A 55,395-nucleotide genomic window follows, 5' to 3' on the forward strand; every position below is an offset into this window, starting at 1 on the left:
GGCTCGGGATGACGGCCATGCGCTGCGCGGAGCTGCTGGACGCCTTCGCCGCGAGCGGGGAGGACGTCGACCGCTCCGGACGCGGACGGCTCGTCGAGGCGTATCCGGCGGCGGCGCTGCGGCTCTGGGGAGTCGACACCACGGGGTACAAGACACGACCGGAGGCCGTGGCGCTCGCCGTGGAGTCGCTGCTCCGCGCAGCGCCGTGGCTCGACGTCCCCGCGCCCGCGCTCGCACTGATGCGCCGCTCGGACGATGCGTTCGACGCCGTCGTCGCGGCTCTCAACGCTCGCGCCCACGCGCTGGGCGCGACTCTGCCGGTGCCCCCCGAACTGCAGGAGGCGGCGGATGCCGAGGGGTGGATCGCGGTCCCGACCGGATCGCTCGCGGAGCTCGCGAGCTGATCGGAGCCGTCTCGACGGGCGCGCTCAGGCGGGGATCTTCGCCCCCAGCAGGCCGGCGGCGACCTCGGCGGCCCGCTCGGCCTCCTCGACGGTCGAGAAGGGCCCGGTGGGGACGAGGGAGGGCGCGGTGGTCAGTCGGGCGTCGATCTCGAGTCGGAACCGGGGCAGCTCCGCCCCGGGAACGACGACGATCCTGACTCCGTTCCGGCTCCATCGCGCGGGTTGGATAGAAGAAATCTGTGTCATGGTGCTCTCCGCTTTCGCGATCATCCGCACGGGTGGCTGACGCCTCGACCGTGCACGCTTCACGCTACGTCCGGTGCCGGTCTCTCCGAACGGGCTTGACCTCTCAGGCTCGTCGGGCGTAGCGGGTCACTGCAGCCGGTCGAGGGTGTCGCTGATCCGCCGCAGGCACTCGATGAGGACCGACACCTGCGCGGCGTCCAGGTCGGCGAGCACCTCGCCCTCGGCGGCGACGAGGTTGCGCATCGCCTCGTCGACCCGCTTCGTGCCCCGCGGGGTGAGCGAGACGATCTTGCTGCGCGAGTCCGCGGCGTTCTGCTCGCGGACCACGAGCCCGCGGGCGCCGAGGCGGTCGACGCGGCTGGCCAGGTTGCCGCTGGACAGCGCGAGGTGCGTGGCGAGGGCCGAGGGCGTCATCCCGGCCTCCCCGCGCTGCCGCAGCAGCGAGAGGAGCTCGAACTCCCACGGGGCGAGATCGCTGACGGCGAAGGACTGCCGCCGCACTTCCTGCACACGTGGACTGAGGCGGCGGAGGCGGGAGACGACGTCCAGAGGCGCGAAATCGAGGTCGGGCAGGGCCCCGGCCCACGCGTCGATCACCAGATCGACATCGTCGTCTTCGCGCATGCCCCGATTATCCCCGGACGGCGCGGGCGCCGACGACGGGTGGCCCGGGGAGGCGGCCGGGCCTAGCCTGTGCGGACGACGGGCGAGGCGGTCAGGCGCGGGCGGTGCGGACGTAGGCGACGATCGCGTTCGCGTGGCCGTGACCCAGGCCGTGTTCGGTCTTGAGCCAGGTGACGACCTGCATGTGCGGCTCGGAGCGCAGACGCTCGTCGGCGAGGTCGAGCCAGTCCTGGACGGGACGGCCGTAGGTCTTCTCGATGCTCGGGAAGTACGAGGCCGGTCCCTTCGGCTTCGCGCCGTCTGCGGGCGGTTCGGGAGCGAGCACGCGGTCGGTCATGCGGTCACGATAGCGAGCCGCGGTCAGGTCGTGTAGGCCGAGGGGTCGAACCGGCCGAGCTCCTCGCGGAAGGCGAAGGCGAAGTCGGGCCAGAGCAGCGTGAGTCGCCGGTTGTCGTCCAGGTACCAGCTCTCGCAGCCGCCGTTGGTCCAGACGGTGTCGGCGCTGAGGGCGTCGAGGCGTGCGACGGAGGCGGCCTCGGCCTCGGCGGTGACCTCGAGCCGGTCGGCGCCGGAGACCGCGAGGTGGTCGAGCGCGGCGAGCACGTAGTCGATCTGCGTCTCGATCATGTGCACCGCCGAGTTGTGGCCGAGGCTCGCGTTGGGGCCGTTGACGACGAAGAGGCTCGGGAACCCGTGGACCGCGGTCGACTCGTACGCCGCCATGCCGTCGGACCAGCGGTCGGCGAGGAGGACGCCGCCGCGGCCGCGGATGCGCCGGGCGAAGGGCGGCCGTGTGGAGTGGAAGCCGGTCGCGAAGACGAGCACGTCGACCCCGTGCGGGACGCCGTCGTCCCCGAGCGCGGCATCCGCCTCGACGCGCCGGAGCGGACCGGGGACGACGCGGACGTGCGGCTGGGCGAGGGCGGGGTAGTAGTCGTCCGAGAGGAGCACGCGCTTGCAGCCGATCTCGTAGTCCGGAGTCAGCACGGCGCGGAGCGCGGGATCGGGGATCTGCTCCTCGAGGTGGCCGAGCGCCTCAGCCCGCAGCCGGTCGATGGCCTCGGGAACGGCGACGCGGCCGGCGAAGCCGAGCTCGGCGCGCCAGAACAGCTCCTCGCGGAGCCTCGTGAGGGCCCCGGGCGCGCGGGAGAGGGCTCGGCGCTCCTCCGGCGGGTACGGGCGGTTCCGGCGGGGGACGACGTACGGGGCCGAGCGCTGGAAGAGCACCACCTCGGCGGCGCGCTCGGCGAGGTGCGGCACGATCTGCACGGCCGAGGCGCCCGAGCCGACGATGCCCACGCGCTTCCCGTCGAGGTCGACGTCGTCCCGCCAGCGGGCGGAGTGGAAGGCGGGACCCGTGAACGCTTCCAGGCCCGGGACGGCCGGGAGGCGGGGCTCGGAGAGGCGCCCCGCGCAGACGAGGAGGACGCCGGCGGAGTAGTCGCCCCGGGAGGTGCGCACCCGCCAGCGGTGCGCCTCCTCGTCGAAGACCGCCTCGAGCACCTCGGTCCCCAGCCGGAGCCGGGGCGCGAGGCCCTCCTTCTCGACGACGCGCTCGAGGTAGGCCTGGATCTCGGCCCCGGGGGCGTAGAACGCCGACCAGTCGGCCTCGGGGGCGAAGGAGTAGGAGTAGAGGTGCGAGGGGATGTCGCAGGAGACGCCCGGGTAGACGTTGTCCCGCCAGGTGCCGCCGATCCGCTCGGCGCGCTCCAGCACGATGAACGAGGTGCCGTCACGCCGCTCCAGGCGGACCGCGGCTCCGAGGCCGGCGAACCCGGCGCCGATCACGACGACGTCGACGTCCATCAGACCGTCGTCCTCGCCAGGACGCTGCCCGCCGGGTCGCGGCGCGGGTCGGCGAGGAAGTGCTCGAGGACGGCGAGGAGCTCGGCGGGGCGCTCGGCGAGCACGGCGTGACCGCAGTCGAGGACGGCGTAGCGGGCGTCGTCGATCGCGCCGAGCAGGGCCTCGGCACCCTCGACGCCGACGACGGCATCGGCGGAGCAGCCGACCACGAGGGCGGGCACGCGGCAGTCCGAGGCGGCCGCGGAGGCGTCTGCCCGAGCGGAGGCGGCGAGCATCCCGGCGGCGTCGGCGCTCCACGGGGCGGAGGCGGTGGCCGAGCGGACGGCGAGGAGCCGAGCGGCCTCCTCCTGCGCGTCGGGCGGCAGCATCGGCCAGAGGCGCGCCGTGCGGAGGAGGCGCTCCGTCGGGCGCAGCCATCCGGCCACGAGGGCGAGGGCGCTCACCCGCCGGTCGCCCGCGGCGAGGGCCACAGCGGCTCCGAGAGAGTGGCCGATCAGGACGGCCTCCTCGGCGCCGAGCGCGTCCAGGGAGGCGCGCACCGCGGCGGGGCCGTCCAGCCACGGGTCACCGAGGTCGGCGAGCTCGAGCGCGGCGACGCGGTGGCGCCGCGCCAGCATCGGCATCAGCAGCCCGGTGTCGCTCCGCGCGCCCCGGCCGACGCCGGTCAGCAGCAGCACGGTGCGCGGGCTCTCGGCACCCGCGGTCAGCAGCCTCACGGCGGCGCCGTCCGACTCGATCCGCTCCTCACGGACCAGCTCCGCCTGACGCCGCAGGTACTCCGAGCGGGTCATGACGCCCGGCGGGTCCCGCGGACCGGGAGGCGCATCCGCTGCGGAGTCGCCTCTGCGACGGGCTCCACCCGCAGCGCCCGCTCCGGTGCGACCACGCCGTAGGTCGTGGTGCGCTGGCGCCAGCCGCGGCCGATCTCGCCGCTCAGCCGGGCGACGGTCGCGATGTCGAGCGAGCGGTAGGCCTCTGCTCCCGCCTCGGGGCGGAGGGCGCCGTCGAGCAGCAGGCCGCCGAGGTCGTCCGCCCCGCCGCGGAGGAGGACCTGCGCCGCGTGCAGTCCCAGCTTGGTCCAGGCGGTCTGCACGTGGGCGATCCGGCCGTGGAGGACGAGGCGTGCGACGGCGTGCACGGCACGGGTCTCGCGGAGGGTCGGACCGCCCCGGCTCGCGCGCACCACGGCGGGAGGCGCCTCCGCCGGGACGAAGGGCATCGCGATGAACTCGGTGAAGCCGCCCGTCTCGTCCTGGATCGCCGCGAGCGTGCGCAGGTGCGCGAGCTGCTGCTCGGGGGTCTCGACGTGTCCGTAGACCATGGTCGAGGTGGAGCGGAGGCCGCTGCGGTGCGCGGCCGTGATCGCCTCCCGCCACTCGGCCACCGTCGGGTCCGTCCCCTCGCTCAGGACGGCGCGGACGTCGTCGTCGAGGATGCGGGCGGCGGTCCCCGGAACGGAGTCCACGCCGGCCTCGCGGAGGGCGTCGAGCATCGCGGGCAGGGTGCGGCCGGTGCGGCGGGCGACCTCGAGGATCTCGCCGGGCCGGTAGGCGTGCAGGTGCAGCGCGGGCTGCCGCTGCTTCAGCGTGCGGACGATCAGCAGCAGATCGTCGCCCGGGTGCTCCGGTCGGATCGCGCCCTGGAGGCAGAGCTCGGTGGCGCCGAGCGCGACCGCCTCGTCGGCGAGCTCCTCCAGCCGCTCGACGGTGAGCCCGCCCGCTCCCCAGAGGGACGTGTCGATGTTGCGGTTGACGACGACCGAGACCTCGTCGCCGGCGGCGTCGTGCCGCAGGTCGTCCGCCAGAGCGGAGAGGGCGTCGAGGTCGTCGCCGTCGGCTGCGAGCAGGGCGAGGTAGTCGGCGTCCTCGAGACCGGCGGGGTCCGCCTCAGCCCGGGCGAGCACGGCGCCGAGGGCGGGCGCGACCGGTCGGGGCAGGGCGTCGAGCGAGTCGCGGTAGGGCCGGGGGAGGACCGGTGCCGCCTCGTCGGCGAGCCAGGTCCCGCGGTCGGCGAGCGCCTCGACGTAGGGAGCGACGCGCGGATCGATCCAGGTGGCCGAGTCGCGGAGGTACTGCGGGTGCGCGGTCAGCCGCTCATGCAGCCGGTAGCCGGCGGCCTCGGTGAGCCGCGCGAGGTCGTCGATGTTCGGCCAGGGGCGCTCCGGATTCACGTGATCGGCCGTGAGCGGGCTGACGCCGCCCCAGTCGTCGACCCCGGCGCGCAGCAGCAGCCCGAGCTCCTGCTCGTCGGTGAGGTTCGGCGGTGCCTGGATCGTCGCGTCGGCGCCGAGCACGAGGCGCGCGACCGCGACGTTGGCCACGTACTCCTGAAGCTCGAGATCGACCTCGTTCTGCATGGCCGTCCGCGGCTTCGCGCGGAAGTTCTGGACGATGCACTCCTGCACGTGGCCCCAGCGCTCGTGGGACTCGCGGATCGCGAAGAGGGCGTCCGCCCGCTCGGCGGCGTTCTCGCCGATGCCCAGCAGCACACCCGTGGTGAAGGGGATGCGGCTGCGGCCCGCGTCCTCGAGCACGCGCAGGCGCAGCGCCGGGTCCTTGTCCGGCGAGCCGTAGTGCACGCCGCCCTTCTCGGACCAGAGGCGCTCGGCGGTCGTCTCGAGCATCATGCCCATCGAGGGCGCGACCGGGCGGAGCCGCTGCAGCTCGGCCCACGACATCACGCCGGGGTTCAGGTGCGTGACCATGCCCGTCTCGCTCATCACCAGGACGGCCATCGCGCGCACGTACTCCAGCGTCGAGGCGTAGCCGTGCTCGGCGAGCCAGGCGCGGGCGACCGGCCACCGGTCCTCCGGGCGGTCGCCGAGCGTGAAGAGGGCCTCCTTGCAGCCGAGCGCGGCACCGGCCCGAGCGACCTCGAGGATCTCCTCCGGCTCCATGAAGGTCGATTCGCGCTTGGCCGCGAGTCCGCCGGGCGTCTCCACGAAGACGCAGTAGTGGCACCGGTCGCGGCAGAGCTTGGTCAGCGGGACGAAGACCTTCCGCGAGTAGGTGACGACGCCGGGCCGTCCGCGGCGGGCGAGTCCGTCGTCGCGCAGGCGCCCGGCGGCCTCCAGCAGCAGGTCGAGGTCGTCGTCGCGGGCGCCGAGGAGCGCTTCGGCGCTCTCGCGCGTCAGCGCCTCGCCGCGGTCGAGCCGGGCGAGCAGGGTGGCCGTGGTCATGCGGGAGCGGCCCTTCCGAAGGGGGTCGTGGCGGAGGCGGGAGGTCAGAGCGCGCGCAGCCGCGGCGCGAGGTCGCGCTCGAAGGCGTCGAAGAAGCGCTGCTGGTCGTCGCCCGGGGCGTGGAAGACCAGGTGGGTGAAGCCCGCGTCGACGTAGGGCTTGATCTGCGCGACCGTCTCCTCGGGGTCGGAGCCGACGATCCAGCGCTTCGCGACCTGCTCGATCGGCAGCTCGTCGGCTGCGCGCTCCATGTCGACCGGATCGGTCAGCGAGTGCTTCTGCTCCGGCGACAGCGAGAGCGGCGCCCAGAAGCGCGTGTTCTCGAGGGCGAGCGCCGGATCGGGGTCGTAGGAGAGCTTGATCTCGATCATGCGGTCGATGGTCGAGGAGTCGCGATCGGCCGCGGCGGCGCCCTCCTCGACGGCGGGGAGCAGCTTCTCGGTGTAGAGCTCCATGCCCTTGCCCGACGTGCAGATGAAGCCGTCGCCGGCCCGGCCGGCGTACTTGGCGACGACGGGGCCGCCCGCCGCGATGTAGACCGGCACGCCGCTCTCGGGCTTGTCGTAGATCGACGCCTCGTGCGTGGAGTAGTACTCGCCGTCGAACGTGACGCGGTCGCCGGCCCAGAGCGCGCGCATCAGCCGCACGGCCTCGCGGAGCCGGGCGAAGCGCTCCTTGAAGTCGGGCCAGGTCTGCTCGCCCGCGCCCTGGTAGCCGGTGGCGACCTCGTTCAGCGCCTCGCCGGTGCCGACGCCGAGCATGATCCGCTCGGGGTAGAGCACGCCGAGCGTGCCGAAGGCCTGGGCGATGACGGCCGGGTTGTAGCGGTAGTGCGGGGTCATCACGGAGGTGCCGAGGGTGATGGTGGAGGTGCGCTCACCGGCCGCGGCGAGCCAGGCGAGGGAGAACGGCGCGTGCCCGCCCGTGTGCCGCCACGGCTGGAAGTGGTCCGAGACGACCGCGGTCTCGAAGCCGTGCCGCTCGGCGCCGACCGCGAGCTCGACGAGCTCCCGGGCGCCGAACTGCTCCGCCGAAGCCTTGTACCCGAGCGTGATCGTCATCTGCAGCCTTCGTGAGAGAGGGGACGGCCCCCGGAGCGGGAGCGGCCTCTCCATTGTGCGCCTGCCGCGGCGGCCGGCGGGACGGGTGGACGCACCCGGGGGAGGCGTGCCCCGATCCCGGGCTGGGGAGGAGCGTCAGGCCGGCGGAGCGGCGATGTTCACCATCCAGCCGACGCCGTAGCGGTCGACCAGCATCCCGAAGCGGTCGCCCCAGGGCGAGGCGACCAGCGGCTCGAGGACCGTGCCGCCCTCGGCCAGGCCGTCCCAGTAGCCGCTCAGCTCGGCGTCGTCGTCGCCGAAGAGCGCGATCGTGATGCGGGCGCCGCTCTCGGCCGGGCCCGCGGAGGGGGAGTCGGAGCCCATCAGGATCATGCCGCTCGGCGTGACGAGCTGGGCGTGCATGATCCGGTCCTGGTCGGCCGGATCCGCGCTCATCCCGAAGTCGCCGAAACGGCTGGAGCTGAGCTCGCCGCCGAGCACGTCCCGGTAGAACTCCATCGCCTCCTGAGCGGAGCCGTCGAAGCCGATGTAGGGGCTCAGTGAAGTGGGCACGGCACGCCTTTCCGTCGAGGTGCGCCCAGTATCTCCGCGTCCCGACGCGAGCACCAGGGGCGTCCTGCAGAAAGTCCGCCCCCGGTCCTCAGAGCTCGTCGCGGGTGGGCGGGTTCGCGCCGGAGCGGGAGGTCGTGATGCCGGCGACGTGTGCGGCGTGGCGGCCGATCGCGTGCAGGGCGGGGCCGTCGAGCAGCATCCCGTTCGCCGCGCCGAGGCCCTGGCGGAGCGCCTCGTCGAGGATCGCGCCCATCGCGGAGTCGCCGGCGCCGATCGTGTCGGCCACCACGATCCGCGCGGCGGGCACGGTCACCCGCGTGACGGCGGAGGCCAGCAGCAGTCCCTCCGCGCCGCGCGTGACGACCGCGAGCTGCGACCCGAGGGAGAGCAGTCGGCTGAGGACCTCGTCGAGCTGCATGGTCGGGTAGAGCCACTCCGCGTCCTCGTCGCTGAGCTTCACGACCTCGCACGCGGCGGCGATCCGCTCGAAGCGCCCGAGCGCCTCGGCATGAGCGCCGACCAGCGCCGGGCGGATGTTCGCGTCGACGCTCGCCGTCACTCCGGCGGGCAGCGCCTCGAGGAGCTCGAGCACGGCGGATCCGCCCGGCTCGAGGAAGATCGCGATCGAGCCGGTGTGGACGTGGGAGGCGCCCTCCGGGTCCGCGGCGGGCGGGTTCCAGGAGAGGTCGAAGACGTAGCGGGCGGATCCGTCTGCGGCGAGGACCGCCCGAGCGGTGCTGGTGCGCTCCGCGCCGCCGTGCTGGACCTCCACTCCGGAAGCCTCGAGGTGGGCGCGGATGCGGCGGCCGCGCTCGTCGTCGGCGATGTCGGTGACGAGGGTCGCGGGCCGCCCGAGGCGGGCGAGCGTGAGGGCGACGTTGGCCGGGGAGCCGCCGACGTGCTCCGTGGCGCTGCCGTCGCGCTCGACGATGTCGATCAGCGCCTCGCCGATGACCAGGGTTCGGGAAGCCGGGCTGACGCGCTCGTCGGTGAAGGACATGCCGACATCATGCCGGGTGACGGGGTCGCCCCGCGACGCGCGGGGACGACCGGCGGAGGAGGCTCGCGTCCCGCCCGCGGTCTCAGACTCGGTCGCGGAGGTCCGCCAGCACCGCGTCCACGGTCGTGATCTCGATCAGCGGCGCGTACAGGGCCATCGCGTCGAGCGCGCGGTGGTGGTCGGCCTCGGAGGCACCGGCGCAGGCGTCCGCGGCGACCCTGACCCGGACTCCGGCGTCCGCTGCCGCCAGCGCGGTCGAGAGCACGCAGCAGTCGGTCGAGACGCCGGTGAGCACGAGCTCGCGGGAGTCGTCCAGTTCCGCCTCGAGCTCGGGCCCCCACTTGCCGAAGGTCGTCGCGGTGATCGTGCGGTGGCCCTCGAACCCGTCCACGAGCGCGTAGAGCCGGTCGCTCGCGGGGACGAGCGCGAACGGCCACTCGCGGTAGTAGGGGATCCACGCGCCCGCGGGCCGCTCCGGGGCGACGAAGCGGGTGGTCACGACCCGCGCGCCGAACGCCGGGAGGAGCCGGCGGGTCCCCTCGGCCGCGCGCTCGAACCCGCCGGACCCCCACGGCGACTCCGCATCGGCGAAGACGTGCTGCAGGTCGATCGCGACGAGCAGGCTCACGCCGAGGCCTCCTGACGGCGGACGGTCCCGCGCGAGAGCGCGAGTGTTCCCGCGAAGCCGATCACGAGCGCCACGAGGACGCCGAGGTTCGCGCCGGCCCAGTCGCCGTCGCGTCCGCCGAGCGGGCCGAGGAGGTAGCCCTCCCACTCGAACCCGGGGGAGTAGTTGACCACCAGACCCCAGCCGACGACCGCGCCGATCAGCACGAGCGCCACGGGGACCGCCGAGACGCTGCCGTAGCGGCCGCGGGAGTCGTAGAGAGCCTCCTGGTCGTAGTCGCGGCGACGGAGGAGGAGGTCGGCGAGGAACACGCCGAGCCAGGCCGCGATCGGCACGCCGAGGGTGATCAGGAAGCCCTGGAACGGGCCGAGGAAGTCGCCCGCGACGAACACGACGTAGACCGCTCCGAGGACCATCAGCACGCCGTCGATCCCGGCGGCCACCGGCCGGGAGACCCTGAGCCCCGTGCTGAGCAGCGCCAGTCCCGAGGAGTAGATGTCCATCACGGCCCCGCCGATCAGGCCGAGCAGCGCGACGACGATGAAGGGGAGCAGGAACCAGGTCGGCAGGATCCCGGCGAGCGCTCCGATCGGGTCCGCGGCGATCGCGTCCGACAGCTCCTGCGAGGAGCCGGCCAGCAACAGGCCGACGACGACCAGCACGACGGGGGCGACCGCGCCGCCGATCGTCGTCCAGGCGATCACTCCGCTCGTGCGGGCGCCGCGGGGGAGGTAGCGGGAGTAGTCGGCCGCGGCGTTCACCCAGCCGAGCCCGAAGCCGGTCATCATGAACACGAGCCCGCCGATGACCGCGGCGGCCGAGCCCGCGGGCAGGGCGCCGACGGCCGCGAGGTCGATCCGGTCGAGGACGAGCACCACGTAGACCACGGTCAGCACGGCGGTGGCGACGGTGATCGCGAGCTGGAGCCGCATGATCAGGCGGAAGCCGGCGATGCCGGCGATGACGATGAGCGCGGCGACCACGATCAGCGCGACCACCTTGGTGAGCACGCCCCCGTCCCAGCCGAACTCCTCGAACACCGTCGCGGTCGCGAGCACCGCGAGGGAGGCCAGCACCGTCTCCCAGCCCACCGTGAGAAGCCAGGAGATCACCGAGATCAGGCGGTTGCCGTCGACTCCGAAGGCCGCCCGGCTGAGCACCATGGTGGGGGCGGAGCCGCGCTTGCCGGCGACGGCGACCAGGCCGCAGAAGAGGAACGAGACGACGATCCCGATCACGCTGACGAGCGTCGCCTGCCCGAAGGAGAGGCCGAAGCCGAGGAGGAAGGAGCCGTAGCTCAGCCCCAGCACGGACACGTTCGCGGCGAACCACGGCCAGAACAGGTCGCGCGGGCGGCCGTGCCGCTCCGACTCCTGGATCGTGTCGAGGCCGTTGAGCTCGATGCCGCCGGCGGGGCGGGTGCTCGGACGATCGGGGGAGGTCATCGCGTCCTCGTTCTCACGGGTGCCGGCCCTGCGCCGGAGCTGTGACGAACCTACAGCGCCCCGCGCTCGAACAGCAGCCGGAGCGATTCGAGGTCGTCCGCCACCCGCGCGCAGTCCTCGTCCCAGTCGTCCAGGCTCATCCCGGGGCGCCGCCGCACGGTGAAGGCCACCTCGGCGCCGTTCCCGTTCACGAGCACCCGGAGCGGATTGTCCACCACCGTCCCGTCGGGGAGGGTGACCTCGTGGTCCGCGACGCCGAACGGGTTCTGCGGGGCGAAGCGCACCTCGACCCGTCCCATCGGCGAGTCGGCGAACCAGCGTCCGTCGACCTGCTCGAGCGCGGAGGAGGCGAGGCCCGCGGCCCACCGCGGGAGGTTCGCCGGGTCGGAGACGAAGGCGTACACCTCCGCTGCCGGAGCCTCGATCACGACACCCACGGGGCGCGACTCGTACAGGGTCATCCGCTCGTCCTTCCTCTGCAGCCGGTCAGTGCTCGTCGCCGAAGCTGGCGACCAGCAGCGCGGCGAGCGCCGTCCGCTCCAGCATGCCCTCGATGCCGATCGCCTCGCTGCGTGCGTGCGCCCCCTCGCCCGGGGCTCCGAGCCCGTCGAGGACCGGCAGGCCCAGCGCGGCGACGAGGTTGCCGTCGCTCGCTCCGCCGACCGCGATCTCGCGGAGAGGGACGTCGATCCGCTTCGCGACCCGCTCGGCTCTGCGGTAGAGCGCGGCGACGGAGGCTGTCCGCTCGAAGACGGGGCGCTCCCAGGAGCCGCGCACCTCCAGCCGGATGCGCGGGTCGGCGGCGGCGAGCGCGTCGAGCTCGGCCTCGACGCGGGCGGCCTCGGCCGACCCGCGGATCCGCGCCTCCAGCTCCAGGCGCACGCGGGCCGTCGTCACATTGACCCGCGAGCCGCCGGAGACCACTCCGATGTTGACCGAGGTGCCCTCCTCCTCCCGCGCGATCGCCAGCACCCGCGGGATCAGCGAGCCGAGCTCGTGGATCGCGCTCGCCCCCTTCTCCGGCTCGACCCCGGCGTGCGCCTCGACGCCGACCACGTCGATCACGAAGCGCCCGATGCCCTTGCGCGCCGTCTTGACCGCGTCTCCGATCGCGCCCTCGAACACCAGGACCGCGTCGGCGCCCGTGCACTGCCGCTCCAGGAACGGGCGGGAGGCGGCGCTGCCGATCTCCTCGTCCCCGCTCATCACCAGGCGGACGGCCGGATGCGCAACGCCGGCGTGGCGGAGCGCGGCCACCAGCCACACCATCTGCACCAGCCCGGCCTTCATGTCGTAGCTGCCCGGCCCGCTCAGGCGGTCGCCGTCGACGGCGAAGGGCCAGGAGCGGGTCGTGCCCAGGGGCCACACCGTGTCGTAGTGGCCGAGCAGCGCCACGAACGGACGCGTGCCCCGGTGCGGTCTCGCGCCGCCGCTCGCCGGGACGGTCCAGCTGGTCGCGGTCGGCGCGTCCTGCGCCCGCTGGTGCTGCACGTCGGCGTCGTGTCCGAGCCGCTCGCCCACCCAGTGCACCAGGAACGCGTGCAGCTCGCCGAGCGCCTCGAGGGAGTCGCTGGGGCTCTCGATCATCACGAGGTGCCGGACGTCGTCGAGCATCCGCGAGCGGTTGTCGCGGAGGAAGGAGCGCACGCGGGCGGCGTCGTCGGCATCGGGGAAGGTCATCGACTCCGGAGTACCAGAGAGCGGCCGCTCGCGCGAACCGGCTGAACCGATCGGGCCCCCGTTACGTTGGTGCAGGAAGAGGTGGAGATGTCCGAGGATCAGGCCCAGATGCTGCGTGCGCTGCACGACGAGCACGCCAGCGCGCTCTGGCGGTTCGTGCTGCGCCTGACCGGCGACCGCCAGATGGCGGAGGACGTCGTGCAGGAGGCGCTGCTGCGCGCCTGGAAGCACCCCGAGATCCTCGCCCAGGGCGAGGGCGCCGCCCGCTCCTGGCTCTACACCGTGGCCCGGAACCTCGTCATCGACGACCGCCGCAGCGCCCGCTACGCCCGGGAGCTCGGAACGGACGAGGTCCCCGAGCGCCCCACCGCCGACCGCACCGACCAGGTGCTCGACGCCTGGCTGCTCTCGGACGCGCTCAGCGGACTGAGCCACGACCACCGCGCCGTCATCGTGCACGCCTACTACGGCGGCCGCACGGTCACCGAGATCGCCGCGCTGCTGGGGATCGCCCCGGGCACCGTCAAGTCGCGGATGCACTACGGGATGCGGGCCCTCAAGCTCGCGCTGCAGGAGCGGGGGGTGACGGAGCTGTGAGCCACGACCCCTCCTCGGACGACCGGCACGACGACCCCTTCCGCGACTGGGACGCCGCGTACCTCCTCGGATCCCTCACCGCCGCCGACCGCCGCGAGTACGAGCTGCACCTGCGCGCCTGCCCCGGCTGCCGCGAGGCCCTCGCCGAGTTCGTCCCGCTGCCGGGCCTGCTGGCCCACCTGCCCCAGGACGAGGCGATGCGCCTGGTCGAGGAGCCGGAGGCGGCGGGCGACCCGGCTCCGGCGGCACTGCTGACGCGCCTCGCCGCTGCCACCGACTCCGTCCGCCGCCGCACCCGGCTGCGCATCGCGGGCCTGGTGCTCGCCGCCGCGGGCGTCTCGGCCGCCGCCGCCGCCGCCCTGCCGCTCGCGATCGGCCCGTCGCTCGCCCCCGTCGAGACCGTCGGCTCGACGGTCTCGCTCGCCGCCGCTCCGGGCGTCCCCGTCGAGGCCTCCGTGCGGTTCGTCCCGCAGCAGTGGGGTACGCGGATCGACATGGACTGCAGCTGGGCCGACACGGCCGAGCAGTACGCGGGCTCGGCCGGATACGTCCTCTACGTCACGGACACCTCGGGCGGCACCGAGGCCGTCGGTTCGTGGACCAGTGCACCGGGCACGACGATGGAGCCCAGTCTCGCCACCGGGCTGCCGCTGTCCGAGATCGCCTCGGTCGAGGTGCGGCTGCAGGACTCCGACACGGTCGTGCTCACCGGCCGCCCCTGAGCGCGCCGCCGGATTCCCAGGTGCGCGCTCGACGGACTGAGTAGCTTCTCAGTCATGACGATCGCGACCCTCGCCCTCGCCCCCGCCTCCGTGGCGACCGCCTCCTCCTCCGACAGCATCGATGAGCTCTCCGGGCTCGTCGGCGTCGCCGCGCGGGTGATCGCCGCGCTCGGAGAGGCGGGCGTCGGTCTGCTGACGCTGATCGAGACGGTGTTCCCGCCGATCCCGAGCGAGCTCGTGCTGCCGCTGGCCGGCTTCCTCGCCCAGCAGGGCCGGATGAACCTGGTACTCGTCGTGATCACGGCGACTCTCGGCGCCTACCTCGGCGGCCTGATCCTCTACGCGCTCGGCCACCGCATCGGCACGGAGCGCTCGATCCGCCTGCTCTCCAAGCTCCCGCTGGTCGATCGCGAGGACTTCGAGAAGGCGGTCGGCTGGTTCCGCCGGCACGGCACCTGGGCGGTCCTCTTCGGGCGCCTCATCCCGGGCGTGCGCAGCCTCATCTCGCTCCCCGCGGGGGCCGAGCGGATGAACCTCCTGCTGTTCTCGGGACTGACGATCCTCGGCTCCGGCGTCTGGAACGGCCTGCTGATCGGCCTCGGCGCGGCCCTCGGCACGCAGTACGAGCTCGTCGACCAGTACGCGGGCGTGCTCGACGCGATCATCTACAGCGCGTTCGGCGTGCTGCTGCTCGCGCTCGTGGTGCGCAGCGTGCGGCGGCACCGTGCCGCGGCGCGCACCGGATCGCGCCACTGACCTGGGCCCGCGGGCGGGCGGGCGCAAGGCCCCGCGCCACCACGCCCCGGTGCCCTAACGTTCGAGGGGTCCGCACTCCCCGACGCGAAGGAACGCCATGTCCGAGACCGCCGCGCCCACGATGTCCCGCACCTCCGTCGAGCGTTGGTGGATCATCGCCGTCTCGCTGATCGCGATCGTGCTCGGCGTCATCGCCGTCCTGATCCCCGGTCCGACGCTGCTGACCGTCGCCATCGTCTTCGGCATCCACCTGATCGCCGCGGGCGTCTTCCGCCTGCTGCTGGCCTTCACCGCCTCGCGGCTCGACGCCCGGGTGCGCTGGCTCGCGGGCCTGCTCGGCGCCCTGATCCTGGTCGCGGGCATCCTGTGCCTGTCGAACCCCTTCGAGTCGCTGAGCGTCCTGGGCCTCGTGATCGGCGCGGGCTGGATCCTCGACGGCGTCTCGAGCATCACCAGCGGCCGCTCCGTCGCCGGCCCTGCGTGGCTGCCGATCGCGGCCGGCATCGCCTCGGTCATCGCCGGCGTGCTGACGATCATCATGCCCGTGCTGGCGCTGGCCTCCTTCGTCACGGTCGCGGCGATCCTGCTGATCGTCGTGGGCGTCTCCGGCTTGCTCCTGCTCCCGGGCCGCACCACGCGTCCCGAGGGCGCGGAGGCCTGAGCCGCGCGGATGACCGATCCCGACCTCGTCCCCGAGCTGCTGGTCGCCGATCTCGAGCGGAGCCTGGAGTTCTGGTGCGGCCCCTGCGGCTTCCGGATCGACTACGCCCGGCCGGAGGAGGGCTTCGCGTACCTGGTCCTCGGCTCCGCCCACGTGATGTTCGAGGAGGCGGGGCGCGGCCGCAACTGGGTCGCGGCGCCGCTGGAGCGGCCGCTGGGCCGCGGGATGAACCTCCAGCTGCACGTCGACGACGCCGACGAGATTGCCGCAGCACTCGCCGGAGCCGGAGTGCCGCTGTTCTCGCCGCTCGAGACCCGCTGGTACCGGGTCGGAGCGGAGGAGGCGGGCGTGCGCCAGCTGGTCGTGGCCGACCCCGACGGATACCTGCTGCGGTTCCAGTCCTCGCTCGGACGCCGACCGGCCTGAGCGCTGCGGCGACCGCGACCTCCGGCCGGCGCGCCACCATCCGCTCGGCTCGCGACGTCATGCCAGCGGTTGATGCCGAGGACGTCTCGCGACTGGTTCCCTCGGAGACATGACGCAGCACCCCGCCACCGCGACCCTCCCGCAGGTCCCCGCCGCCGCACTCCCCGAGCCCGCAGCCGAGCCGATCGCGGAGGCGTCCGAGCGCGAGCCGCTCGTCCGGCCCGCCGACCTGGTCTCGGCGCTCACGGGCGTCGCGCTCTGCTTCTTCTCGCTCTTCGTCTACGCCATCGCGCACTGGCAGTACTTCGGCGCGGACGTCGACGAGGTGAGCGTCCTCGGCTGGCTCGCGCCGCTGATCGCCGGCGTCGCCTGCCTCCTCACGGCCGTCGTGTCCGTCGCGGTCCGCGCCTCCGGGCGCCGCGCCGAGCGGGCCGCCTCGTGATCCCCGTCCTCGGCGGGCCCGGCCTCGAGGCCGCCGAGCAGCTCCTCGCGCGTGCCGGCTGCCTCCGCCCGGAGCACCCGTGGATGGTCGGGGAGGACACGGCAGCGGCTCCCCGGATCGACTTCGCCGTCCTCGCCGACCGCGCGTGCCTCCTCGACCTCTCCGAGGAGGCTGTCGCGCGCATCGCGGTGTCGCTCGCCACCGGCCGCCCCGTCGACCTGCGCAGCGCCTTCGGCCACCTCACCCGCGACCACGCGCAGCTGGTGATGATCGCGCTCGCCGTCGCCGGCGGTCACGACCGCGTGGGCAGCCGGATCCGCGTGGTCGGCGACGAGCGCCGGGTCGAGACGGCGCCGCCCCTGGCCGTCTGGCCCTCCTGAGCCCCGCCCAACCCGACAGGGCGGCTCCGCTCGCGGATCCGACCCGGCGCTCCGCGTGCGTCCGAGGCCCCGGCCCGGTGAGCCGGATGGAGGCACCGTGCCGCCGACCCGCGTCGCTACGGCCTTTCGGAGGTGCCCGGTTTAGGGTGTCCGTGTGCAACGAGTCGACGATTTCCCAGGAGCCGGACCGGTGGAGACCTCACCCGAATCCGGTGACCAGGGGGAGGCGTCCGCGCATCGGCTCTCCCCGACGGCGACCTCTCCCGTGCAGGTGACGAGCGGCGAGGCCGGTTACCAGGGCGGCAACGTGGCCGATCCGGTCTGGCAGTCGTGGCGCGACGAGCTCGCCAAGGTCGGCGGTCCGTCGCCCCTGCTCCACTTCGTGGACTCGCCCCGGACGCGCATCGAGCTCTCGACCACGCACCCCGGCGGGCTGCCCCCGTTCATCTCGGGCAAGACCACCCTCCTCTCCTCGCTCATCCGCGACGAGCTCGCCCTGCGCACCGCGAAGAACGCCGCGGGTGCGATCACCGACAAGGGGATCGAGCTGCGGTCGGTCCGCGGCATCGAGGGCGTCCACCTCGCCATCGGCCTCGCCCAGTGGCGCGCCGGCGACACGGAGTTCACCGCTCCCGTGCTCCTGCGCCCGCTCGCCATCCGCCGCTACGGCCGCGACTTCGAGCTCAAGCTCAAGGGCCAGCCCTACTTCAACCCGCAGCTCGCGCGCGCCCTCAAGCAGCAGTTCGGCATCACGATCGACCCCGAGCAGTTCGTCGAGCTGGCCGTGCAGAACGGCGTCTTCAAGCCGCAGCCGGTCATCGACCAGCTGCGCGGCCTGACCTCGCACCTGCCGTGGTTCGCCGTGCACCCGCGCCTCGTGGTCTCGAGCTTCGCCGACGTGGCGGGCGACATGCTCCGCGACGCCCGGATGCTCGAGCACCCCGTCCTCGACGCCGTCGCCGGGAACCCGGCCGCCAAGCGGGCGCTGCAGCAGTCGCAGAAGGTGGCGTCGATCATCCCGCAGGACGAGCGTCCTCCGGCGACCGACAACCTCCTGCTCGACGCCGACGCCGAGCAGGAGCAGGTGATCGCGAACATCGCGGCCGGCAACTCGCTCGTCGTGAAGACCCTCCCCGGCACGGGCGGCACCCAGACCATCGTCAACGCGATCGGCGCGCTGGCCGCCCAGCACAAGCGCGTGCTGGTCGTCAGCGCCCGCCGGTCGAGCCTCGACAGCATCCACCAGCGCCTGCTCTCGGCGGGCCTGGGCGGCATCGCGGTCGGGCCCCGCACGCTCCGCCGCGACCTCATCCAGTCGATCGGCCGCAACGAGAAGGCCGCGCGCCCCTCCGTCAGCGAGATCGACGACGCACTGCTCCGGCTGCGGAAGGTGCTGCTCGACTACCGCGGCGCTCTCTCCCGCCGCGACGAGAGCTTCGGCGTCTCGGCGCTGCAGGCGCTCGAGGAGCTCGCCCGCCTCTCGCAGCTGCGGACGCCTCCGTCGACCGCCGCCCGCCTCGACCGCCGCTCCGTCACCGCTCTCGCGCACAGCCGCCCCGAGGCGACCCGGATGCTGATCGAGTCGGCGCGCCTGGGCGAGTTCCGCTACGGCCCGGGCGACTCGCCCTGGTACGGCGCGCAGTTCGACTCCACCGCCGACGCCGAGATCGCCCACGAGCTGGCCAAGCGCCTGCACCTGCGCGATCTGCCGCGCCTGCTCGACCGCGCCCAGGACGTCATCGGCCAGACGCGGATGCGCCCGTTCGAGTCGGTCGCCGAGCTCGGCATCTACCTGCGCCTGCTGCAGGACGTCCGCGAGACGCTGGACAAGTTCCAGCCGGCCGTCTTCGACCGCTCGATCCAGGACCTCATCGTCGCCACCTCGCCCCGCCGCGAGGCCGCCGAGATGTCGTCCACCAACCGCCGGCGCCTGAAGAAGCTCGCCCGCGAGTACCTGCGGCCCGGCGCGCACGTCACCGACCTCAACGCGGCGCTCCGCCGGGTGCAGCAGCAGCGGACGCTGTGGCAGCGCTACGCGGTCGCCGGCACGATCCCCGAGGTCCCGGTCGGCGTCGCCGACGTGCAGGTGGCCTACCAGCAGGTGACCGACCAGCTGAGCCGCCTCGACGAGCCGCTCGGCCGCCGCGGGACGAACCTGCAGCTCGCCTCGCTCCCGCTCGCGGAGCTGGCCTCGATGGTGTCCGGCCTCGCCGAGGACAGCGAGGTGCTCGCCAACCTCCAGGAGCGGACGACGCTCCTGGCCACCCTGCGCGACTGGGGCCTGGACCCGCTCCTCACCGACCTCTCGCGCCGCCACGTTCCGGCCGAGCTGGTCGCGGGCGAGCTGGACCTGGCCTGGTGGCGCTCGGCGCTCGAGATCATGCTGACCGACGAGCGCGCGCTCCTCGGCGGCAACACGAGCGTGCTCGACCGGCTCGAGGCCGACTTCAAGCTCGTCGACGAGGCGCACGCCGCCTCGAGCGCCGAGCTGCTGGCCTGGAAGCTCTCCGAGACCTGGAAGATCGGGCTCGTCGACTGGCCGCAGGAGCGCGACGCGCTCCGCTCGCTGCTGCGCACCGAGGCGGCGACGACCCCTCAGGAGCTGCAGAAGGCCGCTCCGCACCTCTCGCGCGTGCTCGCTCCGGCCTGGCTCGCCTCGCCGTACGAGGTGCACCGCATCGGCACCGAGACGACCTTCGACGCGGTGTTCCTCGTCGACGCCGGCGCGACCACGCTGGCCGAGAACGTCGGAGCGATCCGCCGGGCCAAGCAGGTCGTCGCGTTCGGCGACCCGGTCACGCAGACCCCTACTCCCTTCGGTCTGCGCGTCGACGAGACGCCGGAGTTCGGCTCCACCGCCTCGCGGACCGACGTGGAGGCGCTGCACGCCCAGTCGGCGCTCGCCCGCCTCGGCGAGCTGCTCAACACCGTCACGCTCACCCGCAGCTACCGCGCGGGCGGCGAGGACCTGGCCGAGCTGGTCAACCGCCGCTTCTACGGCGGCCGCATCGACTCGCTGCCCTGGGCGGGCTCGTTCCTCGGACACGACTCGCTGCGCTTCCACTACATCGCGAGCGGGCACGGCATGCCCGAGAACGACTCCGGGGCGGTCGAGTCCGTCGACGCCGAGGTCGCGAAGGTGGTCGAGCTGGTGCTCGAGCACGCCGTGATCCGTCCGCGCGAGTCGCTGATGGTGATCACCGCGAGCCCCCGGCACGCCGTGCGGGTGCAGCAGGCGGTGCTGACGGCCTTCGCCAAGCGCACCGACCTCAGCGACTTCATCCTCGGCGATCGGCCCGAGCCCTTCGCCGTCGTGACGCTGGAGCAGTCGGTCGCGCAGAGCCGCGACCGCGTCATCTTCTCGATCGGCTACGGCCGGACGCCCCACGGCCGCCTGCTGTCGAACTTCGGCGCCCTCGCGGAGCCGGGCGGAGAGCGCCTGCTGGCGGTCGGGATGACCCGTGCCCGCCGGTCGATGGACATCGTCTCGTGCTTCCGCCCGGGCGACATCGACGAGTCGCGCATGCGCTACGGCATGGTCGCGCTCGCGCAGGTGCTGCAGGAGGCGGAGGACCGCGTCCAGCCGAGCGACCGCGACGACTACTCCGAGCCGATGCTGGTGGATCTCGCCGCGCGCCTCGAGCGCCGCGGACTCCGGGTCAACATCGGGCACAAGGGGAAGCTCGCCCTCGTCGCCGCGCACGGGACCCGCGCCGTGGTGGTCGAGACCGACCGCGACGTGAGCACGCAGAGCCTGCGCGTGTCGCTGCGCCTGCGTCCGGAGCTGCTGCGCCGGCTGGGCTGGCACTACCTGCGGGTGCACAACTTCGAGCTGTTCGCCGACCCCGAGGCCGTGGCCGCGCGGGTGTCCGGGCTGATCGGTGCGACCGCGGGGGAGGAGCAGGCCGCTGCTCCTGCCGCCGGCGAGGCTGCCGCTCCTGCCGCTGCCGCCGCTCCTGCCGCTGCTGCCGCTCCTGCTGCTCCTGCCGCCTCTGCCGCTCCTGCCGCCGCTCCGGCGTCGGGGGAGACGCAGCCCGTCGAGCCGCTGCCGCGCGACTGATCGTGGCGCCGGATCCCGACGCCCCCGCGGGTGCCGACCGCCCGTTGCGGCGCACCCGCGGCGGCCGGCGGGCGACGCTTCCCGCGAAGCCCGGCACCGATCCGTCCCCGCACGACGCTCCCGTCGCCGACCCCTCCGCACCGCCCGCGCGCCCCGACACCGGCCCGAACGACGCGCGCCTGCGCCAGGACGTCCCCCCGCACTACTGACGCCGGCCGGTCCGGTCGCCCGTCTGCGCGTCAGCGCCCGTCCCGTCAGCGATCCCGGACCTCGCCGGAACCCGTTCGTGCTCGGCGACCGACCACGCCACGTCCGATGCCTGGCGACCGCCCGCGTCGAACCCGGCTCCTGGTGAACGACCGCTTCCCGTTCGGAGCCCGGCGACCGACCGCGTCCTGTCAGGTGCTCGGTGACGGACCACGTCCCGTCCGGTGCCCGGCGACGTCCGAAGAACGCGTGGATCCAGGCCCGATCGATCACCGTCAGGAGCGCTGAAGGCTCCGACCGGCGACCTCCCGAAGGTGCAGGTGTCGTCCGAAACGCGTGCCAGCGTTTCGAACGCGCCGTTCGCACAACGCTCTGCGGAACGCTCCCGTCTCGGAAGCCGACCGCGGTCTTCTTCCGCCTCCGGCGGAAGAAGACAGAACGACTCAGTCGACGTGCTTGCCGGAGTTCGCGGTGGTGGCGGTCCCGTTGTTGGCGAGCAGATCGCGGATGTCGGCGAGGAGCTCGAGCTCGGTGGGGGCCTTGTCCTCCGCGGCGGGGGCGTCGGCGGCCTTCTTGGCGAAGGCGGCGTTCTTGAGGTGGTTGATCGGCAGGACGAACGCGAAGTAGAGGACGAAGGCCACGATCACGAACTGGATCAGGGCCGAGATCACGGAGCCGTAGGCGATGACGGTCGGATCCTCGCCGTTCTCTCCCGGGCGGATGACCCAGTCCAGCTTCTCGAGCGAGGAGGCGTCGAAGATCACGCCGATGAGCGGGTTGAAGATCCCCGTCACGATCGCGTTGACGATGGTCGTGAAGGCGGCGCCGATGACCACGGCGACAGCCAGGTCGATGACGTTGCCGCGGAGGATGAACTCCTTGAAGCCGTTGATCATGATCGTTCCGTTTCTGCCGTGGGCGGTGGGTGGCGGTCAGCTCCCGGAGGAGGATCCCGAGGACGAGGACCCGGAGGACCCGGAGGACCCCGAGGACGACGAGGAGGAGGACGATCCGGAGCCGGAGGAGCCCGAGCCGGACGAGGAGCCGCCCGAGCTGGACGAGGAGCCCGAGGACCCGGAGGACCCCGACGAGCCGGTGGAGGAGCCGCCCGAGCCCGAGGAGCTCGACGACGAGTCGGACGAGCCGGACGAGCCGGATCCCGAGGAGGAGCCGCTGTCGCCCGACTTCCCGCCCGAGCGGGAGTCGGTGCGGTAGAAGCCCGAGCCGTTGAAGGTCACGCCGACGGCGCTGAACACCTTGCGCAGCGCCCCCTGGCAGCTCGGGCACTCGGTGAGCGTGTCGTCGGTGAACTTCTGCTGGATGTCGAAGGCGTTGCCGCACTGCGTGCAGCGGTAGGAGTAGGTCGGCACAGGGGGCTCCTCGGAGGCGGGTGGGGAAGAAGGAGGACGGGGTCAGTAGCGCAGGTCGACGATGCCGGAGGGAGTGACGACTCCGTCGACGGCCTGGTCGTGGACCTCGCTGGGCACCCGGTCGACGAGCTCGCTGTCGAAGACGACGGCGTAGACCGGCGGGCACTTCTCCATCGAGCCGAGGGTCTTGTCGAAATAGCCGCGCCCCCAGCCCATCCGCATCCCCTGCCGGTCGACAGTGGCGGCCGGGACGACGATGAGGTCGACGTCGTTGATCGCGATGGGGCCGAGCAACTGCCCGACCGGCTCGGGCATGCCGAACAGGCCCTGGGTCTCGGTGTGTCCGTCGCCGACCGCCCAGTCGAGCAGGCCGTCCTGGCGCGAGATGGGGAAGAGGACGCGGATGCCGTGGCTCTCGGCCCAGCCCAGGAACGGCCGGGTGCTCGGCTCGTCCGCAGCGGAGAGGTAGCACGCGAGGGAGCGGGCCCCCACGCGGGTGGCGAGCTCGATCAGGTGGGCGGTGATCTGCTCCGCGGCCTGCTCGCGAGCGGTCGAGGTCTGCGTGCGGCGGCGCTCGCGCAGCTCGGCGCGCAGCGCCCGCTTCTCGTGCGTGATGTCGGCTGGCATGCGCACAGTCTAGAACCGGGGCTCTCGCGGACCCTTCCGCGGGGACCCTGAGGGAGCCTCGTCCTCGGCCTCCCCGGAACGGGGTCAGATGCGGTGCGACGACCGTCCTGGCGCGAAACTCCCGCGACTTCCCCCGCCGCTAGGATGACGCCCCATGGGCACTCGAATCCGCAAAGCAGTCATCCCCGCCGCAGGTCTCGGCACCCGCTTCCTGCCGGCGACGAAGGCCATCCCCAAGGAGATGCTGCCGGTCGTCGACAAGCCGGCGATCCAGTACGTGGTCGAGGAGGCGGCGGACGCCGGCCTCCAGGACGTGCTCGTGATCATCGGGCGCAACAAGAACGCGCTCGCCAACCACTTCGACTCCGTGCCCGAGCTCGAGCAGAACCTGTCCAAGAAGAAGGACGACAAGAAGCTCGAGCACGTCAAGTACGCCAGCGACCTCGCCGACGTGCACTTCGTCCGCCAGGGCGAGCCGAAGGGCCTCGGCCACGCGGTCTCCCGTGCGCAGCGCCACGTCGGCGACGAGCCCTTCGCCGTGCTCCTCGGCGACGACCTGATCGACGCCCGCGACCCGCTGCTCTCCCGCATGATCGACGTCGCCGAGAACCGCGACACCACGGTGGTCGCGCTGCTCGAGGTCGACCCCGACCAGATCCACCTCTACGGCTGCGCCGCGGTCGAGGCGACCGACGAGGACGACGTGGTGCGGATCACCGGCCTGGTCGAGAAGCCCTCCAAGGAGGACGCCCCCTCGAACCTCGCGATCATCGGCCGCTACGTGCTGAAGCCCGACGTGTTCGGCGTGCTCGAGCACACCGCTCCGGGCAAGGGCGGCGAGATCCAGCTGACCGACGCGCTGGAGCGCATGGCCCAGGACCCGGCCGAGTTCGGCGGCGTCTACGGCGTCGTGTTCCGCGGCCGCCGCTACGACACCGGCGACAAGCTCGACTACATCAAGGCGATCGTGCAGCTCGCCTCCGACCGCGACGACCTCGGCAAGGACCTGAAGCCCTGGCTGAAGGACTTCGTCGCCGGCCTCTGAGCCCCGGCGAGCGCACCTCCGGAACGGACGGGACCCCCTGCTGCGGCGGGGGATCCCGTCCGTTCCTCCGTTCCCCGGAAGCACGGAACGCCCCGGAGTCCAGTCCCCCTCCCGCAGTGCGGTGGAGCAGTAGGGTCGCATCATGCCGCTCCCGATCCCGACGCTCACCGAGGGTCGTGTCACCGTCCGCCCGATCCGCGTGCGCGACGCCCGCCCTCTCGAGCGGGAGCTGATCGCGAACCGGTCGTGGCTGCGCCAGTGGGAGGCGTCCGACCCCCGCGGAGGCGCCGCGTTCGACGTGCGCGCCAGCATCCGCTCGCTGCAGCAGAACGCGCGCGCCGGCGGGGGAGTGCCGTTCCTCATCGACTGGGACGGCGAGCTCGCCGGGCAGCTCAACATCTCGAACATCGGATACGGCTCGCTGTCCTCCGGCTCGATCGGGTACTGGGTGTCCGAGCGCTACGCCGGACGGGGCATCACTCCGATCGCCGTGGCCCTCGCCGCCGACCACGCCTTCCTCGACCTGGGCCTGCACCGGATCGAGATCTGCATCCGCCCGGAGAACCGGCCGAGCCTGCGCGTGGTCGAGAAGCTCGGTTTCCGCTACGAGGGGCTTCGGCGGCGCTTCATCCACATCAACGGCGACTGGCGCGACCACTTCTGCTTCGCTCTCGTGGCGGAGGAGGTGCCCCGCGGCGTGCTCCGCCGCTACCTCGACGGGCAGGTCCCCTCCGACGTCGGCGTGCCGACCGACGCGGACCTCCGCGCCTCGCGCCGCTCGGGCCTCTCCGGGCCCTCCGACGGCGCCGGTGTCCCTCCGACGGGGCCCCGGCTGATCCGCGATCCGCACGGACACACCTACCCGTAATGACGGACGGGAGTGCCCGGTACTCCTAGCGTTGTCCGCATGAGTAGCGACTGGCTGGGCGGGGGCGTCGTCTGGGCGCTCGCCGCCGTTCTGTGGGTCGCCTACCTGATCCCCACGTGGATGCGCAGGCGGTCGTACAACGCGACCGAGCGCAACGCGGTGAGGCTGCAGCAGACGCTGCGGATCCTCGCCGAGACCGCGGAAGTGCCCGAGCACGTGCGTGCGGAGGCGACGGCCCGCGAGGTGGCGCTGCAGCAGCGCCGGCTCCGGGTGACCGAGACACGACGACGAGCCGAAGAGAAGGCACAGGCGATGGAGCTGGCACAGGCGGAGAAGGCGGCGCGCGACGCGCTGCGACGGGCGACCGCGAGCGCACGGCGGAGCACGCGATCGGGGCCCTCGGTCCTGCGCTGGCGCCAGGGCGCCGCGCTGGCCGTGCTGGTCGGCGCGGTCGCCGCGCTGGTCGGGCTCGTGATGCTGCCCTTCGGCGGCACGGGTGCGGTGCCGCTCGTCGGCCTGCTCCTCGCCGTCGCGGGGCTCGGCACGCTGATCCTGCTGGCGCCCGGACGCCGCCGCGCCGCCGCTCCGGCCGCGACCGCGACGACGGCCGCCGCGACCGAGCGCCGGCGCGCCGAGGTCTTCGAGGCCGAGCTCGCCGAGGAGGAGGCGGACGACGACTCCGAGGAGCTCGCCGAGGACCGTGCGAGCTGGACGCCGCAGCCGCTCCCCAAGCCGCTCTACCTCTCCCGGGGCACGGTCGCCGCCTCCGCGATGGCCTCGATCGACGCCGTGGAGCGCCTGCGCACCGCCGCGGCGGAGGCGGAGCTCGCCCAGCGCGCCGCCGCGACCGCTCCCGAGGTGGCGCCGCTGCGCGTCCCGCGTGCCGCCGCTCCCGCTCCCGAGGCGCCCCGCCCCTCCTCCCGCTTCGCCGCGATGGGCGTCGTGGACGGCGTCGATGCGATCGACCTCGACCAGGCGCTGCAGCGCCGCCGCGGGGCCTGACGCGGGTGCGAGGCGCCCGCTCGTCCGTGCTAGTGTGGACGAGTTGTTCGGGCCGGTGACGGCTCGAGAGGCACGGGTCCGTGGCGCAGTTGGTAGCGCGCTTCGTTCGCAATGAAGAGGTCAGGGGTTCGAATCCCCTCGGATCCACCACAGAAGAAGCGGGAAAACCGTGACCTGCGTCGCGCGGCCGCGATTTCTCGTCGCTGCGCCTCGCGTCCGGGTGAGGATCGTGGAGCTCATCTGCTTCGATCCGGCAGAGACGTTCTCCTCATCATCGATGGTGCTGCGGTCGAACAGGGCCGGGTCGAGCATCCGCCGTCCGTCCTTGGCTGAGACCTCGCCGGCGCCGATCGGGATGCCGAGCACGCAGCCGACCCGGCACTTCGCCTGCTCGAGGTCGTCTCCGAAGCGTCGAGTCGACTCTCGATCGAGGTGGCCGCCGAGGTTGCGGTCGTCTTCAGCCTTGAGCCGGTCGAGCTGGTCCACCTCGGCGTACGGGAACCGGAGGAGCTTCACCTTCTTCGCTGCAGTTTCGCCTTCTGCGCAGCGAGGGTTCGCCTTTCATCGCCAGTCAACGCGGCCAGCGCGTCGAACACCCGACCGGGCACGGCTTGGACGCGGCCTGCTTCGCCGCCGCTGATCCTGATGCGCTGGAAAGCGCACCGATCCGGTCCTCGACACGGTGCGCGAGCAGCGCGCGGCGCTCAAAGCGGTTCTGCTTGCAGCGGCGTCCGCGCTAGGTGAAGTAGTCGCAGAGCACGGTCTGAGGGATGCGGGGCCACTCGAACGTGACGTTCTTTCCGCACAAGCGGTAGATCGCGCCTTCAACGCAGGGGTCGTATTTCTGGCAGATGCGAGCGGATAGGCGTAGCAGACGAGCCCCACCCCACACATGACGGGGACCAGAAGGTTGGACGGCTCGTGGTCTGCCGGCCGAAGAGCGACGAGGACGACGACCGGGGCAAGGCGGGCTAGTTCGCTCGTGAGCGGCCGGGGAGAGGCTGCATGTCCCGCTTGCCATGCCTCTTCATTCGTCGAGGCTCAACGCGTGTGTACGCTGATCGCCCTGATTCGAGACATTCGTTGCGCCCCAGACATACGTCCCCTCAGGGCCGCGACGAACAGTAGTTCGGCGATCTCGGTGGTCCTGGACTTCGAGCGCCTCGAGCTCTCCGTCGTGGCGGGCCCACTACTCACGCCACCAACCAGTCGACTAGCGCGACGACGATGATGACGAAGAGCGCGAGCCCGATGAGGGCGCCAAGGCTGGTCGGAATCCAATTGAATCCGTCGAATGTGGTGAACCAGGGCGGATCGCCCTTCCTGCGCGACCAGAACGACTTCCGCTTGCCGTTCACCAAAAACCTGCTTGCTTGGCGTGTGACAAAAACATACCACCGTCACTGTTCGGAGACAACCTCATGACAACACATCTTCGTATTGTGTATTCGAGCCCGCTCGACGAGATTCGTCCTCGACGCGCGCCGCTGATCCCCACTCGATGGACACTGTGATCCCGTGGCAGCCGTCGTCGAGGACGCGATACGTCTCGAGGAGTCGTTCGCCCCTTCGTCGGTCAGGGCTCAGGAGGAGCCGGCATACCGCGTCCTCGAGGCCTCTTCTTCATCCCCGGTCGCTACCACGCCCCTGATTCCTCGGCCCCGCCCGATGGCCGAAGTGCTGTGCGCTCGCGCGAGGTCCGTGAAAGGCCTGCTTGCAATCCGCTCCGCCCCCCGGTCATCGCTAGGACTCTGCAGGCGGCCCGGCGAGCGGTCGTCGATCGACCTCTCGTGGGGGTGCCCGCAGCCCTTCGGGAGATCGGAGCCCACGACTTCGTCAGTACGCGGAAGACCCGTGTCCTCTCTCCGCCTCGAGTGCCGAGAGGCTAGGTGTTCGGATGTGATCGAACGAATCCGTCGGCTGCCAGGGACCGGGTGACGAAGGGTTCGATCGTCTCAAGCGCAGAGGGTAGGTCTTCCCAGGCATCGTTCACGAAGGAACTCACCTGCGCACCGGTGAAGAGGTAGACGATCGTTCGCGCGGACAGCGGGACATCGACGTCCCCTCTCAAAGTCTTTTCACCCTCCGCCCGGTGGAGAAAGGAGCTGATCGCTTGTATCCATGCAGAGTCGAAGGTCCGGGTCGCTTCTGGAAACACTGTGGACGCCTGGATGACGAGGCGTGCCCCGGCCTGTGCAACGTGGTCCGACCGGAGCAACCGTCCGAGCGCGTCAGTCAGTTCGAGTAAGCCGGACAGGCCGTCGAGTCCGGAGTCCGAGATTTCTTCGCGTACTCTGACGAACTGCTTCTCCTGACGCGTGATCAGCTCCTGGGCGATCTGCTTTTTGCCTTCGGGGAAGTGGAAGTAGAACGCTCCCTGTGTGACCGCAGCCTCCTCGAGGATGTCTGCCACGCGCGCGGTCTCGTAGTGCAAGCGAGCAAAGACCCGGCTGGCGCCGATCACGAGCGTCTCTCGCGTGGCGATCGCTCGTTCCTGCTTGGCCATCGGATCCCTCTCATCGTGAGCGCGTCGAATCCTAGTGCCGATCTCAAGATTCTCTGCGACGAGACTCGGTTGCTCGGCATCTGCCGCTGACGTATTTCGGCGATCTCTTCCTCATCGAAGGCCCGTCCTGCCTCAGGACGTGCTCTTCGTCGGGCTGCAATGACTGCAGCCGTCAGAGGTCGCCATCTTCTCGAGTCGGGCCGGAATCGATTCATCGCCGCAGAAGGCCCGCTCAAGAGAGCGAGCCTTCTGCGTTCTCTCCGCGGCCCCTTCGCTAGGGCGGGCTGACCGTGCCCGCCGGGTGTGCCGCGGTTCTCTCCTGTCCCTCTTGCTCGCTCGAGGGGGTCGCGTTTGTCCCCCATCCGGGCCGCGCCAGACGGGAGCCGCCCTCCTCCGATCCGTCGGGGGAGCGGCGGCGACGTACGCTCGCCCCTCGTGCTCTCGCAGTACGCGAGGCAGCCGAACGACGGACGACCAGGGGACGGGACGACATGGGGATCACAGCACACAGGGCACGGCGGAGGGCGGCAGGAGTCGGCATGGGGGCGCTCGCGCTCCTGGCGGGGCTGCTCGCGGCACCGCCGGCGGAGGCATCCGGGACGCAGACGCTGCTCGCGCTCGGCGACTCGATCACGCGCGCGGCGACGACCTGCGGGGTGAACCGCGACTGCGTCGAGAACTCCTGGGCGACGGGATCGGCGCCCGCGGTCGACTCGATCGCGAGCCGGATGGCGGCGGCGGACCCGCGGACGGCCGTCCGCGCGGTGAACTACGCGAAGTCGGGCGCGGTCATCAGCGGCGTCGAGTCGCGGATCGACGCCGCGGTCGCGGCCGGGGAGGAGCCGGACGTGGTCACGCTGCTGATCGGCGGCAACGACCTCTGCTCGCTGAGCCTCACGCCCGACTCCCGCGACGGCTACGCGATGACGCCGGCCGCCTCCTTCGTGGCGTCGGCGACCGGCATCCTCCGCTCGATCGGCGAGGAGTGGCCGGAGGCGACGGTGCTCGTCGGCTCCGTCCCGGACATCGAGTCGGAGTGGGAGGCCGTGAGGCCGACGCCGGGCGCCGCGATCTGGGCCTGGGGCGGGGTCTGCCGGACCCAGCGGGGGGTCGACGCCACGACCGGAGCCCCGCTGACCGGCTCGGCCTACACCGCGTCGCTCGCGGCGGCGGAGGACCGGGAGGCCGACTTCAACTCCGCTCTCGAATCGGCCTGCGCGTCCGCCGCGAACGACTGCGTGTGGGACGGCGGCGCCCTCACGGCGGCTCCGATCTCGCTCGACCAGCTCTCGACGGACGTCGACTACTTCCACCCGAACGTCGCCGGCCAGGCGATGATCGCCGAGGAGCTGTGGACGGCCTGGGGCCTCGGCGACGGACCGGCCCCGACGCCGACTCCCGCTCCCACGACCGCGCCGACAGCGGCTCCGGCTCCGGCACCCACGGACTCGCCCGCTCCGCCCCGCGACACGACGGCTCCGAGGACCGTCATCACCGCGCCGACGAGCGGATCGACGGTGCGCGGCTCGGTCACCCTCGTCGCCAGCGCCCAGGACGACGTCGGCACGACGCGGCTGAGCTTCTGGAGCGGAGCGACGCGGCTGGGCGACGCGACGAGGGCGTCGGACGGGACGTGGCGCCTGACCGTCTCGGCCTCGTCCTACCCGGCCGGGCGGTACGCGATCGTCGCGCACGCCTACGACGCCGCGGGGAACCTCGGGCGGAGCGCCTCCATCACCCTCAAGCGCTGAGCGGCTGAGGGGGGCACCGGCCCCCCTCAGCCCCGGGCGACGAGCAGCACGTCGGCGCGGTCCCAGTTCTCGACGGTCTGCAGCACCCAGAAGACCCCGAAGAGGGCGAGGGCGACCGCCTCGCCGAGCAGGAGCCACTGCTCGCCGAGCAGCTCCGCTCCCCGCCCCGTGAGCAGCAGGACCACCAGCGCCGCATCGACCGCGGCGATCAGCACCGCGAGAACGGCGTAGCAGCGGGAGTAGAAGCGCGGCGTCCCCGGACCGCTCGCCCCCTCGGAGCGCACCGCGACGGCGTGCAGACCGGCGGTGACGGCGATCAGCAGGAAGAAGACGCCGGCGGCGGCGTAGTGGCCGAGCCGCAGGAACGACGGGAGCGTGCTCCAGGCGGCCAGGGCGATCAAGAGGGCGGCGGCGATCGCAGTGCGGACGAGCGCCCAGCGGTCGACGACCCGGTCGAGGGCGAGCAGGACCACGGAAGCGACGAGGACGGCCGCAGCGGTGACCAGGTAGGCCGGCAGGGACGCGGCGACCTCAGCCGCGGCCGTCGCGGGCAGGCACGACGCCTCTCCCTCCGGGCACGCCGCTGCCAGGAGGCGCTGCAGCTCCTCCGAGGCGAGGGGCACCGGCACGATCGCGATGACCGGCGCCGTCATGCCCGCGAGCAGCAGGAGGAAGCGCCGCACGCTCCTCCCGGCGAGGACGACGAGCGCGACGCCGACCGCGAAGAGCGCCCCGGTGAAGAGGGAGCGGACCGGGGTGTAGTACGAGGCGCTGATCGAGCGCAGCGGGCCTCCGACGACGAGCTGGTGGACGAGGCCGGCCGCGAGGAGCACCACGGCCGCGACCAGGGAGAGGCGGACGTAGCGGTAGGTGCGGAGGGAGGAGACGGCGCCGACTCCGCCCATCGCGTCGCCGCGGGCCACCCGGCTACTCCGCGCGCAGACCGGAGGAGGCGAGGGCGAAGTCGACGTCGATGCGGATCGCGACGCGCAGGGGGTTGGGGCGCGGGGTGCGGTAGCGCTGAGAGTAGAGCTCGACGGCGTGCTGCACGGCGTCCGGCTCCTCCTCGATCGACGCGGGGCCGCCGAGGCTCAGCCACCGGATGCCGTCGACCTGCCCCACCGTCGCGGTGCCGCCGCGCCGGACGTTGAGCACCTTCTGGCTCTCGCGCGAGGTGATGACGCGGACGACGCCGTCCTCGTAGGTGAAGCCCACGGCGACCACGTGCAGGCGGCCCTGGCGGCCGGGCGTGGAGAGGGTGGCCAGGTGGCGCTCGGTGACGAAGGCGAGGCCGTCGGCGCTCAGGATGCTCATCCCGTGAGCGTAACCGGAGGCGCCGAACCGGTCCTGAGGGCGGCCCGCGGGTCAGCCCTCGAGGATCAGCGCCTCGCCCTGGCCGCCTCCGCCGCAGAGCGCGGCGACGCCCAGTCCGCCGCCCCGGCGCTGGAGGGCCAGCGCCAGGTGCAGGGCCAGCCGTGCTCCGGAGGCGCCCACCGGGTGTCCGAGCGCGATCGCCCCGCCGTCGAGGTTGACCGCCTCGGGCTCGACGCCGAGGTCGTCCGCCGACTGGAGGACCACGGACGCGAACGCCTCGTTGATCTCGATCAGGTCGAGGTCGGAGACCATCGCACCGCGGCGGCCGAGCGCCTGGAGGATCGCCGCCGACGGCTGCGAGTGCAGGGAGTTGTCCGGTCCGGCGACCTGCCCGTGCTCGGCGACGGTCGCGAGCCAGGGCAGTCCCCGCTCGCGGGCCCAGCCGCGGGACACGACGACCAGGGCGGCGGCTCCGTCGGTGATCGGGGAGGAGCTGCCCGCCGTGATCGTGCCCTCGGGAGAGAACGCGGGGGCCAGCCGGGCGAGCGTCTCGACCGTGCTGTCCTCCCGGATCCCGTCGTCGGCGGACACGACCAGGTCCGGCCCGCGCCGCTGCGGCACCGAGACCGGCACGATCTCCTCGGCGAGCACGCCGGTGGACCGGGCCTCGGCGGCCCGCTGGTGCGAGAGCGCGGCGAAGGCGTCCTGGCGCTCGCGGCGGATGCCCCGCTCGGCGTTGCCGTCGTCGGTCACCCTCCCCATCAGGCGGCGGTCGAACGGATCGAGCAGGCCGTCGTGCAGGAGCGCGTCCTCGAGCGGACGCGGGCCGACACCCAGGCCGGAGCGGGACCCGAGCAGGAGGTGCGGTGCGTTCGTCATCGACTCCTGCCCTCCGGCGACGACCACCCGCGCCTCGCCGAGCCGGATCATCCGTGCCGCGTCGATCACCGCGGTCAGGCCGGACAGGCAGAGCTTGTTGATCGTGACCGCCGGGACGTCCCAGCCCAGGCCCGCGAGGACCGCGGTCTGCCGGGCGGGGCCCTGGCCGGCCCCGGCCTGGATCACCTGGCCGAGCACGACCGCGTCGACGTCGGCCGCGGAGGCGCCCGCGCGCTCGAGCGCCCCGCGGATCGCGGCGGCGCCGAGCTCGACGCCCGAGAGCGGCGCGAAGGCTCCGGAGAAGCGGGCGAACGGGGTGCGGGCGCCCCCCAGGATCACGGGGGTGGTGTCGTCAGTGGACACGGGGACTCCTTCTCGACGGTGAGAGCGGTGAAGCGGTGGGGGAGACGGATGCCGGGAGCGGGCCCGGCTCACGGGACGAGCAGGATCTTCCCGCGGACGTGGCCGTCCTCGCTGAGCCGGTGCGCCTCGGCGGCCTGCTCGAGCGGGAGGCGCGGACCGGTCTCGACCGAGAAGCGCCCCTCGCTCGCCAGCCGGGCGGCCAGCGGCACGCCCTCGCGGCGGAGGCGCTGCTCCTCCTCGGTCAGCGGCACGGGGCTGCCGCCGCTCCAGGCACGGATGCCCAGCTCTGCCGCCTGCGGGCCGGCGACCACAGTGCCGACATGCTGCGGATCCGCGACCAGCGCGAGCGAGGCGGCGAGCGCCTCGTCCGTCCCGGCCGCGTCGAGCACGCGGTCGACGCCCTCCGGCGCCGCGGCGCGCAGCCGCTCGAGCAGTCCGGGCCCGTAGGCGACCGGCACCGCTCCGAGCGCGCGCAGCGCATCGTGGTTCGCCGGGCTCGCCGTGGCGATCACCCGGGCTCCGCGGTCGACGGCGAACTGGATCGCCGCCCGGCCGACCGCTCCGGCGCCCGCATGGACGACGAACGTCGATCCCTCGGCGACGGCGAGCGAGACGACCGCCTGATAGGCGGTGGAGACCGGGATGCCGAGCGCGGCCGCCTCCTCGAAGCCGAGTCCGTCGGGGAGCGGATCGAGGGAGTCGGGGGAGACGGCGACGGCGGTCGCGTAGGTGCCGGTGGCGCCGCTGACGATCACCCGGTCGCCGACGCTCCACCCGGTCACGCCCGGTCCGACGGCGGAGACCAGGCCGGAGCCGTCCGACCCGAGCCTCCGCGGACCCTCGAACGGCGGGCTCGGGCGCAGACCGGAGCGCACCTTCCACTCGATCGGGTTCACGCCGGCCGCGCGGACGGCGACCACCAGGGTGCCGGGCCCCGCCTCGGGCTCCGGCGCCTCGACGGTCTCGAGCACCTCGGGTCCGCCGATCCGCTCGTACTGCACGATCCTCGCCATGTCGTCCTCCTCCTCGCGGGCCACCGCCCGCTCCGGTCGCCTCAGTCCAGCAGACTCTCGCGCACCTGGCGGCGCAGCACCTTGCCGATCAGCGAGGTCGGCAGCTCGTCCACCGGGACGATCCGCTTGGGCACCTTGTACGGCGTGAGGTGCAGCCGGCAGAAGTCGCGCAGCGCCTCCGGATCCACCGCCGTCCCGGCCCGCAGGACCACGGCCGCAGCGACGCTCTCGCCGCCGTCCTCGCGGGGGAGCCCGACGACGGCCGCGCGGGTCACGTCGGGGTGCGACTCCAGCACTCCCTCGACCTCGGAGGGGGAGACGTTGAAGCCGCCGGTGATGATGAGCTCCTTGGCCCGGTCGACGATCGTCACGAAGCCGTCGGCCGAGACGGTCGCGATGTCGCCGGTGCGCAGCCAGCCGCCGGGGAGGAGGGCCTCGGCCGTCTCCTCCGGCCGCTTCCAGTACCCCTGGAACACCTGCGGCCCGCGGAGCAGGAGCTCGCCGGACTCGCCCGGGCCGCGGTCGATCGACGGATCCGCGGGGTCGACGAGGCGGATCGTCGTGCTGGGGAAGGGCACGCCCACGGTGCCGGGCCGCCGGGTCGGGCCCACCGGGTTGCCGAGGGCGACCGGCGAGCTCTCGGTCATGCCGTAGCCCTCGACCAGGAGGCCCCGGCTCGCGCGCTCCCAGCGGTCCACCGTCGCGACCGGCAGGCTCATCGCTCCCGAGATCGCGAAGCGGATGCCGCGCAGGTCGAGCTCGTGGCGCTCGGAGGCGCGGGCCAGCGCGTCGTACACGGGCGGCACTGCGGGGAGGAAGGTGGGCGGCGACGACTTCGCGGCCGCCTTCACGAGCCCGACGTCGAAGGTCGGGAACAGCACCACCTTCGCGCCGATGCTGATCGCGAAGGTCAGGCACAGCGTCAGCCCGTAGGCGTGGAACAGGGGGAGCACCGCGTAGAACGTCTCGTCGCCCTCGCGCAGGCCCGGAACCCAGGCGCGGCCCTGCAGGGCGTTCGCGCGGAGGTTCGCGTGCGAGAGGATCGCGCCCTTGGGCGTCCCGGTCGTGCCGCTCGTGTACTGCAGCAGGGCGGTGTCGCCGAGGACCGGGCGGGGGTGCGAGCGCGCGATGCGGCGGTTCTTCAGCAGCGACGCGAAGGGCACCAGGGAGCGGCTGCGGGGAGTCGCGGTCAGCTTCTCGCGCGACCGGCGCACCGACGGCAGGGGGAGCCGCAGCGCCAGACGCTTGCCGAGCGGGAGGGAGCGGGTGAGGTCGACGGAGACGACGCGCTCGACGCCCAGGTCGGCGGGCATGGTCGCGACGACGTCGGCGATCTTGTCCCAGACGACCGCGAACCGGGCGCCGTGGTCCTCGAACTGCCGCCGCAGCTCGCGCGGCGTGTAGAGCGGGTTGTGCTCGACCACGATCGCTCCGAGGCGGAGAGCGGCGTAGAACGCCACCACGTGCTCCGGGCAGTTCGGGAGCACCAGCGCGACGCGGTCGCCGACGCGCACGCCCAGGCGCCGCAGGCCCTCCGCCGCGCGCGCGACCTGCTCGCCGAGCTCGGCGTAGCTGGTCTCGGCGCCGAAGAACTCGAGGGCGGTGCCGCGGCGGTACTGCGCGACCGAGTCCTCGAGCAGGTCGACGAGGGTCTGGGAGGGAGGGTCGATCTCGGCGGGCACGCCCTCCGCGTAGGAGGTCAGCCACGGCTTCGTCGCCAGGTTCGAGGATCCGGAGGTCACGGGCCGAGTATCGGGCACCCGCCTCCGCACTTCCTCCGAGGCGCGCGGAGGGGGTGCCGCAGCGGCCGGGGGAGCGGCAGGCTGGCGGCATGAGCGCAGCCATCGACCTCCTCCGCGACGCCTTCGGCCGGGTGCACGAGAACGTGCACGCCGTCCTCGACGACAGCATCCCCGATCAGCTCGCGTTCCGCGCGGACGCCCGCTCGAACTCGCCCGCCTGGCTCGTCTGGCATCTGGTCCGGGTGCAGGACGACCACCTCGCCCCGCTCGCCGGTCACGAGCAGGTGTGGACGGCCGACGGCTTCCACGGACGGTCCGGCCTGCCCTTCGGACCCGACGAGACCGGCTACGGGCAGGAGCCGGCCGAGGTGGCGGCGCTCGCCGCGGTGCCCGCCGCGCTGCTCGCGGAGTACGCCGACGCCGTGCACCGGCAGACGCTCGCCCTCCTCGACACGCTCGGCGACGAGGACCTGGAGCGCGTCGTCGACGAGCAGTGGGATCCGCCGGTGACCCTCGGGGTGCGGCTGGTCTCGGTGATCGACGACGACACGCAGCACGTCGGCCAGGCCGCGTACGCGAAGGGTCTCGCCGAGCGCTCGGCGCGCTGAGCCAGGCCTCTACGCTGGCGGGATGCGCGCGCTCCGGACCCTGCCCGCGAGCGCCGTCCTCGCCCTCGCGAGCGCGCTGACCCTCGTCGGCTCCTGGATCCCCTCCTACTGGAACGACGAGGCCGCGACCCTCCGCCTGGCACGGCTCCCGGTGGGGGAGCTCCTCGCCTTCGTGCAGGAGAAGGACGCGGTGCACCTGGTCTACGGCCTGCTGATGCACGGCTGGATCGCCCTCGCCGGGGAGTCGGAGCTCGCGGTCCGCGCGCCGTCCGCTCTTGCGACGGGAGCGGCGGCGGCGTGCGTCGTCCTCCTGCTGCGCGCGTTCGATCGGCCCCGGGCGGCGCTCCTCGCCGCGGCGGTGCTCGTGCTGCTCCCGCGGTCGTCGTTCTCGGGGACCGAGGCGCGCTCCTCCGCTCTGGCCACCGCTCTCGTGGTGGGCGCGGCGGTCCTCGTCGTGCGGGCGGCCCGCTCCGGAGGCGCCCTGCGCTGGATCGCGTTCGCGGCCGTCGCGGGTCTCGCGAACGCCGTCTTCCTCTACTCCGTGCTGGCGCTGCCGGCTCTCGTCGCCCTCGCCGCTGCCGCAGCGCCCCGGGGTGCCGTGCGGGCTCTCGCGCCGACCGCCCTCTCCGCGCTGGGCGCCGTGCCGGTGCTGCTCCTCGCGGTCGGGCAGAGCGGCCAGGTCGGCTGGCTCCGCTCGCAGCCCGTGACCGCGTTCACCGTCCTGGTCGAGCCGTTCTTCGGATCCGCGTGGTGGCTGGCCGGGACCGCCGTCTCGCTCCTCGCGGTCGCCGCGGTGCGGGGCGGCCTGCGCGGGCCGCTCCTGCCGGCCCTCGTCCTCTGGATCGTGCTGCCGACGGCGGTGCTGGTGCTCGGGACCCTCCTCCTCGAGCCGATGTTCACCCCGCGCTACCTCGCGTCGAGCACCCCCGCCCTCGCGGTCCTCCTCGGCCTCGCGCTCGACTCGTGGAGCGGCCGGACGGGCGTCGCCCTCCTCGCCGTGATCGCAGTGGCCGCCCTGCCGGTCCTGGTGCAGATGCGCACGGTCACCGGGAAGCCCGCCGGGCAGGACCTCCGCGGTCTGGCCGCCGCCGTCCAGGAGCGGGCTCGTCCGGGCGACGCTGTCCTCCTCGGCTCCTCCGGGACGGTCTCGCTCCGGCCCCGCCTGGCGCTCGCCGCCTATCCGGAGGCGTTCGCGGGCGTGGACGACGTCGCCCTCGCTGCTGCGTACGAGACGACGGGGACGTACTCCGACCGCCTGCTGGAGGGCGACGCCCTGCGTGCGGCCCTCGCAGGGGAGGACCGGGTCTGGCAGGCGCTGCCCGCGGGCGAGGCGGACACGGTGCTCGCCGAGACGGGGTTCGTCGCGCGCGAGCGGATCCGGGTGCCGACGACGGTGCTGACGCTGTGGGAGCGCCCGGAGGGCCGCTGATCCGGAGCGCCCGGGGCGACGCCGCACCGGAGTGGACGGACCCCGGAGCGCCCGGAGCCCCGCCGACGGGGAGCCGCTACCCTTGTCCCCGGCGCCGTCGCAGAGCGGTGGCGTCCGCGGAGCGAGGACCGCGCCACCGAGAGGACCCGAACGTGACGTTGCCCGAGACCACGACCACCGCCATCGCGAAGCGGAAGGGGCGCGACGTCGCCCCCGAGATCGCTCGCTCCTGGCTGCTGGTGAACGCCACCCGCACCGAGACGTTCGACTCCGCGCACGCGTCCCGCGCCGACCAGATCGTCCTCGACATCGAGGACGCGGTCGACCCCAAGGCGAAGCCCGACGCGCGGAACGACGTCGCGGAGTGGCTGACCGGCGAGAAGCGCGCCTGGGTCCGCATCAACGACCACTCCACCCCGTTCTGGTCCGACGACGTCGACGCGCTGAAGGGCCTGCCCGGCCTCGCCGGCGTCATGCTCGCGAAGACCGAGGCCGCCGAGCACGTCACCGAGACCTTCGACCGCCTCGGCGGTTCCACTCCGGTGCTCGCCCTGGTCGAGTCCGCCCTCGGCATCGAGGAGGCGGTCTCGATCGCCCGCGCCCGCGGCACCTTCCGCCTCGCCTTCGGCAGCGGCGACTACCGCCGGGACACCGGCACCAGCGCCGACGACCTCGCGATGGCCTATCCGCGCTCGCGCCTGGTCGTCGCCTCGCGGATCGGCGACCTGCCCGGCCCGATCGACGGACCGACCGTCTCGAACAGCCACCCCGTGCTGCGCGAGCAGTCCGCGCTCACGGTCTCGCTCGGCCTCACCGGGAAGCTCTGCCTCGACACCGAGCAGCTCGCCGTGATCAACGAGGTCATCAGCCCGACGCCGTCCGACGTCGCCTGGGCCCGCGACTTCCTCGACGACTTCGAGGCCCGCGGCCGCGTCATCCGCGACGGCAGCGACCTGCCTCGTCTGGGCCGCGCCAAGAAGATCGACAAGCTGGCCACGGCGTTCGGCGTCAACCCGCTGTGATCCGTCGCGGCGAGGGCGCCTCCGCGGCACACTGAGGGAGCCGCGGAGACCCTCCCGCGCAGGACGGAGACTCCGATGGGCGCGGTCAGCACCTTCCTCTGGTTCGACGACGCCGCGGGGGAGGCGGCGCGCTTCTACACCGAGCTGGTGCCGAACTCGCGGATCACCGGCAGCCAGGTGCTGCCGGACGGCTCCCCGTCGCCCGGCGAGGTGCTCTCGGTGACCTTCGAGCTCGACGGGCAGCGGTTCCAGGCGATCAACGCCGGGCCGCGGTTCCCGTTCACCGAGGCCGTCTCGATCGTCGTGACCGTCGGCAGCCAGTCCGAGCTCGACCGGCTGTGGGACGCCCTGATCGCGGACGGCGGCGAGGAGAGCCGGTGCGGCTGGCTCCGCGACCGCTGGGGGCTGTCCTGGCAGATCGTGCCGGAGGTCCTCCCGCGTCTGCTCGGAGGCGCCGACCCCGAGGGCGCCGCACGCGCACTGCAGGCGATGCTCGCGATGGGCCGCCTCGAGATCGCGGAGCTGGAGCGGGCCTATGCCGGCGCGTGACTCCGGTCGCCCGCGCCGCTCGACCTCGCTGCGGCGCGCGTACCTCCGCGACTACCGCTACGCCTACGGCTCGCGCTTCGTGCACCTGCGGGAGGGCTGGGACGTGTCGCGGTACGCGTCCGGCGACGGCGCTCCGGTGCTGCTCATCCCCGGGATCTACGAGACGTGGCAGTTCCTCCGGCCCATCGCCGAGAGGCTGCACGCGGCGGGCCGTCCGATCCACGTGCTGCCGGCGCTCGGCTACAACACGCGGCCGATCGTCGCGTCGGCCGGACTCGGCCAGGACTACCTGCGCGAGCACGATCTGCGCGGAGTCGTCGTCGTCGCGCACAGCAAGGGCGGCCTGATCGGCAAGCACATGATGGTCGTCGACGACCGCGAGGACGGGCGCATCGAGCGGATGATCGCCGTGTCCACCCCGTTCAACGGCTCGTCGCTCGCGCGGATCGCCCCGGCGCGGGCGCTCCGCGAGTTCGCGCCGCACCGCCCGCTCATCCGCTCCCTGCTGGCCGAGCGCGAGGCCGACGCCCGCATCACGTCGATCTACGGCATGCGCGACCAGTACATCCCCGGAGGGAGCCGCCTCGCCGGCGCGCGCGAGAACATCGCGGTGTCGGTGGTCGGCCACTTCGCGCTGCTCTCGAGCCCGAAGGTCCTCGACCTCATCGCCGCCCGGGTCTGAGGCCGGATCGGATCCGCCGGGCTCGCCGCCCGCGTGAGGCGCCTGCCGTGCGGCGCGACCTCGACCGGACGCGGGCCGACTCGGCGACGGGCCGAGCCGCCCGCCGTGCTCAGGACCAGGGCGTGAGCAGCACGAGCGGGATCTGCCGCTCGGTCTTCGTCTGGTACTCGGCGTAGTCCGGCCACGCGGCGACCGCGCGCTCCCACCAGGCCGCGCGCAGATCGCCCTCGAGCACGCTCGCGGTGAAGTCCTTCTTCACCGGCCCGTCCTGCAGCTCGACGTGCGGCTCCTTGAGCATGTTGCCGTACCAGACGGGGTGCTCGGGCGCGCCGCCCTTGGACGCGACGACCACGTACTCGCCCTCGTGCTCGACGCGCATCAGCGCGGTCTTGCGGAGCTTCCCGGTCTTCGAGCCGACGGTGGTCAGGACGATGATGGGGCGGCCTCGGAGGAGGTCGCCCTCGGCTCCGCCGGTCCGCTCGTAGAGCTCCGCCTGCTCGCGGGCCCACTCGGACGTGCTGGGTTCGTACTCTCCTGTCAGCGGCATGACTCCGATCGTACGGCCGCGGCGGCCCCGGCGGCCGACCCGCGTGCAGGAGGATGGAGCGGTGTTCTCCGCAGACCCGTTCGACCGAGCCCGCATCGCCCTCCTGCGCGACGACCTGATCCGCGCCCGCTACGGCGTGGACGCCGTGCGGGGGCTCTGGGGCGACGAAGCGGCCGAGGCGCTGCACCGAGGCGACCGGGTCCCCGCCCGCCGCGCCCTCGAGCGCAGCGGCGACCACGACGCGCTGGCCACCCTCGCCCGCCTGTTCCTCCTGGCCGATCCCGTCTCGGCCGACGACGCGGAGGAGGCGTTCGGCGCTCTCTCGCTGGAGGGAGCGGTGGAGCTCGGCCTGGTGCGCGTCGAGGCCGGAGCCGTCGTCACCGCGGCGCTCGACCTGCGGCCCTACGACGTGGTCGACCAGCGCGGCGCGGCCTCGTGGTGGATCGCCTCCGACCTCGGGGAGCTCGCCCTCGGCCGCGCGCTCGACGAGGACCACGTGCTCGGCGTCGGCGGCGCGAGCCTCACGCTGACCGGGCTGATGATCCAGCGGCCCGTCGGCCGCGTGCTCGATCTGGGGACCGGCTGCGGGATCCAGGCGCTGCACGCCTCCCGCCACGCCGAGCAGGTGGTCGCCACCGACATCTCCGAGCGCGCGCTCGCGCTCGCCTCCTTCACCGCGGCGCTCAACGGGATCGAGAACATCGAGTTCCGCCTCGGCAGCCTCTACGAGCCGGTCGCGGGCGAGCGCTTCGACCACATCGTCACGAACCCGCCGTTCGTCATCACGCCGCGCGCCGAGGGCGTCCCCTCCTACGAGTACCGCGACGGCGGGCTCGAGGGCGACGAGATCGTGCGCCGCGTGATCCTCGGAGCGGCCGAGCACCTGGTCCCCGGCGGTGTCGCGCAGCTCCTGGGGAACTGGGAGTACCGGGAGGGCGCGGACGCCTTCGACCGGATCGCGGACTGGCTCGCCGACGCCCGCAGTCCGCTGGAGCAGGCGCTCGAGGCGGGGCCGGAGGGGCTCGACGCCTGGATGGGCGGGACCGCCTCTCCGCTGGACGTCTGGGTCGTGGAGCGCGAGCGTCAGGACCCGGCGGTCTACGCCGAGACCTGGATCCGGGACGGCGGCACGACCCGCGGCCCCGCGTTCGACGCGCTGGTCGACGCCTGGCTGACCGACTTCGAGCGGCGCGGCGTGATCGGCGTCGGCTTCGGCTACGTCACGCTCCGCCTGCCCGAGCAGCCCCGCCCGCCGATCCGCCGCCTCGAGCGCATCACCACGCCGGTGGCGACCGCGGGCCTGGGCGGGCACCTCGCCGCCTGCCTGGACGCGGCCGAGGCCCTCGCCCCGCTCGACGACCGCGCTCTGGCCGGCCTCGCCCTGGTGGTCGCCGGAGACGTCACGGAGGAGCGGCACTACTGGCCGGGCAACGACGATCCGACGGTGCTGCGGCTGCGCCAGGGCGGGGGCTTCGCGCGGGTGGAGGAGGTCGACACGGCGCTCGCCGCCGTGGTCGGCGCCTGCGACGGCGAGCTCTCGGTGGCGGCGATCGCCGCGGCGGTCGCCTCGCTCCTCCAGGTCGAGGAGGAGGCGGTGTCCGACTCGGTGCTGCCGCGGGTGCGCGAGCTGGTGGCGACGGGCCTGCTGCGGCTGCCCTAGGGGGCGGGGGCGGCTAGAAGAGGGTGGCGGAGTCCTCGACGGCGGGAGCGGCGGGGGCGGCCGGAGCAGCGGCGGTCGGCCATCCGGGCCCGGCGTCGACGGGCTGCCGGCGCTGGTAGGCGGTCGCGGCGCTCCGGGCGCGGACGTCGGCGGCCTCGTTCATCCGGTGGTTGGCGTGCCCCTTCACCCACTCGAAGGTGACGGCCCGGCCCTGCAGCTCCTCGTCGAGCGCCTTGATGATCTCGACGTTCATCACCGGCTTGCCGTCGGCCTTGCGCCAGCCCTTCCGCTTCCAGCCCGGCAGCCACTCGGTGCAGGCCTTGATGGCGTACTGGCTGTCGCAGAGGATGTGCAGCGGCTCCTCCTCCTGCGCGGTCGCGCGCAGCAGCTCGAGCACGGCGGTGAGCTCGCCGATGTTGTTCGTGCCGTGCGACCAGCCGCCCGCGGCCCAGCGCTCGTCGTCGACGTACCAGGCCCAGCCGGCGGGGCCGGGGTTGCCCAGTGCGGACCCGTCTGCGGCGGCGATGATGCTCACGTGCGTCTCTCCTCGTGCTCTCGGTGCTCGCGCCGGTGCGGCGCCCTCCGAGGGTAGTCGGCGGGCGGGGCGGTCCGCGGCGCGCGGCGCGGAGTCAGGCGGAGGAGGAGCGGCGCGCGATCGTCACCCGCGTCGAGTACGGCATCGCAACGGTCCGGCTCTCGCCGAACTCCTCGTCCAGCACGGCGTCGACCGCCGCGAGGACCGCGTCGCGCTCCTCGTCGGGCATCGCGATGACATAGCTGCGGGACGCGAACATGTCGCGCACGCCGGCGCGGTCCAGCTCGAAGGACCACTCGAAGGCGGCGAACGCCACCCGCTCCAGAGCGGAGCCGAGCGGCGGGCGGAGCGTCTCGAACCGCTCGGCGGTGGACGCTCCGGCGACCTCGCCCAGCCGGTGCACCCAGGGGACCGACTCGTCGCGGATGTTCCACACCAGCGCGAGCACGCCCTCCGGGACCAGGACCCGGGCGACCTCGGCTCCCGCGCGCTCGGCGTCGACCCAGTGCCACGACTGCGCGGCGGTGACGAGCTCCGCGGAGGCGTCCGCGGCCGGGATCGCCTCGGCCGTCCCCTCCTCGGGGCGGACCCCGGGCAGATTCGACGCGAGGCGCGCGAGCATCTCCGCGTCGGGCTCGACCGCGGTGACGTCGAGGCCGCGGGACGCGAGCGACGCGGTGAACTTGCCCGTTCCCGCGCCCAGGTCCACGGCGCGCAGCCGGGCGGAGGCATCGGCTCCCGCCGCACGGGCCCGCTCCGGGACGAAGGCGCCCGCCACCCGCGCGGGAGCGTGCTCCACGATCCAGTCGACGGCGTCGTCCGGGTACCCGGGGCGCCCGCGGTCGTAGGCGTCGACCGCGCTGCCGAAGGAGCGTCCGAGCCCGCTCATCGCGCGTCCGCCGCTCGCGCGAGCACGTCCACCGCGTAGCCGTAGCCGGCGATCCCCGCGCCGACGATCACGGCCACCGCGACGTCCGAGAGGTAGGAGTGCTGCCGGAACGCCTCGCGGCGGTGCACGTTGCTCACGTGCACCTCGACCATCGGCAGCTCGGTCGCGAGGACGGCGTCGCGGATCGCGATCGACGTGTGCGTGTACGCCCCGGCGTTGAGCACCACTCCCGAGACGGTGCCGCGGGCCGCGTGCAGCCGGTCGACGATCGCGCCCTCGGAGCTGCTCTGGAAGGTCTCGACCGTGAAGCCGTGCCGCTCGGCCGCCTCCGCCGCCAGCGCCTCGGCGTCGGCGAGGGTGTCCGAGCCGTAGAGCTCGGGCTCGCGGGTGCCGAGCAGGTTCAGGTTCGGGCCGTTGAGGACGAGGATCGGCAGCTTCACGCTCCGACCCTAGCGCCGGGCGTCCCCGCGAGCGGGAGTGGCGGCAGCGCCGCTCGCAGGAGGATCAGCTCGCGCGCATGGGCGTCCAGGCGCCGGTCCTCCTCGGTGCGCAGCTCGAGAGGCGGGACCGGCTCGGCCGCGCCGTCGGCGCCCCGCACCACGAAGACGCTCCGGCACTGCGTGGTCAGCTCCAGCTCGCCGGTCCGCGGGTCCCCGGAGCGCACGTGCACCGCCAGGTGCATGCTCCGCGCGCTCGTGTGGATGAGGCGCGCCTCCACCTCGACCAGGTGCCCGATGCGCACCGGACGGTAGAAGTGGATCCCGCCCGAGTAGACGGCCACCGCGTCACGGCCGGTCCAGCGCTGCGCGACCGCGTCCGCCGCCTCGTCGATCCAGCGCATCACGATCCCGCCGTGGGCGTTGCCGCCCCAGTTCACGTCGCCCGGCGCCGCGAGGAAGCGGAACACGATCCGCGGACCGGTGCCCTCCTCGGTGTACTCCTGCGCCCGCATCACGTCGTGCAGCCGACGGCGGCCCTCGATGCGGGCGGCGGCGCCCTCGGCCAGGGACAGGTCCTCGATCGAGCGGGGCCTCCACTCGGGGACCGATCGCGGCCTCTTCCCGTCGTCGACGGCGACGAACACGAGGAGGCAGTGCGTCGCGTCCTCGTAGACGCCGGTCCGCGGATCCGCCTGCGCGACCTGCACCAGCACGTGCATGCTCGTGCGCCCGGTGTGGATGACGCGGGCGGTCGCCTCGATCAGGTTGCCGACCGAGATGGGCCGGGTGAAGTGGACGTTGCCGACGTACGCCGTCACGCAGTAGCCGCCGCTCCAGCCCACGGCGCAGGCGTAGCCGGCCTTGTCGATCCACTCGAGGACGCGGCCCGCCTGGGCGCTGCGGCCGTCTGCGGTGGCGTCCTGCGGAGCGGCGAGGAAGCGGAGCGTGATGCGGTCGGTCATGGTGCCCGTCGTCGTGGGAGCGGAAGGGGGAGTGGACCCGCGGGGGTGCGAGGAGAGGGGGATGATCCGCCCGCGGGCCACAGGGGTGTCCGGCCGCAGCCGGCTCGGTTCGGGGGATCAGGCCGCCAGCGGCAGCTTCTCGGCGAGGAGCCGGAGCCGCAGGGCCTGGAGCTCGGCGGTCAGCTCGGGCGGAAGGCGGTCGCCGAACCGCGCGAAGAACTCCTCCGTGAGCGCGCACTCCTCCAGCCACGCCTCGACCGGGACGGAGAACAGCTCCTCCTTCTGGGCCGCGGAGAGCAGGAGCCCGTGCGTGTTGATCGCGAGCGGCAGGTCGCCCAGGGGGCTCCGTCGCGCCTCCGCGAGCCCCTCCAGGCGGCGGACGAGCCACTGCAGCACCCGCGCGTTCTCGCCGAAGCCGGGCCAGAGGAACTCGCCGTCCGCGTCCTTCCGGAACCAGTTGACCTGGAACACGGCCGGCGCCGCATCGCCGAGCTCGGCACCGATCGCGAGCCAGTGCGCGAAGTAGTCGGCCATGTTGTAGCCGCAGAAGGGGAGCATCGCGAAGGGGTCGCGGCGCAGCTCCCCGACCGTGCCCTCCGCGGCCGCGGTCTTCTCGGAGGCGACGGTCGCTCCCAGGAAGACGCCGTGCTGCCACGAGGTGGCCTGCATGACCAGCGGGACGTTGCTCGCCCGTCGGCCGCCGAAGACGATCGCGTCCAGCGGCACGCCCTCATGGGCGTCCCAGTCGGCGGAGAGCGACGGGCACTGCACGGCCGGAGCGGTGAAGCGGGAGTTGGGGTGCGCGGCGGGCGTGCCGGACTCCGGCGTCCACGGCTGCCCGCGCCAGTCGGTCAGCCGCTCAGGGACCTCGTCGGTCAGGCCCTCCCACCACACGTCGCCGTCCTCGCGGAGCGCGACGTTGGTGAAGATCGTGTTGCCCCAGAGCGTCTGCACGGCGTTCGGGTTCGAGCTCTCCCCGGTGCCGGGAGCGACGCCGAAGAAGCCCGTCTCCGGGTTCATCGCCCAGAGGCGTCCGTCCGTCCCGCGGCGCATCCAGGTGATGTCGTCCCCCAGTGTCTCGACCCGCCAGCCGGGGATCGCGGGCTGCATCATCGCGAGGTTGGTCTTGCCGCACGCGCTCGGGAAGGCGGCTGCGACGTGGTAGCGCCGGCCCTCGGGGGAGACGATGCGGATGAGCAGCATGTGCTCGGCGAGCCAGCCCTCCTCGCGCCCCATCGCCGAGGCGATGCGCAGGGCGAAGCACTTCTTCGCCAGCAGGGCGTTGCCGCCGTAGCCGGAGCCGTACGAGACGATCTCGCGCGTCTCGGGGAACTGGGTGATGTACTTCACCGGGCTGCACGGCCAGGCGACGTCCTCGCGGGTGACGCCGTCGGCGTCGCGGAGGGGCAGCCCCACGGTGTGCACGCCGCGGACGAACGGGGTCTCCTCGGTGAAGGCGGCGAGCGGCTCGGAGCCCACGCGCGCCATGATCCGCAGGTTCAGCACCGCGTAGGCCGAGTCGGTGACCTGGACGCCCAGCTGCGAGAGCGGACCGCCGACGGGCCCCATCGAGAACGGGACGACGTACATCGTCCGTCCGCGCATCGCTCCGTCCAGGAGGGGAGCGAGCTCGGCCCTCATCGCGCCGGGCTCGCGCCAGTTGTTGGTCGGTCCCGCGTCGGCCTCGTCGACAGTGCAGATGAAGGTGCGGTCCTCGACCCGGGCGACGTCGTCCGGGTCGGTACGGGCCAGGAACGAGCCGGGCCGCCACTCCGGGTTGAGCGGGAGGAGCGTGCCGGAGGCGACGAGCCGCTCGGTCAGGCGGTACCACTCGGCGGGGGAGCCGTCGCTCCACTCGATCGCGTCGGGCTTCAGGATCGCGGCGGTCTCGCGCACCCAGCGGCGGAGGGCGAGCGGCGCCGGCGGCACGACGGGCGCGGGGACGGACGTCGGCGCGGTCATGGTGCTCGGCTCGAGTCGGACGGTGTTGCTGTAGATGCTCATGCTGGCTCCGCTTTCGGTGGTCGTCGTCGACGGGGGTGGGGAGTCGCCGGCCGCAGCCGGGGAGAGGCCGGCCGGGCCGGGAGGGGCGCTCGGTGGCGCCTCAGGCCAGGATGGAGGAGGATCAAGGGGTATTCCCGGCGCTCAGGCGGTCAAGAAACGGTCTTTTTGCGCTTCCGTCACAACAGATCGCTGGAGCTCGCCGTGTCCGATCCCTCGACGCCCGCACCGGGCTCCGACGCCGTGCTGCTCGGGCAGCGCCTGCGCCACTTCCGCACCCGGCGCGGGCTGACCCTCGGGCAGCTCGCGGAGCGCATCGACGTGTCGGGGAGCCAGCTCTCGCTGATCGAGACGGGCCGACGCGAGCCGCGCCTCTCCCTCCTGCAGCGCCTCGCGGCCGCGCTCGGCGTCGAGCTGGCGGCGCTGCTCTCGGACGAGCCGCCGAGCGAGCGGGCCGCGCTGGAGATCGAGCTGGCGCGCGTGCAGAAGGGATCGCTCTACCGCTCGCTCAGCCTGCCCGAGTTCAAGGTCAACAAGGGGCTGAGCACGCCCGTGCTGGAGGCGTTCCTCGGCGTCTACCGCGAGCTCGCCCGCCGCCGGAGCGAGGCCAGCGCCACGCCGGAGGAGGCGCGCCGGGCCAACACCGCCCAGCGGCTCCAGCTGCGCGAGCGCAGCTCCTACCTGCCCGAGATCGAGGCGGTGGCGGGTGAGATGCTCCGCACCGTCGGGCACCGCGGAGGAGCACTGACCCACAGCTCCGTCTCGAAGATGGCCCGGCACCTCGGCTTCGAGATCATCCACGTCGGCGACCTGCCGCACTCGGCGCGATCGGTGATCGACCTCGCCAACGGCAGGATCTACCTCCCGCCCGCCTCGATCCCGGGAGGGCACGGCCTGAGGGCGCTCGCGCTGCAGGCGATGGCGCACCGCCTCCTCGGGCACGAGCGGCCGGTGACCTACGCCGACTTCCTCCGGCAGCGCCTCGAGATCAACTACTTCGCCGCCGCCTGCCTCATGCCGCTGGAGCCGGCCGTCGCGTTCCTCCAGGAGGCGAAGCGCGAGCGGGACATCTCGGTGGAGGACTTCCGGGACGGCTTCGGCGTCACCCACGAGGCCGCCGCCCTGCGCTTCACGAACCTGCTCACCTCACACCTCGACATCCGGATGCACTTCCTGCGGGTGCTGGGGGACGGCTCCATCCAGAAGGCCTACGAGAACGACGGGCTGCCGCTGCCGACCGATGTGACCGGGGCCGTCGAGGGCCAGGTCGTCTGCCGCTACTGGTCGGCGCGCTCCGCGTTCACCCGGACCAACCGGACGACGGAGTACTACCAGTACGTCGACACCCCGGCGGGCACCTTCTGGTCGGCGTCGCAGACCGGGACGACCGCCACGGAGGAGTTCTCGATCACCGTGGGCGTCCCCTTCGCCGAGGCCCGCTTCTTCCGAGGCCGCGACACCGACCGCCGCGAGCTCTCCCGCTGCCCCGACGAGTCCTGCTGCCGGCGCGCCCCGTCGGAGCTCGCCGCGCGCTGGGACGGCAACGCCTGGCCGAGTGCGCGCCTGCACGCGCACGTGCTCGCGCCGCTGCCGTCGGGCACCTTCCCCGGCATCGACGACGCCGAGGTCTACGAGTTCCTCGACGCGCACGCCCGCGAGTCCTGACCCGCCCCGCCGCCGCCTCCTTTCCCCTTCCGCGAGATGCCACTTCGGTACGCCCGCCTCGGCGTGTCTCGTACCCAAGTGGCATCTCGCGAAGGGGCTGTGGAGAACTCCTGCAGGGGTCGGGCGGGTCGGACATCCTCGGGGCATGGACAGCGAGCAAGCCGGGGTGACGGCGTCAAGGGACGGCACGACGAGGCGCGGTCTGGCAGCCGAGCATCCGATCGTCGTGTTCCGAGGGGCGCGGGCGGCGGTGGAGCCGCTCACCTTCGAGGAGCGGATCCGGGCTTACGGCGCGGTCATGCGCCCTGGCGAGTTCTTCTCGCACGCCACGGCGGCGCACCTGCTCGGCCTCCCGGGTCCGCGTCCCGGCGTGACGACGCCGCTCCACGTGTCCGTGGCGCCGCCCCAGCGCGCCGCGCGCCGGATCGGTGTCCGCTCGCACCATCTGTGGGACCCCGCGGTCACGGTGATCGACGCGGGCTACCCGGTCGCCGACCCGGCGTCCACGTTCTGCCACCTGTCCGACTCGCTCTCCCTCGAGGACTTGGTCGTCCTCGGCGACGCGGTCGTCGGGCACGACGAGGAGGGGGAACGGTGCGGGTGGCGCATCGACCCGGAGGCGCTGACCTCTCGTGCGGTCTCGTTCCGGGGCCGCGGCGGGCGGCGGGCCCGCGAGGCGGTGCCCTGGGTGCGGGCGGGCGCGGAGTCCCCGATGGAGACGCGGCTGCGCCTCCTGCTCCTGCGGGCCGGGCTTCCGGAGCCGGAGCTGAACGTCGAGCTGTACGACGACGAGGGCCGGTTCGTCGCGCGGGTGGACCTCGTCTACCGCGACCGACGTGTCGTAGTCGAGTACGACAGCGACCAGCACCGCACGGACCGCGGGCAGTACGAGCGCGACATCCGGCGCACCGAGGCGATCGAGGCTCTCGGCTACCGGGTCGTCCGGGTGCGCTCCGCCGGCGTGCTCCTCCACCCCGAGGAGACCGTCGCCCGCGTGCGGCGGGCCCTGTTCGGCTGAGCTCCGCGAGATGCCACTTCGGTACGCCCGCCTCGGCGTGTCGCGTACCCAAGTGGCATCTCGCAGGGAGGGCCCGCGGGCGTCAGTCGGAGATCAGGGCGCGGGCCGTGCCCTCGTCGAGGATGAGGTCGGTGATGAGGCCGGCCGCCAGGGCGCCGCGCAGGCCCGGCAGCTTCGAGGCGCCCGACACGACGCAGATCCGGCGCGACGCGCGGCGCACCGTGGAGAGGTCCGGACCGCTTGCACGTTCGTTCATGGGGATGTCGTCCCAGCTCCCGTCGGACCGGTAGAACACCGTCGCGACGTCGCCGACGACCCCGGAGCCGCTGAGCGAGGTGAAGTCGCTCGGCTCCAGGTAGCCGCCGATGTAGACCTTCGAGGGGACCGCCGCGAACGGGGACCCGAGTCCGAACAGCGCCACGTCCATCCGCTGCTGCAGCTCCAGGACCCGACGGGTGGAGCGCTCGCGCCACACCGCCTGCTTGGTGGTCGGGTCGTCGAAGAACGCCGGCACCGGGAACTGCTGGACCTTCGCGGCGTAGGCGTCGCCGAAGCGGCGGAGGATCTCGCTCGAGTAGTTGATGCCCGTGGTCTCGGTGTTGCCGGCTCCGTTCAGCTGCACGATCTGCGTGTTGTGCGTCTCCTTGGCGATCAGGTGGCGGCTGATCGCGCTCATCGTGGAGCCCCAGGCGATGCCGACGATCATGTTCGAGTCGATGAACTGCCCGAGGATCCTCGCCGCGGACAGGGCGACCCGTTCGAGCCGGTCGATCTCGCTGGTGTGGTCCGGCACCGGCACGATGTGCGCCGTGATGTCGAAGTGGGACCTCACCTCGGCCGACAGGGCGCTCGCCCGGTCGAGGGGGGAGCGGATCTGGATGTCGACCAGGCCGGTCGCGCGGGCGTGCGAGAGCAGGCGCGAGACCGAGGAGCGCGACGTGTGCAGCTCGTGCGCGATCGCGTCCATCGTCAGATCCTGCATGTAGTACAGCTGTGCCGCACGCAGCGCGTCCCGCGTCTTGTCGGGATGGGTCGCGTGGGTCGTCTCGTCGAGTTCGACGACCGGTCTCACCGGGGTCATAGCGCTCCCTGCACGGATTTCCACCCGTCTTGACCGGATGTGTTGTCGGGTCAAGGATGACTGTATTCCTCCGCGAAATCAATCGTCCATCCGCCCGGCGGAGGATGGACGCAGGCTCCACGGAACACCTACGACACGAAGGCGAGTACGAAGTGGCACAGTCCGACGGAACTCCCGGAAACTCCGCTCTGCGTGAGAGCGTCGCCGCTCTCCGCGACAACCCCCGCGCCACCGTCCTGGTGATCGGCGGCGGCATCAACGGCATCGGCACGTTCCGCGAGCTCGCGCTCAACGGCGTCGACGTCGCGCTCGTCGAGCGGGGCGACTACGTCTCCGGTGCCTCGAGCGCCTCGAGCCACATGATCCACGGCGGCATCCGCTACCTCGAGAACGGCGAGTTCCGACTCGTCAACGAGGGTGTGCACGAGCGCAACGGCCTGCTGAAGATCGCTCCCCATTACGTGAAGCCGCTGCAGACGACGATCCCGATCTACTCGACGTTCTCGGGCATCCTCGCGGCCCCGCTGCGCTTCCTGACCCACAAGTCGGGCAAGCCGCAGGAGCGCGGCGCGCTGCTGATCAAGGTCGGCCTCACGATGTACGACTTCTTCTCCCGCGACGGCGGCACGGTCCCGCGCCACCAGTTCCACGGGCGCAAGCGCTCGCTGAACGAGCTCCCCAAGCTCGACCCGAAGATCAAGTACACCGCCACCTACTTCGACGCCTCCGTGCACGAGCCCGAGCGCCTCGCGCTCGACGTGCTCCACGACGCGCTGATCGGCGGCAGGAAGGCGCGCGCGGCCAACTACGTCGAGGCCGTCGGCGCCGACGAGAAGGGCGTCGTCCTGCGCGACCGCGAGTCCGGCGAGGAGTTCACCTTCGCGGCCGACGTCGTCGTCAACGTCTCCGGGCCTTGGACCGACTTCACCAACACGGCCCTCGGCACGACCACGAAGTTCATGGGCGGCACCAAGGGCTCCCACATCGTGCTCGACAACCCCGAGCTGGTCGAGGCCTGCGAGGGCCGCGAGATGTTCTTCGAGCACAGCGACGGCCGCATCGTCCTCATCTACCCGCTCAAGGGCCGCGTGATGGTCGGCACGACCGACATCGACGCCGACCCCACGAAGCCGGCGGTGTGCACGGAGGAGGAGATCGACTACTTCTTCGAGCTCGTCAACCACGTCTTCCCGGCGATCCGCGTGGACCGCTCGCAGATCGTGTTCAAGTTCTCCGGCATCCGCCCGCTGCCGCGCCACGACGACGAGGCGCCCGGCTTCGTCTCCCGCGACTACCGCATCGAGCCCTCGACGCTCCCCGGCAACGGCTCGCCCGTGCTCAGCCTGGTCGGCGGCAAGTGGACGACGTTCCGCGCCCTGTCCGAGCACCTCTCGAACGAGGTCTTCAAGCGGATCGGCGTGACGCGTCGCGTCTCGACCGTGAAGACCCCCATCGGAGGCGGCAAGGGCTTCCCGCGCACCGACGCGTCCCGCGCGCAGTGGATCAGCCAGCACCGCTCCGGCCTGTCCTCGGCCCGGACGGGCCAGCTGCTCGAGCGCTACGGCACCCGCGCGCAGGAGGTCATCGAGGCCCTGGCCGACGGACACGACGAGGCGCTCGACTTCGACAAGGACTTCACCACCGGTGAGATCCGCTACCTCGCCCAGCGCGAGAGCGTGGTGCACCTGATCGACCTGGTCATGCGCCGCACCAACCACGCCTTCACGGGCGGCCTGAGCCGCGAGCTCCTCGACGAGCTCGCCGAGCACACCGGCGCCGTGCTGGGCTGGGACGACGCGAAGCGGGCGTCCGAGGTCGACGCGACCATCGCGCACCTCAAGGAGTACAACGGCGTCGACGTCGGGGGCACTTCGGTGCAGACCCCGACGGCCGTGCCCGCCTCCTGATCGGCGATCAGGCGCGGATCGACGGAAGCCCCGGACCGAGGACCACCTCGACCGGGGCTTCTGTCGCGACAACGCACAAACGTGCACGCGCCGTTCCTTGTCGCTAGGACAGGGCGCCGATAACTTCACACCGTCGGGCATCGAAGCCCGCCGCGGGCGCCTGTGCGCGTCCGTCTTACGAAAAGGAAAAGGTCAACGTGGACAATCTCGGAGTGGTCTTCCTCGCCGAAGTCGTGGGAACGGCCATGCTCGTGCTCCTCGGCTGCGGTGTCGTCGCCAACGTCGCGCTCGTGAAGAGCAAGGGTCTCAACGGCGGAACCCTCATGGTCAACATCGGCTGGGGCTTCGCGGTCTTCGCCGGCGTGATCGTCTCGTACAACTCGGGGGCGCACCTCAACCCCGCGGTCACCCTCGGCCTCGTCGCGAGCGGTGCGACCGAGTTCGGTTCCGGCGTGCCCGTCAACATCGTCTCGATCCTCGTCTACATCCTCGCCCAGATGATCGGTGCGATCCTCGGCGCCGTGTTCTGCTGGCTCGCCTACAAGCAGCACTTCGACGAGGAGCCCGACGCGGCCAACAAGCTCGGCGTCTTCTCGACCGGCCCGGCGATCCGCTCGTACGGCTGGAACTTCGTCACCGAGGTCATCGGCACCTTCGTCCTCGTCTTCGTCGTCATCGGCTTCGGCGGCGGACGTCAGGGCGACGGCGGTCTGGCCGCACTCGGTGCGCTGCCCGTCGCCATCCTGGTGATCGCGATCGGCGCCTCCCTCGGCGGCCCGACCGGCTACGCCATCAACCCCGCCCGCGACCTCGGCCCCCGCATCGCGCACGCGCTGCTGCCGATCAAGGGCAAGGGCTCGAGCGACTGGAGCTACGCCTGGGTGCCCGTCGCCGGCCCGATCGTCGGTGGTGTGCTCGCGGGCCTCGCCTCGCTCGTGCTGCTCCCGGTCCTCTAGACCGCCGCGCTTCCTCTCACCCCCGTTACGAAGGAGTAATCATTCATGGCTGACTACGTCATCGCTATCGACCAGGGGACCACGTCGTCCCGCGCGATCATCTTCGACAAGAAGGGATCGATCGTCTCCACCGGCCAGAAGGAGCACGAGCAGATCTTCCCGCGCGCCGGATGGGTCGAGCACGACCCGATCGAGATCTGGAACAACGTCCGCGAGGTGATCGGCCAGGCGCTCTCCCGCGCCGACCTGACCCGCCACGACATCGCCTCCGTCGGCATCACCAACCAGCGCGAGACCGCTGTCGTCTGGGACAGGACGACCGGCAAGCCCGTCTACAACGCCATCGTCTGGCAGGACACCCGCACCCAGTCGATCGTCGACCGCCTCGCGGGCGACGAGGGCGCGGACCGCTTCAAGTCGATCGTGGGCCTCCCGCTCGCGACCTACTTCTCCGGGACCAAGATCGTCTGGATCCTCGAGAACGTCGAGGGTGCGCGCGAGAAGGCCGAGGCGGGCGACCTGATCTTCGGCACGACGGACACCTGGGTCCTCTGGAACCTGACCGGCGGCATCGACGGCGGCGTCCACAAGACCGACGTCACCAACGCCTCCCGCACCCTGTTCCTCGACCTCGAGACCCTCGAGTGGCGCGACGACATCCTCGAGGCCTTCGGGGTCCCGAAGTCGATGCTCCCCGAGGTCTGCTCCTCCTCCGAGGTCTACGGCCACGTCGAGTCCTCGTCGCTGCTGCGCGAGGTCCCGATCGCCGGCATCCTCGGCGACCAGCAGGCCGCGACCTTCGGCCAGGCGGCGTTCGATCCGGGCGAGGCGAAGAACACCTACGGCACCGGGAACTTCCTGATCTTCAACACGGGCACCGAGATCGTCCACTCGAAGAACGGGCTGCTGACGACCATCGGCTACAAGCTCGGCGACGGCGAGGTGCACTACGCGCTCGAGGGCTCGATCGCGGTCTCCGGCTCGCTGATCCAGTGGCTGCGCGACAACCTGGGGCTCATCGGCTCGGCCCCCGAGGTCGAGGCACTGGCCGCCACGGTCGAGGACAACGGAGGCGCGTACTTCGTCCCCGCCTTCTCGGGTCTGTTCGCCCCCTACTGGCGCTCGGACGCGCGGGGAGCCCTCGTCGGCCTCACCCGCTACGTCAACAAGGGCCACATCGCTCGCGCCGCGCTCGAGGCGACCGCCTTCCAGACCCGCGAGGTCCTGGACGCGGTCAACGCCGACTCCGGCGTCCCCCTGCAGGAGCTCAAGGTCGACGGCGGCATGATCGCCAACAACCTGCTCATGCAGTTCCAGGCCGACATCCTCGGCGTCCCGGTCGTCCGACCCGTCGTCGCGGAGACCACGGCGCTCGGAGCGGCCTACGCGGCCGGTCTCGCGGTCGGCTTCTGGGAGAACCTCGACGACCTGCGCCAGAACTGGCAGGAGGACTCGCGCTGGACCCCGCAGATGGACCAGGACGAGGCCGCCCGCCAGTACCGCCTCTGGAAGAAGGCCGTCACCAAGACCTTCGACTGGATCGACGAGGACGTGCAGTAGCACCGCACCGCTGAACGACGAGGGCCCGCGCACGCAGAGTGCGTGGGCCCTCGTGCGTGGATCTCGATACGCCCGCTGCGCGGGCTGCTCGATCAGCACGGGGTGGATCGCTGCGCGGGCTGCTCGATCGACAGGCGAGAGGAGCGGCCGCTTTCATGCTGGTCGAGTAGCGCGCAGCGCGTATCGAGACCCGCCCCGGGGGAGCTCCGTCAGAGCAGCGGGCGCCGACGCCCCGTCGCGACCGCGAGGAGCGCGAGGGCCAGCAGCCGGGCCGGACCCGCCAGTACGGCCGCGGCCGTGGGCGGCGCGGACGCCGACAGCGCGGCGAGGGGCATGGCGTCCTCGAGGACGGTGCCGCTCGTGAAGGTCACGACGCTGAGCGGCGCCAGGGCCGCGAAGAGCACGAAGAGCGGTGCCCGGACGATCGTGCCGACCAGCGCGCCCCAGATCGCGCCACCGACACCAGCCACGGGCACGAGGGTCACGACGCCGACGTCCGGGGTGCGACGATCATCGATGCGCGGCACGG

57 protein-coding genes, 1 tRNA gene and 1 pseudogene are annotated in these 55,395 nt (G+C 72.8%); 27 read left to right on the plus strand and 32 right to left on the minus strand.

Going from position 1 to position 55,395, the window contains the following annotated elements:
- A partial coding sequence (locus C5D44_RS13775; RefSeq protein WP_146088060.1) for a DUF429 domain-containing protein occupies positions 1–404 on the plus strand: 404 nt, incomplete at its 5' end.
- 24 nt (positions 405–428) lie between these two features.
- Here C5D44_RS13775 and C5D44_RS13780 read toward each other — a convergent pair.
- From C5D44_RS13780 to C5D44_RS13840, 13 genes are all read right to left on the minus strand, one after another.
- A complete protein-coding gene (locus tag C5D44_RS13780; protein WP_146076606.1) occupies positions 429–650 on the minus strand; it encodes a hypothetical protein in 222 nt (73 codons plus the stop codon).
- 126 nt (positions 651–776) lie between these two features.
- Positions 777–1,274 (minus strand): MarR family winged helix-turn-helix transcriptional regulator, encoded by a 498-nt coding sequence (locus C5D44_RS13785; protein WP_104275400.1) that lies wholly within the window; start codon positions 1,272–1,274, stop codon positions 777–779.
- A 91-nt stretch (positions 1,275–1,365) separates the two neighbouring features.
- Positions 1,366–1,611, minus strand: coding sequence for a DUF4287 domain-containing protein (locus C5D44_RS13790; RefSeq protein WP_104281999.1), 246 nt, complete (start codon positions 1,609–1,611; stop codon positions 1,366–1,368).
- Positions 1,612–1,634: 23 nt separating this feature from the next.
- Positions 1,635–3,080 (minus strand): NAD(P)/FAD-dependent oxidoreductase, encoded by a 1,446-nt coding sequence (locus C5D44_RS13795; protein WP_104282000.1) that lies wholly within the window; start codon positions 3,078–3,080, stop codon positions 1,635–1,637.
- Complete coding sequence (locus C5D44_RS13800) at positions 3,080–3,871, minus strand: alpha/beta fold hydrolase (protein WP_104282001.1); 792 nt, start codon at positions 3,869–3,871, stop codon at positions 3,080–3,082. Before C5D44_RS13800 ends, C5D44_RS13795 begins: the two co-directional genes overlap by 1 nt.
- Positions 3,868–6,258, minus strand: coding sequence for a 7,8-didemethyl-8-hydroxy-5-deazariboflavin synthase CofG (gene cofG / locus C5D44_RS13805; protein WP_104282002.1), 2,391 nt, complete (start codon positions 6,256–6,258; stop codon positions 3,868–3,870). Before cofG ends, C5D44_RS13800 begins: the two co-directional genes overlap by 4 nt.
- 44 nt (positions 6,259–6,302) lie before the next feature.
- Positions 6,303–7,319 carry a glucose-6-phosphate dehydrogenase (coenzyme-F420) gene (fgd, locus tag C5D44_RS13810; RefSeq protein ID WP_181067747.1) on the minus strand — a complete coding sequence of 339 codons (1,017 nt, stop codon included), beginning with the start codon at positions 7,317–7,319 and terminating at the stop codon, positions 6,303–6,305.
- Between the two features lie 135 nt (positions 7,320–7,454).
- Complete coding sequence (locus tag C5D44_RS13815) at positions 7,455–7,871, minus strand: VOC family protein (RefSeq protein ID WP_104282003.1); 417 nt, start codon at positions 7,869–7,871, stop codon at positions 7,455–7,457.
- A gap of 88 nt (positions 7,872–7,959) precedes the next feature.
- Positions 7,960–8,871 carry a carbohydrate kinase gene (locus C5D44_RS13820; protein WP_104282004.1) on the minus strand — a complete coding sequence of 304 codons (912 nt, stop codon included), beginning with the start codon at positions 8,869–8,871 and terminating at the stop codon, positions 7,960–7,962.
- 82 nt (positions 8,872–8,953) lie between these two features.
- Positions 8,954–9,499 (minus strand): cysteine hydrolase family protein, encoded by a 546-nt coding sequence (locus C5D44_RS13825; protein ID WP_104282005.1) that lies wholly within the window; start codon positions 9,497–9,499, stop codon positions 8,954–8,956.
- On the minus strand, positions 9,496–10,944 hold the full coding sequence (locus C5D44_RS13830; RefSeq protein ID WP_104275392.1) for a cytosine permease: 1,449 nt from the start codon (positions 10,942–10,944) through the stop codon (positions 9,496–9,498). The genes C5D44_RS13825 and C5D44_RS13830 overlap by 4 nt, the downstream gene beginning before the upstream one ends.
- A 50-nt stretch (positions 10,945–10,994) precedes the next feature.
- Positions 10,995–11,405, minus strand: coding sequence for an SRPBCC family protein (locus tag C5D44_RS13835; RefSeq protein WP_104225068.1), 411 nt, complete (start codon positions 11,403–11,405; stop codon positions 10,995–10,997).
- Positions 11,406–11,430: 25 nt separating this feature from the next.
- Positions 11,431–12,624, minus strand: coding sequence for a M20/M25/M40 family metallo-hydrolase (locus tag C5D44_RS13840; RefSeq protein ID WP_104275391.1), 1,194 nt, complete (start codon positions 12,622–12,624; stop codon positions 11,431–11,433).
- Positions 12,625–12,711: 87 nt separating this feature from the next.
- On the opposite strand from C5D44_RS13840, the gene C5D44_RS13845 reads away from it, so the two are divergent.
- From C5D44_RS13845 to C5D44_RS18135, 9 genes are all read left to right on the plus strand, one after another.
- Complete coding sequence (locus tag C5D44_RS13845; protein WP_104282006.1) at positions 12,712–13,221, plus strand: sigma-70 family RNA polymerase sigma factor; 510 nt, start codon at positions 12,712–12,714, stop codon at positions 13,219–13,221.
- Entirely contained in the window at positions 13,218–13,943 is a 726-nt protein-coding gene (locus C5D44_RS13850) for an anti-sigma factor (RefSeq protein WP_104282007.1), read from the plus strand. Before C5D44_RS13845 ends, C5D44_RS13850 begins: the two co-directional genes overlap by 4 nt.
- Positions 13,944–13,997: 54 nt before the next feature.
- Positions 13,998–14,699, plus strand: a complete 702-nt coding sequence (locus C5D44_RS13855) for a DedA family protein (RefSeq protein ID WP_104275388.1) — start codon at positions 13,998–14,000, stop codon at positions 14,697–14,699.
- Positions 14,700–14,796: 97 nt separating this feature from the next.
- Positions 14,797–15,360: an HdeD family acid-resistance protein gene (locus tag C5D44_RS13860; RefSeq protein WP_104275387.1), complete on the plus strand. Its 564-nt coding sequence runs from the start codon at positions 14,797–14,799 to the stop codon at positions 15,358–15,360.
- A gap of 9 nt (positions 15,361–15,369) precedes the next feature.
- Positions 15,370–15,786: a VOC family protein gene (locus C5D44_RS13865; protein WP_104282008.1), complete on the plus strand. Its 417-nt coding sequence runs from the start codon at positions 15,370–15,372 to the stop codon at positions 15,784–15,786.
- Positions 15,787–15,895: 109 nt separating this feature from the next.
- Positions 15,896–16,228 (plus strand): hypothetical protein, encoded by a 333-nt coding sequence (locus tag C5D44_RS13870; protein WP_104275385.1) that lies wholly within the window; start codon positions 15,896–15,898, stop codon positions 16,226–16,228.
- Positions 16,225–16,608 (plus strand): hypothetical protein, encoded by a 384-nt coding sequence (locus C5D44_RS13875; RefSeq protein ID WP_104275384.1) that lies wholly within the window; start codon positions 16,225–16,227, stop codon positions 16,606–16,608. The genes C5D44_RS13870 and C5D44_RS13875 overlap by 4 nt, the downstream gene beginning before the upstream one ends.
- Positions 16,609–16,798: 190 nt before the next feature.
- A complete protein-coding gene (locus tag C5D44_RS13880) occupies positions 16,799–20,668 on the plus strand; it encodes a DEAD/DEAH box helicase (RefSeq protein WP_374954079.1) in 3,870 nt (1,289 codons plus the stop codon).
- Between the two features lie 2 nt (positions 20,669–20,670).
- Entirely contained in the window at positions 20,671–20,877 is a 207-nt protein-coding gene (locus C5D44_RS18135) for a hypothetical protein (RefSeq protein WP_104232858.1), read from the plus strand.
- A 441-nt stretch (positions 20,878–21,318) separates the two neighbouring features.
- Here C5D44_RS18135 and mscL read toward each other — a convergent pair whose 3' ends face one another.
- Positions 21,319–21,771: a large conductance mechanosensitive channel protein MscL gene (gene mscL, locus C5D44_RS13890; RefSeq protein WP_181118516.1), complete on the minus strand. Its 453-nt coding sequence runs from the start codon at positions 21,769–21,771 to the stop codon at positions 21,319–21,321.
- On the opposite strand from mscL, the gene C5D44_RS18660 reads away from it, so the two are divergent.
- Positions 21,770–22,090: a hypothetical protein gene (locus tag C5D44_RS18660; RefSeq protein WP_308470811.1), complete on the plus strand. Its 321-nt coding sequence runs from the start codon at positions 21,770–21,772 to the stop codon at positions 22,088–22,090. The two genes, mscL and C5D44_RS18660, sit on opposite strands and share 2 nt — an antisense overlap.
- A gap of 14 nt (positions 22,091–22,104) precedes the next feature.
- On the opposite strand, the pseudogene C5D44_RS18665 reads toward C5D44_RS18660, so the two are convergent.
- Together C5D44_RS18665 and C5D44_RS13900 are read right to left on the minus strand one after the other, a co-directional pair.
- Positions 22,105–22,245 (minus strand): annotated as a pseudogene (locus tag C5D44_RS18665) (FmdB family zinc ribbon protein); the annotation flags it as partial.
- A 42-nt stretch (positions 22,246–22,287) separates the two neighbouring features.
- Complete coding sequence (locus tag C5D44_RS13900; protein WP_104282010.1) at positions 22,288–22,872, minus strand: 5-formyltetrahydrofolate cyclo-ligase; 585 nt, start codon at positions 22,870–22,872, stop codon at positions 22,288–22,290.
- Between the two features lie 154 nt (positions 22,873–23,026).
- Between C5D44_RS13900 and galU the strand changes: the two genes are divergently transcribed.
- The 4 genes from galU (at position 23,027) to C5D44_RS13920 (ending at position 25,937) form a co-directional block, all read left to right on the plus strand.
- The gene (galU, locus tag C5D44_RS13905) at positions 23,027–23,917 is read left to right on the plus strand and encodes a UTP--glucose-1-phosphate uridylyltransferase GalU (protein WP_104275381.1); all 891 of its coding nucleotides are present in this window, start codon (positions 23,027–23,029) and stop codon (positions 23,915–23,917) included.
- 142 nt (positions 23,918–24,059) lie between these two features.
- On the plus strand, positions 24,060–24,785 hold the full coding sequence (locus tag C5D44_RS13910) for a GNAT family N-acetyltransferase (RefSeq protein ID WP_104275380.1): 726 nt from the start codon (positions 24,060–24,062) through the stop codon (positions 24,783–24,785).
- 39 nt (positions 24,786–24,824) lie between these two features.
- A complete protein-coding gene (locus tag C5D44_RS13915; RefSeq protein WP_104282011.1) occupies positions 24,825–25,787 on the plus strand; it encodes a hypothetical protein in 963 nt (320 codons plus the stop codon).
- A 74-nt stretch (positions 25,788–25,861) separates the two neighbouring features.
- A tRNA-Ala gene (locus C5D44_RS13920) sits at positions 25,862–25,937 on the plus strand.
- Here C5D44_RS13920 and C5D44_RS13925 read toward each other — a convergent pair.
- From C5D44_RS13925 to C5D44_RS13930, 3 genes are all read right to left on the minus strand, one after another.
- Positions 25,908–26,303, minus strand: a complete 396-nt coding sequence (locus C5D44_RS13925; RefSeq protein WP_104282012.1) for a hypothetical protein — start codon at positions 26,301–26,303, stop codon at positions 25,908–25,910. The genes C5D44_RS13920 and C5D44_RS13925 overlap by 30 nt on opposite strands.
- Before the next feature lie 677 nt (positions 26,304–26,980).
- Entirely contained in the window at positions 26,981–27,145 is a 165-nt protein-coding gene (locus C5D44_RS18140) for a hypothetical protein (protein ID WP_181118517.1), read from the minus strand.
- Between the two features lie 527 nt (positions 27,146–27,672).
- The gene (locus tag C5D44_RS13930; protein ID WP_104282013.1) at positions 27,673–28,293 is read right to left on the minus strand and encodes a TetR/AcrR family transcriptional regulator; all 621 of its coding nucleotides are present in this window, start codon (positions 28,291–28,293) and stop codon (positions 27,673–27,675) included.
- Positions 28,294–28,832: 539 nt separating this feature from the next.
- On the opposite strand from C5D44_RS13930, the gene C5D44_RS13935 reads away from it, so the two are divergent.
- The gene (locus C5D44_RS13935) at positions 28,833–30,044 is read left to right on the plus strand and encodes a GDSL-type esterase/lipase family protein (RefSeq protein WP_181118518.1); all 1,212 of its coding nucleotides are present in this window, start codon (positions 28,833–28,835) and stop codon (positions 30,042–30,044) included.
- Positions 30,045–30,070: 26 nt separating this feature from the next.
- On the opposite strand, the gene C5D44_RS13940 is transcribed toward C5D44_RS13935, so the two are convergent.
- From C5D44_RS13940 to C5D44_RS13960, 5 genes are all read right to left on the minus strand, one after another.
- A complete protein-coding gene (locus C5D44_RS13940; RefSeq protein WP_104282015.1) occupies positions 30,071–30,967 on the minus strand; it encodes a hypothetical protein in 897 nt (298 codons plus the stop codon).
- Positions 30,968–30,971: 4 nt separating this feature from the next.
- On the minus strand, positions 30,972–31,358 hold the full coding sequence (locus C5D44_RS13945) for a pyridoxamine 5'-phosphate oxidase family protein (RefSeq protein ID WP_104238325.1): 387 nt from the start codon (positions 31,356–31,358) through the stop codon (positions 30,972–30,974).
- Positions 31,359–31,409: 51 nt separating this feature from the next.
- Positions 31,410–32,600, minus strand: coding sequence for an acetyl-CoA C-acyltransferase (locus C5D44_RS13950; RefSeq protein ID WP_104275374.1), 1,191 nt, complete (start codon positions 32,598–32,600; stop codon positions 31,410–31,412).
- A 68-nt stretch (positions 32,601–32,668) separates the two neighbouring features.
- Entirely contained in the window at positions 32,669–33,613 is a 945-nt protein-coding gene (locus tag C5D44_RS13955; RefSeq protein WP_104282031.1) for an NADP-dependent oxidoreductase, read from the minus strand.
- Between the two features lie 41 nt (positions 33,614–33,654).
- The gene (locus C5D44_RS13960; RefSeq protein ID WP_104282016.1) at positions 33,655–35,355 is read right to left on the minus strand and encodes a long-chain-fatty-acid--CoA ligase; all 1,701 of its coding nucleotides are present in this window, start codon (positions 35,353–35,355) and stop codon (positions 33,655–33,657) included.
- Positions 35,356–35,444: 89 nt separating this feature from the next.
- Here C5D44_RS13960 and C5D44_RS13965 point away from each other — a divergent pair, with 89 nt between their 5' ends.
- From C5D44_RS13965 to C5D44_RS13985, 5 genes are all read left to right on the plus strand, one after another.
- Entirely contained in the window at positions 35,445–35,963 is a 519-nt protein-coding gene (locus C5D44_RS13965; protein ID WP_104282017.1) for a DinB family protein, read from the plus strand.
- Positions 35,964–35,985: 22 nt separating this feature from the next.
- A complete protein-coding gene (locus tag C5D44_RS13970) occupies positions 35,986–37,392 on the plus strand; it encodes a glycosyltransferase family 39 protein (RefSeq protein WP_104282018.1) in 1,407 nt (468 codons plus the stop codon).
- A gap of 158 nt (positions 37,393–37,550) precedes the next feature.
- Positions 37,551–38,414, plus strand: coding sequence for a CoA ester lyase (locus tag C5D44_RS13975; RefSeq protein WP_219812832.1), 864 nt, complete (start codon positions 37,551–37,553; stop codon positions 38,412–38,414).
- Between the two features lie 75 nt (positions 38,415–38,489).
- Complete coding sequence (locus C5D44_RS13980) at positions 38,490–38,963, plus strand: VOC family protein (protein ID WP_104275372.1); 474 nt, start codon at positions 38,490–38,492, stop codon at positions 38,961–38,963.
- A complete protein-coding gene (locus C5D44_RS13985) occupies positions 38,950–39,645 on the plus strand; it encodes a triacylglycerol lipase (RefSeq protein WP_104275371.1) in 696 nt (231 codons plus the stop codon). The genes C5D44_RS13980 and C5D44_RS13985 overlap by 14 nt, the downstream gene beginning before the upstream one ends.
- Before the next feature lie 109 nt (positions 39,646–39,754).
- Here C5D44_RS13985 and C5D44_RS13990 read toward each other — a convergent pair whose 3' ends face one another.
- Positions 39,755–40,192, minus strand: a complete 438-nt coding sequence (locus C5D44_RS13990) for a nitroreductase family deazaflavin-dependent oxidoreductase (protein WP_104282019.1) — start codon at positions 40,190–40,192, stop codon at positions 39,755–39,757.
- 61 nt (positions 40,193–40,253) lie between these two features.
- Here C5D44_RS13990 and C5D44_RS13995 point away from each other — a divergent pair, with 61 nt between their 5' ends.
- Entirely contained in the window at positions 40,254–41,852 is a 1,599-nt protein-coding gene (locus C5D44_RS13995) for a methyltransferase (protein WP_258067991.1), read from the plus strand.
- 13 nt (positions 41,853–41,865) lie between these two features.
- Here the strand turns inward: C5D44_RS13995 and C5D44_RS14000 are convergent, their stop codons facing one another.
- From C5D44_RS14000 to C5D44_RS14020, 5 genes are all read right to left on the minus strand, one after another.
- Positions 41,866–42,387 carry a ribonuclease H gene (locus tag C5D44_RS14000; RefSeq protein ID WP_104282021.1) on the minus strand — a complete coding sequence of 174 codons (522 nt, stop codon included), beginning with the start codon at positions 42,385–42,387 and terminating at the stop codon, positions 41,866–41,868.
- 94 nt (positions 42,388–42,481) lie between these two features.
- Positions 42,482–43,276 carry a class I SAM-dependent methyltransferase gene (locus C5D44_RS14005; RefSeq protein WP_104282022.1) on the minus strand — a complete coding sequence of 265 codons (795 nt, stop codon included), beginning with the start codon at positions 43,274–43,276 and terminating at the stop codon, positions 42,482–42,484.
- The gene (gene aroQ / locus C5D44_RS14010) at positions 43,273–43,716 is read right to left on the minus strand and encodes a type II 3-dehydroquinate dehydratase (RefSeq protein WP_104275366.1); all 444 of its coding nucleotides are present in this window, start codon (positions 43,714–43,716) and stop codon (positions 43,273–43,275) included. The genes C5D44_RS14005 and aroQ overlap by 4 nt, the downstream gene beginning before the upstream one ends.
- Positions 43,713–44,678: an acyl-CoA thioesterase gene (locus tag C5D44_RS14015; RefSeq protein ID WP_104282023.1), complete on the minus strand. Its 966-nt coding sequence runs from the start codon at positions 44,676–44,678 to the stop codon at positions 43,713–43,715. Before C5D44_RS14015 ends, aroQ begins: the two co-directional genes overlap by 4 nt.
- 117 nt (positions 44,679–44,795) lie before the next feature.
- Positions 44,796–46,640, minus strand: a complete 1,845-nt coding sequence (locus C5D44_RS14020) for a phosphoenolpyruvate carboxykinase (GTP) (RefSeq protein WP_104282032.1) — start codon at positions 46,638–46,640, stop codon at positions 44,796–44,798.
- A 243-nt stretch (positions 46,641–46,883) separates the two neighbouring features.
- Between C5D44_RS14020 and C5D44_RS14025 the strand changes: the two genes are divergently transcribed.
- Together C5D44_RS14025 and C5D44_RS18670 are read left to right on the plus strand one after the other, a co-directional pair.
- Positions 46,884–48,344, plus strand: coding sequence for a helix-turn-helix domain-containing protein (locus tag C5D44_RS14025; RefSeq protein WP_104282024.1), 1,461 nt, complete (start codon positions 46,884–46,886; stop codon positions 48,342–48,344).
- A 145-nt stretch (positions 48,345–48,489) separates the two neighbouring features.
- The gene (locus C5D44_RS18670) at positions 48,490–49,362 is read left to right on the plus strand and encodes an endonuclease domain-containing protein (RefSeq protein ID WP_104282025.1); all 873 of its coding nucleotides are present in this window, start codon (positions 48,490–48,492) and stop codon (positions 49,360–49,362) included.
- Positions 49,363–49,444: 82 nt separating this feature from the next.
- Here the strand turns inward: C5D44_RS18670 and C5D44_RS14035 are convergent, their stop codons facing one another.
- Positions 49,445–50,443, minus strand: coding sequence for a sugar-binding transcriptional regulator (locus C5D44_RS14035; RefSeq protein ID WP_104223198.1), 999 nt, complete (start codon positions 50,441–50,443; stop codon positions 49,445–49,447).
- Between the two features lie 152 nt (positions 50,444–50,595).
- Between C5D44_RS14035 and C5D44_RS14040 the strand changes: the two genes are divergently transcribed.
- From C5D44_RS14040 to glpK, 3 genes are all read left to right on the plus strand, one after another.
- Positions 50,596–52,350 carry a glycerol-3-phosphate dehydrogenase/oxidase gene (locus C5D44_RS14040; protein WP_258067993.1) on the plus strand — a complete coding sequence of 585 codons (1,755 nt, stop codon included), beginning with the start codon at positions 50,596–50,598 and terminating at the stop codon, positions 52,348–52,350.
- Positions 52,351–52,595: 245 nt separating this feature from the next.
- Positions 52,596–53,306 (plus strand): MIP/aquaporin family protein, encoded by a 711-nt coding sequence (locus C5D44_RS14045; protein ID WP_374952909.1) that lies wholly within the window; start codon positions 52,596–52,598, stop codon positions 53,304–53,306.
- A 45-nt stretch (positions 53,307–53,351) separates the two neighbouring features.
- Positions 53,352–54,866, plus strand: coding sequence for a glycerol kinase GlpK (glpK, locus tag C5D44_RS14050; protein ID WP_104226427.1), 1,515 nt, complete (start codon positions 53,352–53,354; stop codon positions 54,864–54,866).
- Positions 54,867–55,075: 209 nt separating this feature from the next.
- On the opposite strand, the gene C5D44_RS14055 is transcribed toward glpK, so the two are convergent.
- Positions 55,076–55,336, minus strand: a complete 261-nt coding sequence (locus C5D44_RS14055; RefSeq protein ID WP_146088062.1) for a hypothetical protein — start codon at positions 55,334–55,336, stop codon at positions 55,076–55,078.
- Positions 55,337–55,395: the final 59 nt, after the last annotated feature.

Source organism: Rathayibacter sp. AY1B5 (genome assembly GCF_002932795.1).
Classification (GTDB): Bacteria; Actinomycetota; Actinomycetes; order Actinomycetales; family Microbacteriaceae; genus Rathayibacter.

Coding starts and splice junctions, on each gene's coding strand:
- C5D44_RS14035 (WP_104223198.1), bottom strand. CDS start 50,443: ATGACCCCGGTGAGACCGGTCGTCGAACTCGACGAGACGACCCACGCG.
- C5D44_RS13845 (WP_104282006.1), top strand. CDS start 12,712: ATGTCCGAGGATCAGGCCCAGATGCTGCGTGCGCTGCACGACGAGCAC.
- C5D44_RS13935 (WP_181118518.1), top strand. CDS start 28,833: ATGGGGGCGCTCGCGCTCCTGGCGGGGCTGCTCGCGGCACCGCCGGCG.
- C5D44_RS18670 (WP_104282025.1), top strand. CDS start 48,490: ATGGACAGCGAGCAAGCCGGGGTGACGGCGTCAAGGGACGGCACGACG.
- C5D44_RS13820 (WP_104282004.1), bottom strand. CDS start 8,871: ATGTCCTTCACCGACGAGCGCGTCAGCCCGGCTTCCCGAACCCTGGTC.
- C5D44_RS13980 (WP_104275372.1), top strand. CDS start 38,490: ATGGGCGCGGTCAGCACCTTCCTCTGGTTCGACGACGCCGCGGGGGAG.
- C5D44_RS13790 (WP_104281999.1), bottom strand. CDS start 1,611: ATGACCGACCGCGTGCTCGCTCCCGAACCGCCCGCAGACGGCGCGAAG.
- C5D44_RS13870 (WP_104275385.1), top strand. CDS start 15,896: ATGACGCAGCACCCCGCCACCGCGACCCTCCCGCAGGTCCCCGCCGCC.
- galU (WP_104275381.1), top strand. CDS start 23,027: ATGGGCACTCGAATCCGCAAAGCAGTCATCCCCGCCGCAGGTCTCGGC.
- C5D44_RS13835 (WP_104225068.1), bottom strand. CDS start 11,405: ATGACCCTGTACGAGTCGCGCCCCGTGGGTGTCGTGATCGAGGCTCCG.
- C5D44_RS13915 (WP_104282011.1), top strand. CDS start 24,825: ATGAGTAGCGACTGGCTGGGCGGGGGCGTCGTCTGGGCGCTCGCCGCC.
- C5D44_RS13830 (WP_104275392.1), bottom strand. CDS start 10,944: ATGACCTCCCCCGATCGTCCGAGCACCCGCCCCGCCGGCGGCATCGAG.
- C5D44_RS13800 (WP_104282001.1), bottom strand. CDS start 3,871: ATGACCCGCTCGGAGTACCTGCGGCGTCAGGCGGAGCTGGTCCGTGAG.
- C5D44_RS13860 (WP_104275387.1), top strand. CDS start 14,797: ATGTCCGAGACCGCCGCGCCCACGATGTCCCGCACCTCCGTCGAGCGT.
- fgd (WP_181067747.1), bottom strand. CDS start 7,319: ATGACGATCACGCTCGGGTACAAGGCTTCGGCGGAGCAGTTCGGCGCC.
- cofG (WP_104282002.1), bottom strand. CDS start 6,258: ATGACCACGGCCACCCTGCTCGCCCGGCTCGACCGCGGCGAGGCGCTG.
- C5D44_RS14015 (WP_104282023.1), bottom strand. CDS start 44,678: ATGACCGACCGCATCACGCTCCGCTTCCTCGCCGCTCCGCAGGACGCC.
- C5D44_RS13865 (WP_104282008.1), top strand. CDS start 15,370: ATGACCGATCCCGACCTCGTCCCCGAGCTGCTGGTCGCCGATCTCGAG.
- C5D44_RS13840 (WP_104275391.1), bottom strand. CDS start 12,624: ATGACCTTCCCCGATGCCGACGACGCCGCCCGCGTGCGCTCCTTCCTC.
- C5D44_RS13945 (WP_104238325.1), bottom strand. CDS start 31,358: ATGAGCATCCTGAGCGCCGACGGCCTCGCCTTCGTCACCGAGCGCCAC.
- C5D44_RS13780 (WP_146076606.1), bottom strand. CDS start 650: ATGACACAGATTTCTTCTATCCAACCCGCGCGATGGAGCCGGAACGGA.
- C5D44_RS14005 (WP_104282022.1), bottom strand. CDS start 43,276: ATGAGCGGGCTCGGACGCTCCTTCGGCAGCGCGGTCGACGCCTACGAC.
- C5D44_RS13930 (WP_104282013.1), bottom strand. CDS start 28,293: ATGGCCAAGCAGGAACGAGCGATCGCCACGCGAGAGACGCTCGTGATC.
- mscL (WP_181118516.1), bottom strand. CDS start 21,771: ATGATCAACGGCTTCAAGGAGTTCATCCTCCGCGGCAACGTCATCGAC.
- C5D44_RS13970 (WP_104282018.1), top strand. CDS start 35,986: ATGCGCGCGCTCCGGACCCTGCCCGCGAGCGCCGTCCTCGCCCTCGCG.
- C5D44_RS13990 (WP_104282019.1), bottom strand. CDS start 40,192: ATGCCGCTGACAGGAGAGTACGAACCCAGCACGTCCGAGTGGGCCCGC.
- C5D44_RS13955 (WP_104282031.1), bottom strand. CDS start 33,613: ATGGCGAGGATCGTGCAGTACGAGCGGATCGGCGGACCCGAGGTGCTC.
- C5D44_RS13910 (WP_104275380.1), top strand. CDS start 24,060: ATGCCGCTCCCGATCCCGACGCTCACCGAGGGTCGTGTCACCGTCCGC.
- C5D44_RS13785 (WP_104275400.1), bottom strand. CDS start 1,274: ATGCGCGAAGACGACGATGTCGATCTGGTGATCGACGCGTGGGCCGGG.
- C5D44_RS14045 (WP_374952909.1), top strand. CDS start 52,596: ATGCTCGTGCTCCTCGGCTGCGGTGTCGTCGCCAACGTCGCGCTCGTG.
- C5D44_RS18660 (WP_308470811.1), top strand. CDS start 21,770: ATGATCGTTCCGTTTCTGCCGTGGGCGGTGGGTGGCGGTCAGCTCCCG.
- C5D44_RS14020 (WP_104282032.1), bottom strand. CDS start 46,640: ATGACCGCGCCGACGTCCGTCCCCGCGCCCGTCGTGCCGCCGGCGCCG.
- C5D44_RS13855 (WP_104275388.1), top strand. CDS start 13,998: ATGACGATCGCGACCCTCGCCCTCGCCCCCGCCTCCGTGGCGACCGCC.
- C5D44_RS13795 (WP_104282000.1), bottom strand. CDS start 3,080: ATGGACGTCGACGTCGTCGTGATCGGCGCCGGGTTCGCCGGCCTCGGA.
- C5D44_RS13985 (WP_104275371.1), top strand. CDS start 38,950: ATGCCGGCGCGTGACTCCGGTCGCCCGCGCCGCTCGACCTCGCTGCGG.
- C5D44_RS13965 (WP_104282017.1), top strand. CDS start 35,445: ATGAGCGCAGCCATCGACCTCCTCCGCGACGCCTTCGGCCGGGTGCAC.
- glpK (WP_104226427.1), top strand. CDS start 53,352: ATGGCTGACTACGTCATCGCTATCGACCAGGGGACCACGTCGTCCCGC.
- C5D44_RS13900 (WP_104282010.1), bottom strand. CDS start 22,872: ATGCCAGCCGACATCACGCACGAGAAGCGGGCGCTGCGCGCCGAGCTG.